Here is a 41,227-nt window from a genome sequence, read left to right on the forward strand (position 1 = left end):
TGATCTAAATCCAAAACAAACTAAATTGATTTCAAGGGATGAAATAATTATACTTTTAAACAATGCTTTGCAAACATATGGATATGATGGTGTATGGGAGCAAATCCCAAACTACACCATGGAGCTCCAAGACCTAACCGATCGTAAAATCTAAAATTATTAAAATTTCTTGAGGAAGAGAGAGTGGCTTTTGAAAATACAATCATCACCAAAGAGGATGATGAGAAGTATGGATTGAGTAAAATTTACTACAAATATAATCCGAAACGCGAAGTTTTTATCAATAAACAAGATTGGGTGATAAACAAGGAACTTGATTGTTGGCTATGGGATATTTTTTATTTCCCCGATCCTGAATATGAACATGGAACTCTTGTTAAAGCTATTTGGATTTTATATTATAAAGGTGAAATTATTGAAGTTGTCCTTGATTATGACATCAATAGGGCGCTAAGACCTAAGCAATTTTATAGAATTTGGCAGCTACTTGATCTAAATCCAAAACAAACTAAATTGATTTCAAGGGATGAAATAATTATACTTCTAGATAATGCTTTGCAAACATATGGATATGATGGCATATGGGAGCAAATTCCAAACTACACTATGGAACTACAAGATTTAACCGATCGCAGCGTAAAATAGGGCTTTAAATTTAACTCTATTCCAATCACGTACCAAATCAAATTTCATAGAATTCTAAAATTTCGCAGAATTCTGAAATTCTAAAATTACAAAGTCCTGTAATTTCAAAATTCCCGCCCTAAAATTTCTTGTAAATAAAATTTATCAAAATCATCGACGCGAGCGCCTCTATGAGCGAGGCGATGATCATCGCGAAGTATATCTCTTGCGAGATCGCGGCGGTGGAGTAAAAAAGCGTCGCCGTGGCGATGACGAGGGTTAACGGCATAGATAGCGATAGCGCGAAAAGCACCGCGCCTTTGCGCCCCAGGGTGCTTAAAAACGTAGCGCTCGCAAGCAGTCTGATGCCAAACATCAGCGCCGCTAGGCTTACGGCAAAGCTCATCACTCCGGGCATAAGGAGCGCTTCTAGCTTGATCACGGCTCCGGTGTGTATGAAAAATATCGGCACCAAAAAGCCAAAGCCGAACGACGATAACTTCTCGATGAGGTCGTCCTTGTGAGAGAAAAAGGTCGGCAGAAAGGTGCCTGCGATGAAGGCGCCGATGACGACCTCAAGCCCCAAAAGCATCACTCCCGCGCAGATGAGGCAAAACAGCGCCATCGCAAATCGCACGTCCTTTTCGTTTTTGTCGTATTTGGGCATGATGACCGTTTTTAGCGCGGGGAACCACCAAAATAGAATTTCAAGCCCTTTAAAAACCGCCAAGGCTGCCGCCGAAAAGCCCAAAAGCGCGCCGATGTGAAGCGCCATCTCCACGCCGAAGCCGTTTTTAAGGTAGATGCCGCCCACCGTGAGGGCGGCGATGCTGATGAGCTCGCCGATTACGCCCGCGGGCATCGCGAGATTGAGCCACGCTTGATCCTTGCCGTATTCCTTATACAGCGCCGAAAGCAGCCCGACGCTCATCAGAGGCGCGGCGATGATAAGCATCTGCGGCAGCTCAAACACCCAAACCGCAAGCGCGCTTAGGATATAAAGCAGCGCCAAAAAGATTAGGATCAGCCGCAGAATTTTACGCGGCATCGCAAGCAGCGCGCGGAAATCCACCTCGCAGCCCGCCAAAAACATAAGGTAGCAAAAGCCGATTTGCGCGGCTAGATCGAAGGTCGCGCTTGGCGGCAAAAGCCCTAAATTTGCGGCTATAATGCCAAGCATGATCTCCATAGGCGAGAGCGGAATTCTAGCTAAGCTAGCTAAAAAGGGCGAAGCAAAGATCAAAAAAGATAGCGCGATTAGGACGTAAATTTCATTCATAGTTTTATCTCGCGTTCGCGCCATTTTAAGGCTTTTTCAGGCGCGGCACAGACGTGAAATACGCGGAGCTTCCCGCCTTGTGCCACGACGTAGGCAAACTCGAAAAGACGCTTTTTGCGCCCGCAAATCTCGCCAGGATTTAGCACGAGCGCGCCGTTTTTATCCACCGCCGCGGCGAAATAGTGGGTGTGGCCGTAAATTTTGATAGTTGAAATTTTATCTTCGCCGCGCACACACGGACCCCGATTTTTACTTTTGCCGCCTGCGTTAGGGCCCGAAGTTGCGGTCAAATTTGAGCCCAAGCTCAGCGCGGCTAAATTCACGCACGAGTTTGGTGTGGATAAATTCGCGCTTAAGCTCGGCGCCGTTAAATTTACTGCGCGATCCGCACCCGAGCTTGCTTTAGAATTCATATCTGGGCTCATATCAGCGGCTAAATTTGCGCTTGCATTTGAGTTTAAATTTGCATTCGGGCTCGAAGCGAGGTCTGCATTCAAATCTAAGTCTAAATTTACGTTTGAGTTCACGCCTGCATTCAAGCTCAAGTTCACATTTAAACTTGCGGACTGCCCGCTTTTTAAATTTGCGCTATGTGCGTTTTTGAAATTTTCGTCTGCACGGCGCGTGCCATTTAAAATTTTATCAACATTCGCAGCATTAAAATTTGAGTTTAAATTTGCCGAGCAAGCCGCCATTTTAGAATTTGCGATTAAAATTTCTTCGCGATCCGCTCCGCAGCCTGAGCCTAAATTTACGCCGCAGCTTGCTTCGTCGCTAAAGCCCGAATTTTTGGCTAGGTCCGCACCGAAATCCTTGCGAAAATTTGCCGCCCGATCCGCACCCGCGCCTAAATCCGCGTTTAAATTTAATCCGTCTGCTTCATTTTGCGCTGCGGGCTCTTCGTCAAAGAGATAAAACGGATGGTGCATTATTTTTAGTCGTAGTCCCGTAAACTCCGTGCAAAAGGGCTCATCGTGCAGGTTAAACTCATTTTTTAGCTCCGCAAGCGCTTCGTCGTTGTTGCCAAGAACTGCAAAGTAGGGCTTGCCGCTTTGTCGCAAAAGCCGCAGCGTCTCGCTTTCGACGATGCCCTCTGCGTGCACGAGCAGGTCGGCGCCTCGCGCGAGCAGCCACTCTATGGCGCTGGCAGCGACCTTTGTTTCGCGATGAGAGTCCGAGATGACGCCTATTATCAATCGATCTCTTCTTTAAGCTTGCACTGCGGACACTCGGCGAAATTACCTTTTTTCAGCTCTTTGCGGAGCATGTATGAGTTGCCGCACTGCGGGCACGCGCGCGCAATCGGCGCGTAGTTGCTCACAAAGCCGCATTTTGGGTAGTTCGTGCAGCCGTAGAATTTGCCGCGTCTGGAGAAGCGCTCTACGATCTCGCCCGTGCCGCAGCTCGGGCACTTGATGCCCGTGGAGAGCAGCGGCTTTTTCTCCTTTGCCGCGCCCTCGATTTTTCGCGAGTATTTGCACTTCGGATAGCCCTCACAAGCGATAAACTCGCCGTATCTGCCCTTGCGCTTGATCAAATTTTTACCGCACTGCGGGCATTTCTCATCTAACACTTCGGGCGCCGCCTTCTCCTCGCTCGCCCCCTCGGCGCTAGCGTCCGCGTTTCGCGAGTATTTGCATTTCGGATAGTTCGAGCAAGCGATGAACTCGCCGAACCTGCCCTGCCTCTTAAGTAGCTCGCCACCGCAGTTCGGGCAGGTTTCGCCGATCTTTTCGGCTAGCTTTTGGCTTGCGATCGAGGTTTTTCCTTTGGCGATCTCGTCCATAAAAGGGTAGTAAAAATCTGCCAAAATTTGCTGCCAGTCCGCTTTGTTTTCGGCGATATCGTCGAGCTTCTCTTCCATTTTGGAGGTAAACTCGCTATCGACGATGTTTTTAAAATTTTGCTCCAGCATCTCGGTGATCTTAAAGGCGATCTCGCTCGGCACCAGGTGCTTTTGCTCGATATTTACGTAGTTGCGCGCAGTAAGCAGCGAGATGGTAGGCGCATAGGTCGAGGGCCTGCCGATGCCGAGGCTTTCGAGCTTTTTGATGAGGCTTGCTTCCGAATAGCGCGCCGGCGGCTCGGTGAAGTGCTGCTGCGAGCTTAGGCTTTGCAGGCTCATCGCGTCGCCCGCGCTAAGGCTCGGTAAAATTTTATCCTTATCCAGATCGCCGTAAGCTTTGTAAAATCCGTCAAATTCCACCTTGCGCCCGCTGATCTTAAACGCGCCCTCTTCGCCGCGCACGATGATCGTTTGGATTTGCGAGACGCTAGGGCTCATCTGCGAGGCTACGAAGCGGTTGTAGATGAGCGCGTAAAGGCGGTATTCGTCGCGAGGCAGGATTTTTTGCGCGAGCTCGGGGGTAAGCTTTAGATCGGTAGGCCTTATCGCTTCGTGCGCTTCCTGCGCGCCTTTACTTTTGGTGGCGTATAAATTCGGGCTTTTCGGCAGATACTTTTCGCCGAAGCGCTCGCCGATTAGCTCGCGAGCCGCCGCGATCGCTTCTTTAGCGATATTTAGCGAGTCGGTTCGCATATAGGTGATCGCGCCGCCGTTTTTGGTATTGACGCCTTCGTAAAGGCTTTGCGCGAGGCTCATCGTCTTGCGCGGATTAAAGCCCAGAGCCGTGCTCGCCGCCTGCTGTAGCGTCGAGGTCATAAACGGCGGGTATGGGTTTGTCTTGCGCGATTTGCTCTCGATACTCTCTACGCTAAATCTGTCTTTTTGCAGCTCAGAGACGATCTCGCTAGCCTGCGCCGCGTTTTTAACCGAAAGCTTTTCCATCTTTTTGCCGCGAAACTCCACGAGCTCGGCTTCTAAGTCCTTTTTAAAAACCGCATCGATGCTGTGAAATTCTACCGGCTTAAAATTTAAAATTTCACGCTCGCGATCGACGACGATCTTAAGCGCGGCGCTTTGGACGCGACCCGCGCTTAAGCCGCGCTGGATCTTTAAATTTAAAAGCGGACTTAGCTTGTAGCCCACGATGCGATCGAGCAGGCGGCGCGCTTGTTGGGCGTTTACGCTCGCGATATTTAGCTTGCGCGGCGAGCTTAGCGCGTTTGAGATCGCGCTTTTGGTGATCTCGTGAAATACGATGCGCGGCAGCTCCTGCGCTTGCTTGCCGATCGAAGCTGCGATATGATAGGCGATCGCCTCGCCCTCGCGGTCCTCGTCCGTCGCGAGGTAAATTTGATCCGCCTTTTTGGCGAGCGTCTTTATCTGCTTTACGATCTGATCGTGATCGGCGCTGATTTCGTATTCGGGCTCGAAGCTTTTATCTTTGATTTTAATGCCGAATTTTTTCTGCGGCAGATCGCGGATATGGCCTTTAGACGCGATTACGTCGTAATCGGCGCCTAAGAATTTTTTAATCGTTTTGGCTTTTGCGGGGGATTCTACGATGATTAAATTTTTCATTGTTTAATCCTTTAGAATTCTAGGCAGCGTGATGCCCTTTTGGCTTTGGTATTTGCCCTTTTTGTCGCAGTAGCTCACCTCGCACGGCTCATCTCCTTGCAGAAACAAAACCTGCGCGATGCCTTCGTTCGCGTAAATTTTTGCAGGCAGCGGCGTGGTGTTGGAAATTTCAATCGTGATATGTCCCTCAAAACCGGGCTCAAAGGGCGTTACGTTTACGATGATGCCGCAGCGCGCGTAGGTGCTTTTGCCCAGACAGATCGCAAGCACGTCGCGCGGCATTTTGAAGTATTCGATGGTGCGCGCTAACGCGAAGGAATTCGGCGGCACGATGCAGACGTCGCCCTCAAAATCCACGACGTTTTTTGCGTCGAAATTTTTAGGATCGACGACCGTTCCGCCGACGTTTGTAAAAATTTTAAATTCTCGCGCTACGCGTATGTCGTATCCGTAGCTGGAAAGTCCGTAGCTAACGACGCCGCGGCCGATATTTTCCTCGCAAAAGGGCGCTATCATATCGTGCTGCTGCGACATCTGTCTGATCCATTTATCGCTTTTCAGTCCCATAAAATTTCCTTAAAATAATCAAAATTTTTCGCGCATTATAGCAGCAAAATAAAATATAATAAAAATTTTATGCTAGAATTTTGCTTAAATTATAAAAATTTTATCACTTTTTAAGGAGCAACTATGGGACTACTCAAGAAATTTGCGTTTATTACGTTTTTTATCGCGTCATCTTTGGCTGCTGCGAAGCCAAATATTTATATTTTAGCTACCGGCGGTACGATCGCGGGAAGCAGCGCAAGTGCCACGGAGGGCAACTATACCGCAGGCTCTAAGGGCGTAGGAGATATCTTAGCGGCAGTACCGCAGCTGGGGGATTTAGCTACGATTAAAAGTGAGCAAATTTCAAATATCGGCTCGCAGGAGATGAATGATGAAATTTGGCTCAAGCTTGCAAACCGCGTAAGCGAACTGCTTACTAAAAACGATGTCGATGGCGTCGTCATCGTGCACGGAACCGATACGATGGAGGAGACGGCATATTTTTTAAGCCTGGTAGTAAAATCTAAAAAACCGATCGTTTTGGTGGGCGCGATGCGAAACGCAGACTCGATGAGTGCTGATGGACCGCTTAATCTATACAACGCCGTTGCCGTCGCGGCAGATAAAAACGCTCGTGAAAAGGGTGCTCTTGTAGTGATGAACGACGAGATTCACGCCGCGCGCGAGGTTACGAAAACAAATACTACTAACGTTGCGGCTTTTGCCTCGCCGAATTCCGGCAAAATCGGCACCGTAAATTATGGCGTCGTAAATTTCTATATGGCGCCGCTTCGCAAACACACCGTCGCAAGCGAATTTAATATCAAGGACATCAAGGCCTTGCCGCGCGTCGATATCATCTATGGACACGCGCAAGATAGCGGCGATTTGGTCGATGCAGCGGTGCAAAAGGGCGCTAAGGGCATTATCGTAGCGGGCGTAGGCAATGGAAATTTATATCCGGATTTGCAGGCTGCGCTTGCAAAAGCTAGCGAAGCGGGCGTGATCGTCGTGCGCTCAAGCCGCACGGGCAGCGGCTCAACTAGCGTTAGCTCGGAGGTGGACGACGCAAAACTTGGCTTTCTAACCGCAGACAATCTAAATCCGCAAAAGGCGCGCGTACTATTGATGCTGGCTCTTAGCAAAACGAGCGATAAAGCGAAAATTCAGAGCTTTTTTGCGACACATTAACGCAGAAACCCCACGCTGATAGAATTTCGGCGCGAGGTTTTAAAATAAATTTCGGTATAAAATTTTAAAGAAAAGCAAGGCGCGGAATTTTCGCGCTCTGAGCCTGGCGTAGAATTTCGGTCGTAAAATTAAGCGTTAAATTTTTAAAGGATTTAAAATCATCCTGCGCCCTTACGGCAAAATTTCGTGTCTCGCTTGCGAAGTTCGAGCTTAAAATGAACGAGGCAAATTGCAGCCTATAAATCCTTAAAATCAGTCCGCAAATTCTGTCGTAAATTTCGCTTTGCACTTCTTAAAAGTCCCGCAAAAATCCATTTAAAGAAACAATTATAAAAATTTAGCTAAAATTTCGCAAATTTTTTCAGGAGAAATTTATGACAAAAGCAGAAATCAAAGAGTTAATGGACTTTTTCGGAGAAAAGCAAGGCATTAACGAGCTAAAAATTAAAGATAAAGATTTTGAGATCGAGATAAAAAAATATGGCCCATGCGGTGGGAGTACGCCTCAGCTCGCCGCACCGGCACCCGCTCCGCAGCTTGCTGCGCCTGCGGTAAATGTGCTCGTGGGCGATAAGCCCGCCTCAAAAGGCGCGATGGATACGATCGACAGCCCGATGGTAGGTACTTTTTATAAAGCGCCAAGTCCCGGTGCGGCAGAGTTCGTAAGCGTAGGCCAGGTCGTGCATAAGGGCGATACGATCGGCATCATCGAAGCGATGAAGATTATGAACGAGATCGAAGCGGAATTCGACTGCCGCATCAAAAAAGCTCTCGTCGAAGACGGACAGCCGGTCGAATACGCTATGGCGCTGTTTGAGGTCGAGAAGCTATGAGGGAGCTTAAAAAAATTCTAATCGCAAATCGCGGCGAGATAGCGCTCAGAGCGCTTCGCACGATCCAAGAGATGGGCAAGCAAGCCATCGTCGTGCACTCCACCGCCGATCAGGACGCGCTTTACGTCAAATACGCCGACGCGTCGGTCTGCATAGGCGGACCGCGCAGCAGCGATAGCTACCTAAATATCCCCGCGATCATCACGGCGTGCGAGCTAACCGAAGCCGACGCGATATTTCCGGGATACGGCTTTTTGAGCGAAAGTCAAAATTTCGTCGAAATTTGCGCTAAGCACGGCATTAAATTTATCGGTCCAAGCGTCGAGGCGATGACTTTAATGAGCGATAAGAGCAAGGCTAAGCAAGTGATGATGCGCGCGGGCATCCCCGTAGTGCCGGGCAGTGACGGCGCGATCGCAAGCGTCGAAGAGGCGCGCAAACTAGCCGCTGAAATCGGCTATCCCGTCATCATCAAAGCCGCAGCCGGCGGCGGCGGACGCGGAATGCGCGTGGTCGAGCGTGAAGAGGATATCGAAAAGCTCTTTTGGTCGGCAGAGAGCGAAGCGATGAGCGCGTTCGGCGACGGTACGATGTATATGGAAAAATATATCACAAACCCCCGCCACATCGAGGTTCAAGTATTAGGCGACGAGCACGGACACGTCGTGCATATCGGCGAGCGCGACTGCTCGATGCAGCGCCGCCACCAAAAGCTGATCGAAGAAAGCCCAGCCGTGATCTTGGACGAGCCGACGCGAAAGAGCCTGCACGAAACGGCGGTTCGCGCCGCTAAGGCGATCGGATACGCAAGCGCGGGAACGTTTGAGTTTTTGTACGACAGCAAGGATAAGAAATTCTATTTCATCGAGATGAATACCCGCCTGCAGGTCGAACACACCGTAAGCGAGATGCGAAGCGGGCTCGATCTGATCGAGTGGATGATCCGTATCGCACAGGGCGAGAAGCTGCTGCCTCAAAGCGAGATAAAATTTAGCGGACATGCGCTTGAGTGCCGTATCACCGCCGAGGACTCCAAAAGCTTTATGCCAAACCCGGGCAAAATCACAAAATACGTCGCTCCGGGCGGCAGAAATGTGCGTATGGATAGCCACGTTTATGAGGGCTACTCGGTGCCGCCTTACTACGACAGCATGATCGGCAAGCTCATCGTTTACGACAAGGACCGCGCGCGCGCGATCGCGAAGATGAAAGTCGCGCTAGATGAGCTCATCATCGGCGGCATAAAATCGACGCGCGATTTTCATCTTAGGATGATGAACAACCCCGATTTCGTGGATAATAACTACGACACAAATTACCTAGCCAAGCATTAAATTTAAAATTCCAAGGGATGAAATTCTCTTGGAATTTTAAAATTTATTTGAAATTCTGCATTCAAGATTCTGCTTTAAATTTTTCATTTACAAAACTACTTGAAATTTTGTTTTAAAATTTTATTGCGCCGCGCTTAAAATTTTACTGCTAAATCTAAGTGATAAGGCGCGAGATACGCCATTGTTGCCGCTTATATGTTTTAACAGCGAGATTGACGGCGGGGTTGGTTTAAATTTTACGTTCTGCGGCGGTTGAAATTTAGAATACGAGTCTTGCTACCGCAAATATTTGTTTTCGTCTGACCGATCTAGTTAAAATTTAATGCCATGCATGCGCTCTATCATCTATTTCGGCGACCGGCTGCCGATGAGCGAGTAGCGGTATAAATTTACCGCACGAGCCGCCAATGCCCGTTCGGCGTAAACTTGACCGCGCTTGCCGTTGCGAGTATGAAAAAGAGTATCGAGCTGCAAATTTTAAACTATCTCGTCGCACGCGCTTAAGAAATGGTGTTCTGCTTTACGAACAGAACATTTCAGATTCTCAAATTGTCAAAATTTCAAACCCCGAATTCCTCGTAAAATTTATTCAGATAATCGGCGTAGTAGAAGTTTTGATTTCTAGCGTCAAATTTGCCCGCCAGTTCCAAAGCCGTTTTGTAGTCGCCCTCATCGCCGAACGCGCTAACTGCGATAAAAAATCGCAGGTCGTTCAGATCGTCGTTGCTATCGAGTATGGCGTGCGAGTGTTTGCGAGCTAAGCTTAGCGCCGTCTCGCGCTCATCCAGCCTAACGGCGATCTCGATTAGCGGCGCGATCTGATTTATGACGCGAGGATTTGACTCGATCGTCGCCGCAGCCTTGGGTAGCAGGGTTTTCGCCTCCCAGGTCCTACCTAGCGCTATCATGCTAAAAAGTATCGGCGCGTAGGTTATGTGCGGCACCTCGGAGCAGCTTAGCTCGCCTGATAGTATCGGCGCGGCAAGCTCTAGCGCGGCCTCATGCTCGCTGACAAAGCACAGATACGCGATCTCATCGCTTGCTTCGCATGCCTCGCAGTCGGCCATATCGTCTTTGGCGAGCTTTTTCCACAGCTCGTAGTTTGCCTTCGCCTCTCTAGTATCGCCCATGTCGATGTTTTGATTCATCAAGGCCTTGTAGTAGGCAGCCAGCGAGAGCTCCATGCGCTCGTAGTAAAACAGCATCGCTTCGTTTGCCTCGTCTATGAGCTCCTTTTCTATCATGGAGCTTTTGGCGACGCCCGAGACGATCCATTTAAATTTCCATAGGCAGCTCTCAAAGTCGTCGAAATTCGGGTATTCGCTTTCTTTTAAATTTTGCGCGATGTAGTCCGTGAGCCATAAGAGCGCTCTGGTTCTTAAAAACGCGCCGAATTTTTCAAATTCGTCGTTTAAAACAAAGTCGCAAATTTGCGCGGCAAATTCGAAATTTCCCGCTTCTACGGCGTCTCTTATCGCGTCAAATAGACACTCCTCCTTATCTATCACGCTTTTAAGCTCATTTAGCTTTTCATAAAGCCCCTCTAGCGAGCCCTGTTCCATCCTTGCTCCTCATTAAATTTTGCGGTAATTATATCCGTTTAGTCTGAAGTTAAGTAGGCTCGTCGAGATTTTAAAGCCTAAAAGGCAAAATGAAATTTAAACGCTATTTTAAAACAGCTCTGCTCGCGTGCCGTTTTAGCGCCATATTTGCCGCCGCGATAGGCAAATTTCAGCTTCGTTATATAAATTTGATATTAAAATGCCGTATTCATAAATTTTTTAAAAAAGGGGAATTTATGGAGATAAACATACAGCGCTTTAAAAGCGAGTTCGAGCAGATAAGCCGCTTTGGGGCTTTGGCGGGCGGCGGGCTTACGCGGCTTGCGTTTTCGCGCGAGGATAAAGAGGCGCGCGACTTCCTCATATCGCTACTTCAAAAAGAAAATTTCAAGATCAAAATCGACGATGCGGGCAATATTTTCGCTAAATTTGAAGGCGTTAAAAATCACGATCTACCGTCCGTCAGCGCGGGCTCGCATATCGATAGCGTGCCGCAGGGCGGCTTTTACGACGGTACGCTAGGCGTCATGGCCGCTTTGGAGGCGATCCGCACGGTGCGAGATAGCGGAGAGAGGCTTGCGCGCCCGCTGGAGCTCATCGTCTTTGTTTGCGAGGAATCAAGCCGCTTTAAAATGGCGACCGTAGGCAGCAAGATAATCAGCGGCAAGCTCTCGCGGCAGCGGCTAGGCGAGCTAAAGGATAAAGACGGAATTTCGCTATTTGGCGCCATGCAAGATTTTGGGTTAAATCCCGCAAATTTAAAAAGCTGCGTCCTACCCAAATCCAGCTTTCATAGCTACATCGAGCTTCATATCGAGCAGGGACCGGTATTGCAGCGACGCGGCATCCCAGTAGGCATCGTCACGGGTATCGCCGCGCCCGTGCGATACGAGCTGCGGATCGAGGGCAGAGCCGATCACAGCGGCGCTACGCCGATGGATATGCGCTGCGACGCCCTAGCTTGCGCTAGCGAGATCATTTTAAGCGCGGAGAGGATCGCAAAGGAGGGTAAAACCACGGTTGCGACGACGGGCTATGCAAACGCGCTTCCCGGCGTGCTAAACGTGATCCCGGGCTCCTGCACGCTAGGTCTTGACATACGCGATATAGATGGGGATGCGCTCAGGGCAGCGGACGATCGAATTTGCGCCGCGATAGATGAAATTTGCGCTCGCAGAGGGTGCAGATTTGAACTAAAAAATCTCATCAAAGATCGCCCCGTAAAGCTAAGCGAGGAGATGATAGATCTGCTTGAGAGCTGCGCCGGCGAGCTTAAAATTCCAAGCCTGAGGCTTCCTAGCGGTGCGGGACACGACGCGATGAATATGACGGAGCTTGCGGATCGCGTTGGGATGCTTTTCGTACCGTGCAAGGACGGTATCAGCCACAACGTAAATGAAAGCATAAACTGGCACGACGCGTTTGCCGCTACGAAGGTTCTAGCCGCGGCGATGTTAAGCTTAGCCAAAAAATAAAGGAGAAAAAATGGATGCTATCGCACAAAAAGTAGAGGCGCTCAAGGGCGAGATGATCGGGGATCGCAGGTTTTTTCACTCGCATCCCGAGACGGGCTGGTTTACCTTTTTTACGACCGCCGTTATCGCAGATCGTATGCAGCGCTTGGGCTATGAGATAAAGCTCGGTCGCGAAGTGGTGAAAGCTGAAGCCAGGCAGGGCGTAGGTAGTAAGGACGCCTGCGAGAAGGCGAAGCAGCGCGCCGAGGGGCTGCTAAACGCGGATCAGATAAAATTTCTTGATGCGATGGAGGATGGGCTAACGGGTCTCGTGGCCGAAATAGACACGGGGCGTGCGGGCAAGACGGTCGCTTTTAGATTTGACATAGACGGCGTGGATGTGACCGAGAGCACGGACGCGGATCACCGCCCTTTTAAGGAGGGCTTTCGCTCCGACATTAGCGGCATCACGCACGCGTGCGGGCACGACGGGCATATCACGATGGGGCTTGCTTTAGCAAAGCTGATCGCGCAGAGCCTAGACGATTTTAGCGGTAAATTTAGATTTATCTTTCAAACCGCCGAGGAGGGCACCAGAGGCGCCGTAGGCATGGAAGCTGCGGGCGTTACCAAGGGCGTGGATTATCTGCTTGGCGGTCATATCGGCTTTCAGGCAAACACGATGAGAGGCATCGTCTGCGGCACCAAAAAGCTACTTGCGACCACTAAATTTGACGTAAATTTAAAGGGTAAGTCCGCTCACGCCGCGGGCGCGCCGCAAAACGGAGCCAACGCTCTGCTTGCCGCAGCCGAGATGGCGCTTGATATGCACGGCATCACTAGACACGCAGACGGCGTCACGCGTATCAACGTCGGCGTGCTGCGCGCGGGTGAAGGACGCAACGTCATCGCGCCTAACGGCTATCTCGCGTGCGAGACGCGCGGCGAGAGCACGGAGCTGAATGAGTTTATGAAGGCCAAGTGCATGGACATAGTGGAGGGCGTTTCTAAAATTTACGGCGTTAGCTACGACGTGCAGGTTACGGGCGGCACCGCGGGCGGCGATAGCGACGAGGCTACCACGCAGCTTTACGAGGATGCGGCGAAGGCATCGCCGTTTATCGATAACGACAAGATCGTAAGAGAGCTAAGCTTCGGCGCATGCGAGGACTTCGCACATTTTATGCGCTCGGTGCAAGATGCGGGCGGCAAGAGCGGATATTTGATGATCGGCACGACGCTTGCGGCGGGTCATCACAACGCCAAATTCGACTTTGACGAGGACTCACTGCTTGCTGGAGTGGACGTGTATCTGCGCTGCGCGTATAAGCTAAACGGCAAAGCTTAAGGAAGGCGGCATGAAAAGAGCACTACTTCTAAGCGCTTCCAGTTATAAAGACAGCGGCTATCTGAACCACTGCAAGGGGTGGATCAGGGAATTTTTAGGCAGGTTATGGGAGGATGAAATTTTATTCATTCCGTTTGCGGGCGTTAGGCGCACAAACGAACAATACGAGCAGAAGGTCGCGGACTGCTTGGAGAGTAACAATATCAGATCGATTCACCGATTCGCCGATATGAAAGCCGCCGTTAAAAATGCCAAATCGATCTGCATCGGCGGCGGTAATACCTTCGTGCTGCTAAATGAGCTTTATAAATTTGATCTCTTAGGCGCGATCAAAGACGCCGTGGACGGCGGTACGCCGTATTTCGGCTGGTCTGCTGGCGCAAACGTCGCGGGTAAGACGATGATGACCACCAACGACATGCCGATCGTCTTCCCGCCTTCGCCGGTGGCTCTTGGGATCTTTCCGTATCAGATCAATCCGCACTTCATAAGCGGTAAAATTTCAAACCACAACGGCGAGAGCAGGGAGGAGCGGCTGGAGGAGTTTTTGATCGTCAATCAAAACGACAGCGTCTATGCTATGCCCGAGGGCAGCGCGTTTTTGATAAACGGAAACGAGTGCGAGGTGATGGGGCATGCGGACGTGCTGAAATTCAGGTATAAAAAAGAGATCTCGCGCATCGCCGTGGGAAGTAAATTTAAAATTTAAAAGGAGTTATCGTGCAGACGTTTAGGCTATTTTTGGCGCTTGCGGGTATCGTCGCAGTCGTCGCTTTGCTAATCATGAAAAAGGATACTAAAACCGTGCTTATCGGCGTGGGTTTGGTGCTGTGCGTGCTTTGTCTAAAGCCGCTGGACGGGCTGGGCGCCTTTACCTCGTATATGACCAAGGCGGGGCTTATTAAGGCGATCTGCGCCAGCATGGGTTTTGCCTTCGTGATGAAATTTACCGGCTGCGACCGCGCGCTCGTAAATTTACTAACCAGACCTCTTGGAAATATCGGATTTTTATTGATCCCTATCGTCGTGGCGCTTACGTATTTCATAAATATTGCGATCCCCTCCGCTGCGGGCTGCTCGGCTGCGGTCGGCGCTACGCTGATCCCCGTGATGATGGCTGCGGGCGTTAAACCAGAGATGGCGGGAGCTGTGGTATTTGCGGGAACTTTCGGTAGCGTTTTAAGCCCGGGCTCGGCGCACAACGTATTTGTCGCCGATATGGTAAAGGCGCACAACCCATCCTACACGGTTCAAGACGTCATCGGGGTGCAGTTTTCTAGCGCGATTACCGCTTTGATCGTGGTTTTGATCGTAATGAGTATAACGGCGATAGTTTGCAAAGACTACACCAAGGGGGTGAATTATCTCGCACAAAAAGAGGGCGGCGCAAATTCCGTTGCGTCAAATTCAGCCGACGGTTCAAATTTAGACGCGCAACCTCAAAAGATAAACGTCTTATACGCGCTTATGCCGCTAGTGCCGCTAGTGATCTTAGTAATCGGCGGCACGAGCCTAAATCAGGTCTCTTTCCTAAAATGGACGAAGATGGGCGTCGCCGAGGCGATGCTACTGGGCGCTATCGTCACCATCGTCATTACTCTGAGCAACCCTCAAAAGATCACGAAAGAATTTTTCAAAGGTATGGGTAGCGCGTATGCCGATATCATGGGTATCATCATCGCAGCGGGCGTCTTCGTCGCGGGACTTAGCGCGTGCGGAGCGATCGATTTCGTAATCGAGTGGTTAAAGGGCGAACAGGGCTACGTAAAATTCGGCGGCACCTTCGTTCCGTTTTTTATGGGCGTCGTGACGGGCTCGGGAGATGCGGCGGCGATGGCGTTTAACACCGCGGTGACCGTGCACGCCGACGCGCTGGGTTTTGAGCAAGATAAGCTCGGTATGGCGGTTGCGATAAGCGGCGCGCTAGGCAGGAGCGCATCGCCGATTGCAGGCGCTTGCATCGTTTGCGCGGGACTTGCGATGGTAAGCCCTATTCAGATCGCTAAAAGAACGGCTCTAGGGATGTTTCTATCCGTCTGCGTCATCGCATTTTTCATTCTGTAAAAGGAGCTTAATATGGATATCGTGCAGAGGTTTTTGAGCTACACCAAGATCAACACCACCACAAATAGAGCTGCGGGCGCTGCGGGCATAATGCCCTCAAACCCCAAGGAGCTTGAGCTTGCAGAGCTCATAAAAAGCGAGCTCGAAGCTCTGGGCATAAAAAATATAAGCCTTAGCGAGAGGTCGATTTTGATCGCTAAAATTCCCTCAAATTTAGACACGCCCGCTGCGAGCATAGCGTTTTTCGCCCATCTTGATACCAGCGCCGAGCAGAGCGGCGACACCAAAGCGCAGATCGTAAGATACGAAGGCGGCGATATCTGCCTGAATAAAGAGCTTGGGATCTATCTTAAAGAGAGCGAAAATGAGGAGCTGCAAGATTATAAAGGAGATGAGATCATCGTAACGGACGGCACCAGCTTGCTAGGTGCCGACGATAAGGCGGCGATCGCAGCGATCGTAAATGCACTGGAATTTTTCGTCCAAAATCCGCAGATCAAGCACGGCGAGATAATCGCTTGCTTCGTGCCGGACGAGGAGCAGGGCTTGCTAGGCGCAAAGGCGCTAGATGTAAGCGAGATAGGCGCGGATTTTGGCTACTGCCTTGATTGCTGCGGTATCGGCGAGTTTATCTACGAGAACTGGAACGCGGGCGATTGCGTCGTTACCTTCAAAGGCCAATCTGCTCATCCGATGAACGCTAAGGGCAAGCTCGTAAATTCCTTGCTTTTGGCGCATAAGTTTATCTCGCTGCTGCCCGCGGGCGAGGCGCCCGAATACACCGAGGGCAAGGAGGGCTATTTTTGGGTCAAGGAGCTTAGCGGCAACAGCGCAAAGACCGTCCTAAAGATCGACGTGAGGGAATTTGACGAGAAAAGATACGAGCAGCGTATGGAATTTTTGCAAAAGACGGCGGACGGGCTTCGCGCGATCTGGGGCGATCGGATCGAAATTTCGCTAAACGACCGCTATAAAAACGTCTATAACTTTTTGAAAAACGACGATGCGCCCGCGATACGCTTTGCGAAGCAGGCCTTTAAAAGCCTAAACATCGAGCCCAAGATCAAGCCTATGCGAGGCGGCTACGACGGCGCCGTCATCTCCGCAAAGGGGCTGCCGTGCCCGAACCTCTTTACCGGCGGGCATAATTTCCACTCGATCTACGAATACCTGCCCGTAGGCTCTTTAAAAGCGGCGAGCGAGGTGGTTAAGCGGATTATAACGTTAGCGGCAAAAGAGGCGCGAGCTTAGCTAGGGCGCTTTCTACTCCGCGCGCAGATTTGATTTTAATTTAGCTCGTTCATTCCGCCGCGAAATTTTACCCTGCAGGACGTAATTTTTGGCCCCGTGGCGACGGATGATACCGGCTACGACTACGATGTTGCTTTTAAGCGCTATCATTCAAGCGAGGAGATGGTGGAATTTCTGCTTGCGCTTTATGATAGCGACGCGTGCGTGGGTGCGGTGGATCGAAACAACTTCGAGTTTAGCTTACAAGCTGCGCGATTTGACTACGCGGGCAGATGGTAATTTTTACGCTTTTAGCGCGTCGCGATGAAACGGCAACTTCTAGACTGCGTATAGTCTTATAAAATTTAAGCTGATTTGATGTACATTTCGCGCCGAACGTGGCTTTGAAATTTAACGCGTGAGCTATGGATTTGACTTGCGATGCGAGCTCAAGCGCGCAATTTTCGGGCTCGACTTGCAAACTAGACGAAATTTTTGGCACGGTAAAAGTAAAATTTAACCGCACAATGCGTTAAAATTTAAAGAAATTCAGGGAATGAAAATAAGAAATCCGCCCTTGTACTAGGTACTATAGGGGTCGTGGGTAAGGAGCTGGTGCGCGGGCTTTGTGATGGCTCGGGTTATGATGAGGTAGAGGCATGGGCGCACCGCCAGACGGACTTTTACCGTTTTAAGTTTTGCATGCGGATCATTGATTTTGATGGCATTTAGGATATCGCACCTTATAAATTTTTGATGAAATTTTTTGCGCGCTAGGTATGATGATGAAGAGATGGATTCGCATGAGGCGTTTTGCTCATGGATGTAGACTACATCTATGCGGCGGCAAAGTGGGGCAAGCAGTCAGTGGGCGCGCGGCGCTTCGCACTCGCATCATCTTCGAGTGCGAAAGAGAGCTCGCTAAGCTTTTATCTGCGCGCCAAAGAGCAGGTTGAGCGATGCGCGAGCGAGCTTGGTTTTGAGGACTTCCAGATCGCTCATCTGCCGCTAATCCTCGGTGAGAAACCTGATGCTCGCCTGCTAGAGCGGCTTGCGGCAGCGGTTTTTAAACTGCTGCCCGCCTGCGTGTTCGGCAAATTTAGACCGCTTAGCGGCGCAAGTATCGCCCGCGGCGTACAAATTTGCGAGCCGCGGGAATTTCTATAAATCGCGAGTAAAATTTTAGTGCGAGAGCAGGATTAAATTTAAAACTAAAGTTTTAGGCAGTGTGGATAAAATTTTATAAATTGATCTGCTTAAATTAAATTTTAAATTTAATAGAATTTTATAGTAAAATTTCTCGCTTGAAATTTTAAGCGTGGAATCTTGCGTACTGCGTTGTTGCAAAATTTTTGTTATAAAACCCTATGCTAAAATTTTAGGACTAAATTTGCGGTGTATTTAGTTTAGCCGCGAATAAAGCCTCCTAGGGCTTCAAGCTCGCATGCGGTTATGGCAACTTCAAACCCCGAAACAATCGTAAGTTTTGCAAGTTTTATAAATCCGCGATATTAAATCCTAAAAATTATGAGCTACTTAGGAGGCGAAAATGGTCTATTTTTTCGCTTCTTTCTGCGCGGTCGGCGGGTCAAGCTGCATGATCTTATCGCCTAGGCGCTGAAAATTTGCAAGGCTTTTTAAGTGAAAATACGCTAGCTCCAGATATCCGCGGCGCGCAAAATCCGCAAGTTTTTTATCGCTTAGTTTCAAAAGCTTTTCGCGATTTACGACCGAAAAGCCGTTTAGCAGAGACGATTCCTTGCCGCTAGAGTTGATGCCAAGCTCCTTGGCTTCTAAAATCCCCGCCTTTTGAAATTCCGCCGCCGCAACACGCGTGCGCATATCCAAATCGGCGTAATTTTTCATTACCTCTTTTAAATTTTCCAAAAACGGCGTCGGCTTGCCGTCTTTAAAAAGCGCCTCGCCATCGCCTTTGATCTGCTGTGCGTCCTCATCGAAGCAGATCGCAGTCTGCTCGCCGATCTGGGCTAAGAAAAACGGATAATTCTGCACCGAAGAAGGCACCGTTCCTTTATAATCCTTATCGATTAGAACGTTTTTGGTGCGCCCTAGCAGCGCCACCATTTTGGGCTCTTTTTCGATGGTAAATACGATAACGAGGTTGTCTGCGCAAAACGGGATCTCCGGTGCGATCACCGGCACGAAAGGCGCGGTAGGGAATGCATCCGCGTGATACTGCAAATCCGCGTGTTTAACGCTATCTAATACGACTGGGGTCATGTTGATCCTTTAAAAAATTTTAGCAATTATATAAAAAAGAATATTAAAATTCTAAAGATTTTTGAAATTTCGGCTGTTTTTGCTTGCGTAAATTTATAGATTTGGAATTTTAAATTTGATAGAATCACCGTTAAATTTAAGGAGCGAAAGTGGGCTTGGATGAGCTTTTGGCGCTTGCAATAGATGCCGCAAAAAAGGCAAACGCCGCGATAATGCAAAATTACGACAAATTCGACATTTTCATCAAAGCGGACAGATCGCCGCTTACGAATGCGGATCTCGCGGCAAATGATGTAATAATGAGCACCCTGGAGCCTAGCGGCATCGCGATCTGCTCGGAAGAATGCGTGCTGGATAGCAAGCAGCGCATGAGCGAGGAGAGATTTTGGCTGGTAGATCCGCTGGACGGCACGAAGGAGTTCATCGCGCGCAACGGCGAGTTTTGCGTCTGCATCGCGCTTATCGAGCATGGGCGTCCGATTTTAGCGGTAATCGGCGTGCCTGTAAGCGGCGACGTATATAGCTCAAACGGCGGTGGAGCTTATAAAAACGGCGCGCTGCTCGCTCGCCCAAATAGCGCGCCGCAAATTTTCATGCAAGGGCACCATAGCAGATCTGCAAAATACGTGCAATTCGCGCAAAAATTTAAAATGCAGCTCGTGCGCAAAGGCTCTGCGATAAAATTTTGCATCTTAGCTGAGGGGGGCGCCAGCGCGTATGCGAGATTTAGCGATTGTTCGCTTTGGGACATCGCCGCTGGGGATTTTTTGCTGCATCAAAGCGGCGGAGTGGTGGTAGATCTAAAGACGATGGAGGCGCCTCTTTATAACGGAAAAAGCCTGATAAATAACCATTATTTAGCGGTCGGCGCGAATGCGATGAAAAATTTATCTGAAATGTTAGAATTCGCAAAGAACTTTTAAGTTAAATTTATAGTAAACGCTCTATAATATAAGTCCAAAAATTTTTTATCAAAGGATAAAAACATGAAGGGTTTTACTATGATCGAATTAATTTTCGTGATCGTGATTTTAGGTGTTTTGGCGGCAATTGCCATTCCAAGACTAGCAGCTACACGCGATGATGCAGAGGTCGTTAGAGCATCTCAAAACATCGTTACATCTTTAAGCGATATAATAGGCTACTATACTTCACAAGGTCAGTATAGTTCAGATATTCCTAGCATGACAAATGTAGCAATTCCTATTAAAGCCAAAGGCTCCGTTTGTGCTACTTATAAATATAACAATGCATCGCAAATTACCTTAAAAAAAGGATACAATGGTTTGTGCGCTACAGTTTGGGATTCGGCAAATCTAAAAACTATAAGCAACCTTTATAGTTCAGATGCATTAGTAATTGTTCAGTAGCTTCTTTGGTGCAGGGACTATCTCTGCGCCTTTTTATTTATAAATCCAAGCAAAATTCCAATAACCCAAACAGCTCCGAAAAATATAAAAATTATACTCCAAAATTGCGCCAGATCCACGCTTTTGCTTGCCGGAAACAGATACCAACCTCCACTATAAAGTGCCGTTAGTTTGGCTTGCAGTCCGTCTAGCGTTGTATTGGTCGGCACCGCCGGTACATCGAATGCGCAGCTGTTAAACGGCTTAAAAATCGGCACCGCGCTTAGATCGAAATTTAAAAATTTCACCGCTCCGCCGCAGCCGCTTATCCCTCCCATTTCGCTGTCTTCGCGCAGTACGACGCGGATTTTGGCTAAATTTAACGACGAGGCAAATCCTAGCGCCGCGCCGTAAAACCATACCGCATATCCGCAAACCGCGCCGTAAACGCTCTTGCCGCAAATAGCTAAAATCACCGCTCCTAGTGCTATGGCGCAAAGTGCGAATCTCACGTGAATGCTAAAGCTTTCCGGATAGATAAAAAGGAATTTTTGCAAGAAAAAATATGAAAATGCTAGCCAAAAAAGCGCCCAAATAGCGCAAAAGGCGAGAAATCTTTTAGAGTATCTGTTTTGAAATTTTAAAATCATAAAAATCCTTTCCGTGCATAATTTTATAATAAATTGCAGATATTTTTGCTAAAATCCCAGCTTTTATAGCAAAAATTTCAAGCAAAGGGTAAAATTTTGAAGGGTTTTTTACGCAAATTAGAAAGAGCTTTTGATGCGTTCGCAAATATTTTAGGCGTATTGAGTATCGTATTTTTGGCGCTTTTAGTTATAGTCGTTTTTTACAATGTTGTGGCGCGTTATCTTTTTCCTGCCGCAAATTCCGTCGCTATGCAAGAACTTACGTGGTGGCTATATTCGGCGATGTTTTTATTCGGTGTGACCTATGCGCTTAAAGAAAATGCCCACGTTCGCGTGGATATTTTTTACGAAAAATTTAGTCCCACTGCAAAAGCGCTCATAAATATCTTAGGCACGATATTTTTCATTTTGCCTTTCGTGGCGCTCGTGGCGTTTTTTTCGATCGATTATGTGAGCGAGGCTTATACGAGCCATGAGGCCAGTGCTAATCCCGGTGGTATGCAGCATCTTTGGATCATCAAGTCCGCAATCACGCTTAGCTATGCGTTTTTATTTATCTACGCATTTGGATTTTTGATTAAAAATATTAACGCCCTGCTTGATGTTAGGGAAAACAAAGGCTCGGAATTTCTTAGTGGGAATTCTTCGGGCGCACAGAGTGTGTGAGGGCAGAATGAGCTTAAATTTAAAATTCTATAAATTTTACGCTTTTCGCGCTTGGGCGGAATTTTGCCATGGCAAGATAAAAGGTGGCGAGCTATGATAGGCATAGTGATGTTTGCGGCAGCGCTTTTTATGCTGTTACTCGGTTTTCCCGTTGCGTTTACGTTCGGCGCCGTGGCTGTGATTTTTGGCTTTATCTACGGACTTAGTGAGGCGTGGGATTACGCGCAGGGCTTTGAAATTTTAACCGAAGCTTTCGAGGATATGAGCAGGCAGTTTTTCTCACTGATGCCTAATAGAATTTACTCGATTATGGAAAATCAGCTGCTAATTTCGGTGCCGCTTTTTATTTTGATGGGTATGATTTTGCAAAAGACTCGCCTTGCGGAGCGTTTATTAGAGTCGATGGCATTTTTATTCGGCGGCGTACGAGGCGGCGTGGCGATCAGCACCGTTTTGGTGGGCGCATTACTTGCGGCTACGACGGGCATCGTGGGCGCGACTGTCATCGCTATGGGCGTCATCAGTCTACCCGTGATGATGAAATACGGCTACGATAAGCCGCTGGCTACCGGCACTATCGCTGCTGCGGGCACGCTTGGGCAGATTATTCCGCCTTCGATCGTGCTGATTATTTTAGGCGATATACTTTCGGTTTCTGTGGGTGATCTTTTCTCTGCAGCAGTTATTCCTGGGCTCGTGCTAGTGGGTTTTTACGTGATTTATATTGCGATTATTTCATATATTTGCAAAGATTATGCGCCGCCTGTTCCGCCGATAGAGGGGCTTAGCAAATCAAAGCAAATTTTTATCGCGCTTAAAAACGTCGTGCCGGTGCTCGTGCTGATTTTGCTCGTCTTGGGATCTATTTTTGCGGGCATCGCTACGCCTACGGAGAGCTCGTCGGTAGGCTGCTTGGGTGCGATAGCGCTAGCTGTTTTATACCGCACGTTTTCGTTTAGACTGATCTATGACGCACTAAAAAATACCGCTAAAATTTCGGGCATGGTTTTTATGATTTTGATGGGCGCCACGGCATTTTCGATGATTTTTTCTTACACGGGCGGAGATGAGGTCGTAAAAAATTTTATGGAGAATCTGCCCGGTCAAGCATGGGGATTTATCGCGCTTACGATGGTAGTTATCATAGTGCTTGGATTTTTTCTAGATTATGTCGAAATTTCATATATCATTTTACCGATACTTTTGCCGATAGTAGAGTCTTTACATATCAATCCCGTGTGGTTTGCGATCTTAATCGCTGTAAATTTACAAACGTCGTTTATGACGCCGCCGTTTGGATTTTCGATATTTTTCTTAAAGGGCGTGACGCCGCCGCAAATCCACACCACGGATATTTACAAGGGCGTGCTACCTTTTATTTTATTGCAAATTCTAGTGCTATTAACGCTCGCAATCTTTCCGGGGGTTTTTGGTTTAAAAGCTTTTTTAGGCTAGAAATATTAAAATTCACGCTAAATTTAACCTAGGAGCTAAAAATGGCTAAAAAGCTTATCGACGTTATGGATACGACCTTTCGCGACGGATTTCAGTCAGTTTTCGGCGCGCGCGTGGCGATGGCGGACTTTTTGCCTGCCGTTAGCGCGGCCAAAGACGCGGGCATCACGCACTTTGAGTTCGGCGGCGGCGCGCGGTTTCAGAGCCTGTATTTTTACCTAAACGAAGACGCCTTTGAGATGATGGATAAATTTAGAAGCATCGTGGGGCCTGAGGCGAACCTGCAAACCCTTAGCCGCGGCGTCAATACCGTCACGCTCGATACCGGCAGCCGCGAGATCATCGATCTGCACGCCAAGCTTTTTGCTAAGCACGGCACGACGACGATTAGAAATTTCGACGCGCTAAACGACGTGGAAAATTTAAAATTTAGCGGCGAGTGCATACATCGCCACGGACTCAAACACGAAGTCGTAGTCACGATGATGGATCTACCGCCCGGATGTAGCGGTGCACACGACGCAGCGTTTTATGAGAGAATTTTGCGTCAAATTTTAGACGCGCAGATTCCGTTCGACAGCGTCTGCTTCAAAGACGCAAGCGGTACCAGCAGCCCGCAGAAGGTCTATGAGACGATCAAGCGCGCGCGTAAAATTTTAGGCGACGGTGTGCATATCCGTCTGCACACTCACGAGACGGCGGGCGTTAGCGTCGCATGCTATCAGGCTGCGCTCGTTGCGGGCGTAGACGGCATCGACCTTGCCGCGCATCCCGTAAGCGGCGGCACGAGCCAGCCGGACATCCTTACGCTGCTGCACGCGACGAAGGGGCAAAATTTCGATCTGGGGCTGGATGCAGAGAAAATTTTAAAATACGAAGAGGTTTTGGGCGAGTGCTTGAAGGATTATTTTATGCCGCCCGAGGCCACGCAGGTAAGCCCGCTCATTCCGTTTTCGCCGATGCCGGGAGGCGCGCTTACCGCAAACACTCAGATGATGCGCGATAATAAAATTTTAGATAAATTCCCCGCCGTCATCAAGGCTATGCGCGAGGTCGTCGAAAAGGGCGGTTTCGGCACGAGCGTAACGCCGGTTAGCCAGTTTTATTTCCAGCAGGCGTTTAACAACGTAATGTTCGGCCCGTGGAAAAAGATCGCCGAGGGCTACGGCAAGATGGTGTTAGGTTATTTCGGCAAAACGCCCGTTAAACCCGACGAAGGCGTGATTAAGATGGCGGCGGAGCAGCTAGGACTACAGCCTACGACCAAACACGCCGTAGATATCGCCGATGCCGACGAGAGTAAGAGCGTCGCGTATGCGCAGAAGATTCTACGCGAACAAGGCATCGAGCCTAGCGAGGAGAACGTATTTATCGCGCTTGCGTGCAAAGAAAAGGGTATCGCGTTTTTAAAAGGCGAGGGCAAGGTGATGATCCGCAAAAAAGAGGACGTAGCACCTGCCGCAAGTCATCAAAGCGGTATTTCTAAAAACGGCAAATTTGACGTTAAGATTAACGGCAAAATTTACAACGTAGAATTTGCCGGACAAAACGTGCTCGTAAACGGCGATCGATACGACATCAGCTTCGATACCTCAGCGCCCGCAAAGCCGCAAGTGCAAGCCACTCTCGAAAACAAGGCAAGCGGTACGGACGACAACGAAGTAAAAGCGACGCTTCCTAGCAACGTATTTAAAATTTTAGTCAAGCAAGACGATATCGTCGAGGCGGGGCAGACGATAATCGTACTTGAAGCGATGAAGATGGAGATAAATATCGAAAGCCCGCGCAAAGGTATAATCGATAAAATTTTAGTCGCCCAGGGCGATACGGTCGATGCCGATCAAGTGCTCGCGATTTTAAGATAAGCTCTAAATTTAGGCGGCGCTCCCGCCTAAATTTCATGGCGATCATCCTCGGCGCTTAAGCGAGCTCACCTAAATTTTAAGCTATAATAGCGCAATCTTTTATCAAAATTTAATTTAAAAAGGACGCAAAATGACAACTCCGAACGATCTGGATAAACTAGGTCTTAAAAATATCAAAAAAATCAACCACAACCTAAGCTACGACGAGCTTTTCGAGCTTGAAAAGGCGATGAATGAAGGGCGCGTGTCAAGCAACGGCACTTTTATGGTCGATACGGGCATATTCACGGGTCGCAGCCCAAAGGATAAGTACTTCGTAAAGCAGGACCCGAGCCAAAAATACATCGCCTGGGGCAAGGTAAATCAGCCCATCTCAAAAGAGCTTTTCGATAAACTTTTAGCCAAAGCCAAAGCCCAGCTAAGCGGCAAAGAAATCTTTATCCAAGACGCATTTTGCGGCGCTAGCGAAAAGAGCAAAAAATCAGTCCGCTTCGTGACCGAAGTCGCGTGGCAGGCGCATTTTGTTAAAAATATGTTCATCCGCCCAAGCGAGAGCGAGCTTGCGGAATTTCATCCCGATTTCGTCGTTTACAACGCGTGCAAATGCAAAAACGAAGATTACGCGAGCGACGGGCTGCATTCCGACGTTTTCGTTATATTTAATGTCGAGGAAAACGTCGCCGTTATCGGCGGTACGTGGTACGGCGGCGAGATGAAAAAGGGAATTTTTTCTATGATGAACTACTGGCTACCGCTTGAGGGCAAGCTAAGCATGCACTGCTCGGCAAACGTGGGTAAGGACGGTGATACAGCGCTATTTTTCGGTCTAAGCGGTACGGGCAAAACGACGCTCTCGACCGATCCAAACCGCAAGCTAATCGGCGACGACGAGCACGGCTGGGATGATGAGGGGATATTTAACTTCGAGGGCGGCTGCTACGCAAAATGTATAAATTTAGACCCGAGCAGCGAGCCTGAAATTTACGCCGCGATCAAACGCGACGCGCTACTTGAAAATGTGGTCGCAGATGAGGCTGGCGTCGTGGACTACAAAGACGGCAGCAAGACCGAAAACACCCGCGTCAGCTACCCGATCTATCATATCGATAACTACGAGCCAAGCTCTGCTGGCGGCCATCCGAAAAATATCATCTTTTTAACAGCCGATGCATTCGGCGTTTTGCCTCCGGTCGCAAAACTAACCAAAGAGCAGGCGATCTATTATTTCCTAAGCGGTTACACAGCCAAAGTCGCGGGCACCGAGCGCGGTATCACCGAGCCCGTGGCGACATTTAGCGCGTGCTTTGGCGAGCCGTTTATGCCGCTGCACCCGACTGTTTACGCTAAGCTGCTAGGCGAAAAGATCGACAAGCATAATGTTAGCGTCTATCTCGTAAACACCGGCTGGAGCGGCGGCGCATACGGCGTAGGCAAGCGAATGAGCATCAAAGCCACGCGCGCATGCATAAACGCGATCCTTGACGGCAGCATCAAAAAGTGCGAATTTGAAAATTTTGGTATTTTTAACCTCGCGATCCCAAAAGAGCTAGCAGGCGTCGAGACGAAGCTACTAAATCCGATCAATACATGGACGCACCCGGCGGAATATAAGATCACGCGCGATAAGCTAGCAAAGATGTTTGAAGAGAATTTCAAACGCTACGAGGACGTAAAAGAGGGGGTCGAGTTTGCTAAAGCGGGCCCTACGGCTTAGGCTCCTGGGTCTTGGGGCGATCTGCGCGCTTTTTGCCGCATGCGAAAACGCCCCTTCAAATTTAAAACAGCCGCTCGTTGCGATGAGCGGCTTTTCCTTTTACGACGATCCACTAAGCTACATCAACAATGTGCGCGCAAAATCGGGGCTAAATCAGCTTTCGCAGAATGAAATTTTAAACACCTCCGCGCTTAATCACGCAAAATATGTCGTCGCAAACGAGGCGATGTCGCACGACGAGAGCCCTGGCAAGCCGAATTTTACGGGCGAAAATCCGTCAAAGCGCGCTTTTTACGCAGGCTATAATGCCGCAGTACGGGAAAATTTATCCTATAACTCAAGCGATCTAAAAAGCGCGATCGACGGGCTTTTAAGCGCGATTTACCATAGATTTGCATTTTTGGATTTTGCCTCGGATGAGATCGGCATCGGCTATTTTGAGCACGGCAAAAAAAGCAGCTACATTTTTGAGATGGGAAATTCGCGCCTAAATGCCTTTTGCTCGCGGAATTTAAACGACGAAGGAAGCGGTAAATTCCTACTTGGGATGTGTAAAAACGAAACGCTACGGATGAGGGAGGATAAGTTCAAAAGCGCCACCGCGCTGAACTCACGCCCTTACGTCTACTACCCGAACGACGAGCCCGCGCTTGCGTTTTTCAGCAATGAAATTCCAGATCCCATGCCAGAGTGCAAAATCACCGCAAACCCCGTAAGCGTGGAGTTTAATGCCGAGGAACCGCCCGTAACGATGAAAAGTTTTAAAATTTACGAAAGCGGCAGGGAGCTTCAAAACGTTAAAATTTTAGACAAAAACTCCGATCCTAACGCCATTTTAAGCGATAGGCAGTTCGTGCTTTTCAGCAGAGAGGTTTTTAAATTTGACACCAAATACGGCGCGGAGTTTAATTACGAGCAGGGCGGGAAGCAAAAAACGCTGCGGTGGGAGTTTATCACGCAGGCGCCCAAATTTAGATACTTCGTCGTGCAAGGCGGAGAAAATTTGAGCGTGAAAAACGGCGCGTTTTACGACATATTCGTAACCCCGAAAGACTGCAACGATTTGATGAAAAGCTACAAAACCAGCTACTCTTTTATGGATAAGCCAGAAATTTCAAGCCCCGCGGCAAATATGCTGCGCGTAAAACTAAACGGCGCAAAGGGCGCAAAGCTTGAAATTTCAACGGGTAACGGCGCGGTAATAAACCTGTATTTAAGCGACGACTCCAAAAGTTACGGCGGCATGGGTAAAATTTACGCCGCAATCGCGGCGGTTTTGGCGGCGATCGTTTTGTTTTATCTTTTAGCAAGAAAGCGGAGATGACGGGTGCGGGAGGGCTATTTGGCGCAATGCCCGCTTGCAGGCTAGGGGTTTTGCTTTGCAGACGCGACGCACCGCTTGCAAAATGCAGATAAAAGGATAGATCATGACAAAAAACGAAGGTAAATTTTATATTTCGCTAATGGGTGAAAATAGCCATGAGGTGGATATCCCCGCGGGGCAAGGCAGCTTTAGCATCGCGCCTAAGGGCTACGGCGATGCGAGAGCCTACGTAGATGCGGATACGTCCATTTCGTGGAGCGCGTTTGACAGCATGCAAATACCGGCCGGCGGGCATTGGCCTAGATTTTTCTACTACGCGGGCAACGACGCGAGTTTTGCGCAGTGGTCGCAGGAGCGTGAGATAGAGAGCTTTTTCTGGGCGCCGCAAAAAGACGTCTCGCTGGATCTTAGCAAGGCTCACATCCGCCGCTTAAGCCTAGACTGCGATCGCTTTAAAATTTGCGTTCGACTCGGCGCAGATACGCGTAAGGTGGAATTTTACGGCAAGGCGGAAAATTTTACGATCGAGGATGCGGGCGGGCTTAAAGACGTTTCTTTTTGCTTTCGCGAGGATGATGCCGAGGGCGCGGAGCCGTTTAAGCTACCGGTGTTTGCGGCGCTAGCGGGCATAGAGCGCATAGAAATAGACGCGCCCGTTTGCGGCGAGCCATTTGATTGCGAGAGTTTGTTGTAGTTTTCCGCGCTAAAAAGCGTCAGTCTAAACGGCGCCGTCTGCAACCTGCGTGCCCTTAGCGCGCTTGAGGGATTAAATTCCATCCAGATAAGATACTGCTCTGATTTAAGCGGCTTTCCGCCGCTTAGCTCGTGGAGTGGGCTTAATTATTTTATCGCGTGGAATGTCGAGCGAGACGCAGGCAAGGCGCTTAAAAAGGAGCTTGTCGCGCTTGCTAAAACGCGAAAGTTTGAGTACGCCGCCGTCGCGCAGCTGCGTAAAAAGGCGTGGTTTGAGAGCGAGTTTAACGTCCCCTTTACAAACTGGGAGGGCAAAAACGGCAAAGCCGCGACGAGAGCCTATAAAACCGCGCTAAAAGCGATCAAAAAAGTAAGCTGCGAGCGCGAAGCAAGGGCGGTCATAGAGGAGCTCGTAGGCGCGATAAATAAGCTACCAGATATCGAGACGCCCGAGCGCGAGGACGCTTATGTGGCGGTACGCCAGATAGCTGATAATGCGCGTTTTGAGATACCGCAGAGCAAAACGCAGGAGTGGTTTGATGCGATGCGGGATTTTTAAAATTTATCCCAAGCGGCGTATGGTTGAAATTTATCCGAAGCACAGCGCGGTTTAAATTTATCTAAAAAGCGACGCCGTACGGCAAAGCCCACGCTTTTGCCGCTTTGAGCGTATTTTTTTTGCTTGCATTTGAGGCGCGCGAGCCGCTGCTTTGCTACGAGGCTTTGAGCGAATTTTGCTTTCTTGAGCTAAAATTTAGAGAAAGCTAGCGATCGGCTCAGACTGCAAAAAGGCGAATAAATTTGCGAACATTTTGCACTTCGCCTGCTTCAATGTAGATTGAGCTTTGCACAGCTGCGGCAAGCGCTTCGCCCGTCCGCCTTAAATTTTAAAATCTACGCGCCAAGCTTTTCGTATCTATGAAAGATGCTTTGCCAGCTAGCTCAAAAGCCTGCCTATAGCGCGGTTTCATTCATATTTTTTCTTATATTGCCTCGTTTCTATTTTTATGCTCTTACTACTTAAATTTAACGCCTAGTGTCTTAAAATTCTCACTACACGCCGAAATTTATACGCATATCTCTAGCTTTTGTGACTAAATTTTAAATTTCGTCCCCATTTATCTCATCCGCAAGTTTTAAAATTATAGCCTGCACCGCCTCAGGAGCGTAGATATCCATCCACTCTATCCCATTCGAAGCGCTAAAAAGCACGGCGATCCGCCCCTCGCTCATTGCACGCTTGGCAAGTTTGGTCGCTGCGGGGCTGTTGCCCATATTTGGCGTCTCGTCTATGCTTATCTCGGCGCAGCGGCGCAAAATAGGCGCCAAATCAAACTCTCCCTCGAGCAAAATAATGACCGAGCCGCGCCTAAAACTGCAGGCGTTCCAAAAGATCTCGGCGCCGTTTACGCATTCGCGCGAGAGATCGAGGCGAAATTTACCCCGCTCGCGCACGAGAAAACTAAACTTGCTTAAGTTTAGCGGGTGCTCCACGCTACCGAAAGTCCCCACGATGCTATCTTTGCGGCCGTTATAGACGTAGGCGGCGAGCGCGTTTTGCAGTAGCGGCGCGATGATCTGATCGTGCGCGCTCGTGTGGTCGTCATCTCTGGCGCGGCCTGGGATCTTTACGAAAAACGGTTTGAAATACTCCATAAACGCTCCTTAAGCTTATAAAATTTGCTCGCTCTTGCTTTTAAATTTAACGGCTTGCACTTTTAAATTTATGCCTATTTGGCTCTTGCGATAGCCGAATTTAGTTCGCGGCGCCCGCTTTTTCGGCTCGTTTTTCAGACGCCGCCGTTTTTAAATTTTACTCTTGTATCTGCTATCGCAGCTTCTTGCGCTTATATATCGTTTTTACGCCTATCAAATACAACCTGGATGGCGGTTTTAGATTTTACACAAAATACTCGCGCGCAGCATCCTTGCTCTCAAAGGGGCTTGCACTCAGCTCGCTGCCGTCTATGAGCAGAGCGTAGCGGCGAGCGGCGTCCGTTTTGGCGTATGTTAGCGCCAGCCTCGCCGCAAGCTCTCTATCCGCCTCGCTCGCGCCCCTGCTTATCAGGCTTAGCGCGCCCACGACGTCATCTTTAAATTTTATCTCGCTAAATTTTGGATTTTGCACGGCGGCAAGCTTTTTGTTATCGCTCTCATCCCGCCCGATTATGAGCTTAGCGCCGCCTGGCAGGCGCAGATGGCGCCCGAATTTTAAAATTTCAGCGTCCGCGGGCGTTTCGATCTTTTCAAATTTTACCGCATCCTTGATCCGCTCGCTAAAGCTTTGCACCGTTAGTAGACAGCCTCCCGCGGGCGTTTCATAGTCCTCAAAGCCGAACTCTGCCGCGAGCTGCATCTGCCTAGTGCGTCCGCGCCCGCTGATATCAAGCAGCGCGCCCCTATCGACCCAGCCCTTGATCTCTGGCGTCGTGGGCGGCAGCAGCTTCGCGCACAGCGGACGCAGGATCAGCCCCTCCTCATCGCCGCTAAGCCCGCCGACCTGAGCCAGAGCCTGCGCGCGTTGGCTCATCGGGCGCTGCCCGAGCACCTCGCCAGTGATGATGAAGCTCGCCCCTTCGCTTTGCAGCATCGTAAGCGCGGTCTTAAACATATATCCGTGGCAGTCGATGCAGGGGTTGAAGTGCTTGCCGTAGCCGTATTTGGGCTCGAAAAGCACCTGCCGCAGATATTCGCTTCTGATATCAACGCTTTTAAAATTCGCTCCCGCGGCTGCGGCTCTGCGGCGCATGATCTCGCTCTTATCGTCCTTGCCGCTAAATCCGATATCCATATTCAGCGCGAGCACCTCGATGCCTTGCGAGACGATGAGTTTGACCGCGAGCATGGAGTCAAGCCCGCCGCTAAAGAGCGCCAATGCCTTCATTTCGTTCCTTTACTTGAGTTGATTGATCTTTTTTTGATACTCCAAGATCCGCTCGATCTTGTCGGGCGCGTCGGAGTTTTTGAGCTTTTGCATCAGATCTTGCAGGGCGTTGCGGCGTAAAATTTTGCACGCGTCGTTAAAAAGCGCCGCGCCGTCGATAGGCAAAATTTCATCATCCAGCGCGAGCGCGCGCAGATTTTCGCGGGCTTCGCTTTCGGCGTTTTGAACATTTTGGATACTTTGAGCGCTTTGGACATTTTGAGCGGCGGCTTCCATCTCGCCTTGATTTGCGCCGATGCTTAAGCTCCGTCTCTCGCCGTTATTTGCATCCTCTTGCTTCTCGCCGCCGTTTGCACCCTGCTGTGCGGAATCTTTTAAATTTACGGCGCCCGTAGAACCCTGCCCGCTAAAATTTTGCTCGCTAGAGCTCTCACCGCTTTTTAAATTTACGCTCTCGCTACGGATAAAATTTTCTCCCGCGCCGCCTGCGGTAAAATTTTCGCTCGCATTACTATCCGCATTGCCGCCCTTGCCCGCGATGAAATTTTTAAAATTTCCGCCGCTGCGAGCGAAAGCCAAAAACGCCTCGAAAATATCGCCGTGCATGCGAAAATCGCGCCGCTCCAAGCAGCCGAGCCCAAGCTCCGCCATCTCACCATCGAGCAACATCGATTTTATGATCTGAAGCTCCGCGATCTCCTTGCGGCGCAGTAGCGTCCGCCCGCCCCTCGCCGAAGCCGCAGGCGGCGCAGAGCTCTCGTAGCGCGCCGTGTTTTGCTCGCGAACAAAATTTCCGCCGTTTAAGCTCCCGCTCACACCGCCCCTGCCGTCTGCGCCGCGCCCTTCGTAAGAACCGAAATCACGAGAGCCGAAATTCCCGCCCTCGTTAAAATTTCGCCCCTCAAAGCCCGCGCCGAAATTTTTACCGCCGCTTGCTAAATTAAACGAACCCGGCGAGACGTTTAAAATTTGCGCGACCAGGCTCTGATAGGACTCGGCGAGCACGGGGCCGAGCGCTGCGGTAAATTCTTTGATCTCATTTAGCGCCGCCTCTTTTTGCACTGGGCGGGCGAGATCGTATTTTTTAGCGATTCTTCGGATCAGAAACTCCCCGCTCTCCATGCCGCTAGCATAAATTTGCTCTAGCTCGCGCACCTTGCCCGCGACTATCATATCCGCAGGATCGGCGCCGCCGCCGATTATAGCGACGCTTGAGTCGATCTTATTCAGGCACAAAAGCCGCGCCGATTTCATCGCCGCATTGATGCCCGCAGCGTCGCCGTCGAAGCTAAGCACGACGTTAAGCTCCGCGCGCTTTATAAGCGGCAGATGAGCGGGCGTCAACGCCGTGCCGAGCACCGCTACGGCGTTGTCGATGCCCGCTTGATGCAGCATGATGACGTCCATGTAGCCCTCGGTGATGATGAGGGTTTTTTTGGCGATCGCGCTTTTTTTTGCAAGGTCGAATGCGTAGAAAATTTTAGATTTATCAAACAGCGCGCACTGCGGCGAATTGACGTATTTGGCGGGATTATCGCTTATCGTGCGGCCGCCGAAGCCCACGAGCTTGCTTGCGTGGTTGTAGATCGGAAAGGTGATGCGCTCAATGAAGCTTGCGTAGAGCCCGCGCTCGTTTTGCTTCACCGCGCCCGCATTTAGCGCGTCTTGCGGCGGAATTTCTTCGTTTTGCAAAACTCTGATCGTCTGCGCGCTAGCTCCAGCGTAGCCAAGGCCGAATTTGCGAATAGTCGCATCACTCAGTCCGCGTTCGTACAGGTATTTTACGGCGGCGGGGTTTTGATAAAGGCAGCTTTGATAGTAGGCGTTTAAAATCCCAAGTACCTTCTTCTCTTCGCTGCGTTCCTGCACCTTGGCGCCAGTGTATTGCAGCGCGAAATTATACATCCCCGCAAGCTTTTCGACCGCTTCTGGAAAGCTTATCTTTTCGTAATCTTGGATAAATTTAATCGCGTTGCCGCCTGCTTTGCACGAAAAGCAGTGAAAAATTCCAAGCTTTGAACTCACGCTCATGCTCGGGTGCGAATCGTCGTGAAATGGGCAGACACCCACGAAATTTGCGCCGCTGCGCTTAAGCGGGACATATTTTTCTACGACATCTACGATATCTACGGTAGCCAGCAGATTTTCTATGCTTTCGTTTTTAATCATAAGCGAAATTATACCCGCACTTTGCTATAATTGCCCTTTATTTTTGCGACGAGGTTTGATTTGGATAATTTTTTCTTAGACGATCGCGACCCGATTTTCGGGCTTATCATGCTGATAAGCATAATCTTGCTAGTGTCGATTCTAAGCTACATTTGGGGAGTTTTTTCTAAAAAAAACGAGAGGCAGAGCTTAGAGAATTTCATCAAAAAATTTGACACCCTAGACGCGCTTAGCACCGAACACAGGCAGCTTTTGGCAAGCCCGCAAATAGACATCCCGACGCTTGGAATTTTAGCTAGCTCTTTCGTCAAAAGCGGCGACTTCGAGCGCGCGATAGAAATTTATCTAATCGCGCTAGGCAAGGCTAGCGGCGGCGTGCAGAGGGAGTTTATCCTCACCAATCTCGGTATCGTATATTTCAAAGCGGGCTTTTTAGGGCGCGCCGAAGAGGTATTTTTGCAGGCGCTAAAGCTGCGCCCGAGAAACAAAGAGGCCCTTACGCATCTTACGGTGATTTATGAGCGGCTGAAGCGCTTTAATGAGGCGCTTGAGGTGCTTGACGCGCTGCGCGAACAGGACGCCGAAGTATATGCTCAAAGCCAGTTCGAGCGCGCCCAGATCATCGCAAACGACGCTAATACGCCGTTTAATAAAAAGATCGCTAAAATTTCAAAGCTAAACTTCAAAGGCGCGGGGCGGTTTTGCATGGAACTTTTTATCAAAAACAAAGAGCCTATGGAGGGCTTTGACCGCTTCCCGCCGATCGAGCAGGCGATCGATCTGATCTATGATTTCCCTGCGGCGGTAAATACGCAGGATGCGGAGTACAATGCGCTTTTTTACGCGCTTGGAAGAAGCGATCAAAAGCCTAAGAGCGCGAGTAAAATTTTTGAGATCAACGCGCTTATAGCCATGAAAGACACGGGCTTTGAGGACGCCGGGCTTAGCTTTAGCTACACCTGCGCGAAGTGCAAAAGCTCGGTGGGGCTCTTCTCGCACCGCTGTCCGGTCTGCTACGAGCTAGGCAGCATGGAAATTAGAGCACAAATTTCGGAGAAAACCGGTGAAATCGGTCAAACTTTTTAGCGACGGCAGCTGTCTCGGAAACCCTGGAGCGGGCGGCTGGGCTTACATACTGCAATACGGCGACGCGATAAAAAAGGCAAGCGGCGCGGAAGCGATGACGACCAATAATCAAATGGAGCTAACAGCCGCTATAATGGGACTTAGCGCGCTTAAGCAGCCCTGCCGCGTCGAGCTTTTTACCGATAGCGAATATGTCGTTAAAGCGATAAGCTCCTGGCTCGCAAAGTGGGTCGCTACTGATTTTAAGGGCAAAAAAAACGCAGATCTGTGGCGCAGATACCTTGCGGCGGCAGCGCATCACGAGATCAAGGCCTCCTGGGTCAAGGGGCATGCGGGTCATCCGCAAAACGAAGAGTGCGACGCTATGGCTCGCGCGGCGGCGGAAGCGATAAAGGGCTAAAATTCCGCGGCGAAGCTTGCGGTTGCGCGGATTAAGCATGGATTTGCTCGCGTTTACTTTGCACGCAGAGCCGCTTCGGCTTAAATTTATCGCCCGAAGCCGGTTTTAGTGCATTCGTTCACGCAATCGAGCTTTGGCAGAAATTTCGTTAGCAGCGGAGCAGGCTTTGGCGCGACTGTATTCGCGACGGGTCTATTTTTGGCGAGGATTTCGTTTGCGACAAGTGAGCCTTGGCGCGGTTTACGTTAGAATGGCGGGCTATGTTTAAATTTTATTCGCCGCAGATTGGTGCTAGCGCGTTTCATTCGCCACGTTAGTGCAAATTTAGCGCGGGCTGTGCTTGCACTCGTTCGTTTCGCTTGCGCAAGTTTTGTTCGCGCCAGATGCCGTTTGCGTGCGAGCCGCCGCGGATTTCGTAGAATTTTATAAAAAGGTTGATAATGCAAAATTTAGAAAAATTACAAGAAAAACTGGGCTATAAATTTAAAAATTTAACCCACCTCAAGATCGCTCTTACGCACAAAAGCGCCAAAAACGGGCACAACAACGAGAGGCTGGAATTTTTAGGCGATGCGGTGATGGATCTGATCGTGGGCGAGTATCTTTTCAAAAAATTTAGCAGCGACGAGGGCGATCTGAGCAAGCTGCGCGCCGCACTCGTGAACGAAAGCAGCTTTTCTAAATTTGCAAAATTTTTGGGCATCGGCGAGAACCTGAATATGTCGCTGTCCGAGGAGCGCAACGGCGGGCGCGAGAAGCCATCGCTGCTTTCGGACGCCTTTGAGGCGATAATGGGCGCCGTCTATCTTGAGAGCGGGCTGCAAAACACCGCCCGCATCGCGACTGCAATCTTAGAAATCCTCTATCCGCGCATCAGCTTTAACGAGCTCGTTAAAGACTACAAAACCGCGCTGCAAGAGCTCACGCAGGCAAAATTCGGCGTCACGCCCGAATATATCCTTTTAGGCTCGAGCGGCCCCGATCACAAAAAAAGCTTCGAAATGGCGGCGCTCGTAGGCGGCAAGCGACTCTCATCCGCTGTGGGAGCTAGCAAAAAGGAGGCTGAGCAAAAATGCGCGCAAATCGCGATAGAGCTTTTACAAAACGGCGCCTCGCACAGCGCTAGCGCGACAAATAGCGAGCAAACAGCATGCGATAGCAACGCACAAAGCGGTGCGAACCGAGCACAGGACGGCAAAAAAGGCTCACGAAATAGCGACGGACGGGCGCATGGTAGCAAAAAAAGCGACCGCGCCGGCGCATCAGGCGGCACGCCGAGCGCTAAAAAAAGCAATGAGCGAAGCGGGCGTGATACGGATAGACAAGGCGGCGGCGATCAAGGAGGCGCGCTATGAATACCTTCGGCGAGAGATTGCGCCTTAGCACCTTCGGCGAGAGCCACGGCGCGGCGATCGGCGGCGTTTTGGACGGCTTTCCGGCAGGCGTGGCGATCGAGATTTCAAATATCCAAAGCGAGCTTGACCGCCGCAAGCCGGGCGGCAAATACGCTACGCCGCGCAAAGAAGCCGACGAGATCGAAATTTTAAGCGGGATTTTTGACGGTCGCAGCACCGGCGCGCCGATCGGATTTATCATCCGCAACGCAAACCAGCACTCGAAGGACTACGAAAATCTAAAGGATATTTTCCGCCCCGCACACGCCGATTTTTCATATTTTGCCAAATACGGACTGCGCGATTACCGAGGCGGCGGGCGGGCAAGCGCGCGCGAAACCGCCGTGCGCGTGGCTGCTGGAGCGTTTGCGCAAATTTTGCTAAATCACTTTAAAATTTCCGTAAAAAGCGGAATCTGTGGCGTGGGCGAAATTTACGCCGCAAATTTAGACTTCGACTTTGCGCAAAACAGCGAAATTTTTGCGCTCGATCCTGATGCGGAGAGCGCGCAAAAGGAGTTAATTCTAAGCGTCAAAAATGCGGGAGATAGTATCGGCGGCTGCGTGCTAACGCGCGTCACGGGCGCGCCTGCGGGGCTCGGCGAGCCGCTGTACGGCAAGCTGGATGCGGCGCTTGCGGGCGCGCTGATGGGCATAAACGGCGTAAAGGCCGTGCAGATCGGCGCCGGAGTGAAGGCAAGCACGCTAAAAGGCAGCGAGAACAACGATTTTATGCGCGCTAGCAAGGATGCGATCCGCACCAACGGCGGCAAGATCGGCGCAAATTTTGCAAGCAACAACGCAGGCGGGATCTTAGGCGGCATAAGCAGCGGCGCGCCTATCGAGATTGCGACGCATTTTAAGCCCACTCCGAGCATTTTCATGGCGCAGCACAGCGTGGACGTGCGCGGCGCAGACGCGATCTACGAGCTGCGCGGGCGGCACGATCCGTGTATCGCCGTGCGCGGCAGCGTCGTAGCCACCGCGATGGCGCGGCTGGCGATCGCCGATGCGCTGCTGCTAAACGCGAGCGCGACGCTGGGGAATTTAAAGCGAATTTACGGCGAGGATTAAATTTAGACGGGCGCCCTTAAATTTTGCGAAATTTAATGAAATTTCAAGGGCCGAGCGATGAAATTCCCGCGAGCTAGGCGGGCAAATTTTAAATTTACGCGGTAGGCCTATCGTGACAAGGAGGGCAAAATGAGACTTGAGCGTATCGGCGAGGACTCGGCACTGATCGCGCGCATAGAGGCGATCAACGTCGCGGCGTTCCCCGAAATCGAGCGTATCAGCATAAAAAATTTTTTAAAAATGTCGCGCAAAGGACAGCTTGAAATCGCGGCGATATTCGAGGATTTTAGCGCCCTAAGTACTGGCGGCGCGGCAAATAAACATCACGCGGCGACAGACGAAAATTTATGCGCGCCAAAACAAGATTTTTGCGCGGCAAAGCGGGATTGCGGCGAAGCTAGCCAAGATCGCAATGCTGCGGGTAAAAATTTCGATGCGAGCGACTGCGGCGCGGCAGAATTAACCTCTTTGAGTTCCGAAAATCGCGGCACGGCAGATAAAAAATCTAATGCGACGTGTGAAAAATCCAGCTCGGAAAGTAAAAATTCCGACGCAGCGAGCGAGCATTTAAACGCGGTGGTGCAAAATTTAAGCGGCGAGGAGCTGGTTGGGTTTTGCGTCTATAGAACCGAGCAAACTTACAAGCGCGCGGTTTCGCACCACAAACAGCCGCCGCCTCGCCTAAATGCGGATAAAATTTTAAGATCCAAAGCCCATAGCTGCGCGGAATTTGACGGCGCAGAGGATGAAATCCCAAGCGGTAAAGCGGAATTTTCAGAGGCAAAATTTTTTAGCGTTGCAAGCGGCGAAATCGCGAGCCAAGAAACGCAGCCTCTTAGCGGCGATGAAATTTTAAACGCGAGCGCAGATAGCAAAATTCCGATCGACGCGGACCATTCGATTTGCGGTGCGGGCGGCAAAATTTCATCAAGCGCTAGAGGGGATGAAATTTCATCAAGCGCCGCAGAAGGCGAAATTTCGTCAGGTACCGCAGAAAGCGAAATTTCGCGCTACGATGAGAGCGAACCCTCAAGCGGCGGAGAGAGCGAGTTTTTTTACGTAGCGTACCTTGCGATCGATGCGAAATTTCGCGGGCTTGGGCTTGGCTCAAGGCTGCTCGCGCTCATCGCCAAGCAAAATCCGAGCGCGCAGATCGTCCTTGACGTTGAGCCGCCGCATGAGGACGTGCCCAATCTCGCGCAACGCCTGCGCCGCATAGAATTCTACGGCAGGCACGGTTTTCGGCGCTGCGGCAAGTTTTTCAACTACGCAGGCCTAAGCTTCGAGATCCTTGCTAAGCCGCCGTTAAGCGCGCCGCAGCAGGGATTTGACGTAGCGAGCTTCGTGAAATTTATCGGCGCAGGCAATAAATTTAGATTTAAAATCACCGACGCGCCGCTATATAAAAACTAATGCAAAAGCCCGAATTCAGCCTCATCTGCGACGATACGTTTTATAGAATTTTCTCCGCCTCTATCCTTGCGTTTTTTTGCATTTTTATCTCTTTGGACATCGGCGGATCGGGGGAGCTGTTTTACACGGACAGCCCGCTACGCTCGCAGCAAGCCAAGCCTAGTCTGACGATCGTTTTTATGTTTTTAGCGTTACTTTATCTGCGAAGCGGTAGCAAAGAGGCGGCGCGCGTGGAATTTGACGAGCTTAAAATATCCTTTCGCAGAGGGCTAGACAAATACGATCTTATGCTTGGATGCGTTGATCTGATAGAGCCGTCGTTCGGCTTCGTGCGGACGTTTCGCGTGCCGTTTCTAAGCTACGAACGGTTTTTGAAACTGCAAGAAATTTTAAAATTCTTGCTTCTTTTCGTATACGTCGCGGGCGTGTTTTTGACGATCAAATTCGGCTTTGCCGAGGCTGCGATCTATGCAGCGGCGGGCATTTTTGCGATTTTGATCGCTTCAAAGCTCGTCGTCGCGCGAAGACTAGACGGGCGAGTGGGACTTCGACTGCGCGATTGCCTGCTACTGCGCGGGAGGGACGATACGGGCGCGGCGGTATTTTTTTGCATCCGTCCTAGCCGCGCCGAGCGCGAAGCTTTACGTATATATTTTTTGAAAAATTTCAGCTACGACATTAAGGCGTGAAATTTTTTGGCTTTCAGCGTAAAATTTAGACCCGCGGGGTAGCCTGGATAAGGCTAAACGTAAACGAAGCGCAAAGGCAGATGCTGCGCGAGTATTTCACGGCGAGATTGGGGCTGGATTCGAGCAAAATTCTACTCACAGCAATCGTAGATGGGATCTCTCGGTACTCGAAGTAGTCGCAGATGAGATCGCTCGGCACCCGAAGCAATCCTCTAAGCAGCTTCAGATGAGTTGCTAGTGTCTGCTTGACTGAGATAACCACGGCTCGTCGCAACTCGCCTCGCCGCAAGCGCCTCCGCAAATATCCTACGCTCTTAAACGCGTCGAAAGCGAGGCGGTGATAAAATGCGCTTCGTCAAAAATCATACCGAAAAGGAATTTTATGAGGGATTACGACAAAGAGCCGATCAAAATCATAGATAGAGCGGTTTACTTTCAAAACAATATTGTTCTTTTTCTTTCACTCGGTTGCTTATATAAAATATTCAATTTAGAAGTTACTCCGTTAAACTTAGAATTTTACACGCATTTTAGTGCCGATTTAGTTATGTTTATCGTAGTGGTCTTTTTATTGTTGCCGGCTACGCTACTTTGGCCTATTAAAAGAAAGGGCAGTCCCGCGTATTTTTTATTGAAAAATAATAAAATCAGCTATATAAATGCTTTCGACGATAAGCCCGGATCGCTAAATCAGGCGCTAAATGATTTTTATTTTGTCAAGAAAGAGGAAATAATAAAATTTGCGATGCCTGCGATATAGATAAGGCGAGTTTTTGTGTTATATCGGAGCTATACAATAGCTTCGGTAGATTTCACTATTTTTCGTCCTACGAGCTGTATAAAAAATCGTCCATAGGGGTACACATAGGAAAGGTTGTATTGTTTTTATATCATACGATAAATTTCATATTGTTCATCTTGCCGTTTAAAATTTATATGCTGATAAGAGCGGATGAGCCTTTGGGCTTAATCCGCAAAAATATCGTGCTAAGGTTCAAAAATAGAAATTACTTCCTTATAAATATATATTCTAGGCGAGATCTGGATGAGATACTAGAGTATTTTAAGCAAAAAGGCGTCCAAGTTACGGATAAAGTGGTCTTTATGCCGCAGGCGCAAAATAAAGGCTTGTTTACCGATAAAAACGAAATTTGGAGCGATGATTTCGGTGATACGCAAATTCCAAAAGACACGTTTAAGCGAAAGCTTAGGCGGTTTTTTAGCTTGGATTAAAGAGCGATTCCGCCCGTTTCAGCGTAAAATTTAGACC

Annotated in this window: 38 protein-coding genes and 1 pseudogene; 27 read left to right on the top strand and 12 right to left on the bottom strand. The window is 49.6% G+C overall.

The features are described from left to right. The first annotated feature begins 183 nt into the window (after window positions 1-183). Window positions 184-645 carry a hypothetical protein gene (locus tag Q0140_RS02290; protein ID WP_297961343.1) on the top strand — a complete coding sequence of 154 codons (462 nt, stop codon included), beginning with the start codon at window positions 184-186 and terminating at the stop codon, window positions 643-645. Between the two features lie 118 nt (window positions 646-763). Here the strand turns inward: Q0140_RS02290 and Q0140_RS02295 are convergent, their stop codons facing one another. Genes Q0140_RS02295 through dcd form a run of 4 tightly spaced genes read right to left on the bottom strand, consistent with a single transcriptional unit; the run spans window position 764 to window position 5,894 of the window. Continuing rightward, window positions 764-1,927, bottom strand: a complete 1,164-nt coding sequence (locus Q0140_RS02295) for a cation:proton antiporter (protein ID WP_297961346.1) — start codon at window positions 1,925-1,927, stop codon at window positions 764-766. Then, window positions 1,900-3,099: a metallophosphoesterase family protein gene (locus Q0140_RS02300; protein ID WP_297961349.1), complete on the bottom strand. Its 1,200-nt coding sequence runs from the start codon at window positions 3,097-3,099 to the stop codon at window positions 1,900-1,902. Before Q0140_RS02300 ends, Q0140_RS02295 begins: the two co-directional genes overlap by 28 nt. Then, window positions 3,096-5,327, bottom strand: coding sequence for a type I DNA topoisomerase (gene topA, locus Q0140_RS02305; protein ID WP_297961352.1), 2,232 nt, complete (start codon window positions 5,325-5,327; stop codon window positions 3,096-3,098). The genes Q0140_RS02300 and topA overlap by 4 nt, the downstream gene beginning before the upstream one ends. A gap of 3 nt (window positions 5,328-5,330) precedes the next feature. Continuing rightward, window positions 5,331-5,894, bottom strand: a complete 564-nt coding sequence (gene dcd, locus Q0140_RS02310) for a dCTP deaminase (protein WP_005871523.1) — start codon at window positions 5,892-5,894, stop codon at window positions 5,331-5,333. Window positions 5,895-6,068: 174 nt separating this feature from the next. Here dcd and Q0140_RS02315 point away from each other — a divergent pair, with 174 nt between their 5' ends. The 3 genes from Q0140_RS02315 to Q0140_RS02325 all read left to right on the top strand — a co-directional run bounded on the left by Q0140_RS02315 (window position 6,069) and on the right by Q0140_RS02325 (window position 9,234). Continuing rightward, a complete protein-coding gene (locus tag Q0140_RS02315) occupies window positions 6,069-7,067 on the top strand; it encodes a type II asparaginase (protein ID WP_297961443.1) in 999 nt (332 codons plus the stop codon). A gap of 374 nt (window positions 7,068-7,441) precedes the next feature. After that, window positions 7,442-7,900, top strand: a complete 459-nt coding sequence (accB, locus tag Q0140_RS02320) for an acetyl-CoA carboxylase biotin carboxyl carrier protein (protein ID WP_291938704.1) — start codon at window positions 7,442-7,444, stop codon at window positions 7,898-7,900. Beyond that, window positions 7,897-9,234 carry an acetyl-CoA carboxylase biotin carboxylase subunit gene (locus tag Q0140_RS02325; RefSeq protein ID WP_291938702.1) on the top strand — a complete coding sequence of 446 codons (1,338 nt, stop codon included), beginning with the start codon at window positions 7,897-7,899 and terminating at the stop codon, window positions 9,232-9,234. Before accB ends, Q0140_RS02325 begins: the two co-directional genes overlap by 4 nt. Window positions 9,235-9,794: 560 nt before the next feature. Here the strand turns inward: Q0140_RS02325 and Q0140_RS02330 are convergent. Continuing rightward, window positions 9,795-10,796, bottom strand: coding sequence for a hypothetical protein (locus Q0140_RS02330; RefSeq protein ID WP_297961355.1), 1,002 nt, complete (start codon window positions 10,794-10,796; stop codon window positions 9,795-9,797). A gap of 236 nt (window positions 10,797-11,032) precedes the next feature. Here Q0140_RS02330 and Q0140_RS02335 point away from each other — a divergent pair, with 236 nt between their 5' ends. The 7 genes from Q0140_RS02335 (at window position 11,033) to Q0140_RS02365 (ending at window position 18,059) form a co-directional block, all read left to right on the top strand. Next, window positions 11,033-12,271, top strand: a complete 1,239-nt coding sequence (locus Q0140_RS02335; RefSeq protein WP_297961358.1) for a M20 family metallo-hydrolase — start codon at window positions 11,033-11,035, stop codon at window positions 12,269-12,271. A gap of 10 nt (window positions 12,272-12,281) precedes the next feature. Continuing rightward, entirely contained in the window at window positions 12,282-13,598 is a 1,317-nt protein-coding gene (locus tag Q0140_RS02340) for an amidohydrolase (RefSeq protein ID WP_297961361.1), read from the top strand. A 10-nt stretch (window positions 13,599-13,608) separates the two neighbouring features. Next, window positions 13,609-14,307, top strand: coding sequence for a dipeptidase PepE (pepE, locus tag Q0140_RS02345; protein ID WP_297961364.1), 699 nt, complete (start codon window positions 13,609-13,611; stop codon window positions 14,305-14,307). An 11-nt stretch (window positions 14,308-14,318) separates the two neighbouring features. After that, window positions 14,319-15,662, top strand: a complete 1,344-nt coding sequence (dcuC, locus tag Q0140_RS02350) for a C4-dicarboxylate transporter DcuC (RefSeq protein ID WP_297961367.1) — start codon at window positions 14,319-14,321, stop codon at window positions 15,660-15,662. A 12-nt stretch (window positions 15,663-15,674) separates the two neighbouring features. Beyond that, entirely contained in the window at window positions 15,675-16,913 is a 1,239-nt protein-coding gene (gene pepT, locus Q0140_RS02355; protein WP_297961370.1) for a peptidase T, read from the top strand. 96 nt (window positions 16,914-17,009) lie between these two features. Continuing rightward, window positions 17,010-17,192 carry a hypothetical protein gene (locus Q0140_RS02360; protein ID WP_297961373.1) on the top strand — a complete coding sequence of 61 codons (183 nt, stop codon included), beginning with the start codon at window positions 17,010-17,012 and terminating at the stop codon, window positions 17,190-17,192. Between the two features lie 519 nt (window positions 17,193-17,711). Beyond that, window positions 17,712-18,059 carry a hypothetical protein gene (locus Q0140_RS02365; RefSeq protein WP_297961376.1) on the top strand — a complete coding sequence of 116 codons (348 nt, stop codon included), beginning with the start codon at window positions 17,712-17,714 and terminating at the stop codon, window positions 18,057-18,059. Between the two features lie 15 nt (window positions 18,060-18,074). On the opposite strand, the gene Q0140_RS02370 is transcribed toward Q0140_RS02365, so the two are convergent. Both Q0140_RS02370 and Q0140_RS02375 read right to left on the bottom strand, forming a co-directional pair. After that, window positions 18,075-18,239: a hypothetical protein gene (locus Q0140_RS02370; RefSeq protein WP_297961379.1), complete on the bottom strand. Its 165-nt coding sequence runs from the start codon at window positions 18,237-18,239 to the stop codon at window positions 18,075-18,077. Window positions 18,240-18,446: 207 nt separating this feature from the next. After that, the gene (locus Q0140_RS02375; RefSeq protein ID WP_297961382.1) at window positions 18,447-19,133 is read right to left on the bottom strand and encodes a SapC family protein; all 687 of its coding nucleotides are present in this window, start codon (window positions 19,131-19,133) and stop codon (window positions 18,447-18,449) included. 149 nt (window positions 19,134-19,282) lie between these two features. On the opposite strand from Q0140_RS02375, the gene Q0140_RS02380 reads away from it, so the two are divergent. Beyond that, window positions 19,283-20,056, top strand: a complete 774-nt coding sequence (locus Q0140_RS02380; protein ID WP_297961385.1) for a 3'(2'),5'-bisphosphate nucleotidase CysQ — start codon at window positions 19,283-19,285, stop codon at window positions 20,054-20,056. 63 nt (window positions 20,057-20,119) lie between these two features. Beyond that, window positions 20,120-20,503: a prepilin-type N-terminal cleavage/methylation domain-containing protein gene (locus Q0140_RS02385; protein WP_297961388.1), complete on the top strand. Its 384-nt coding sequence runs from the start codon at window positions 20,120-20,122 to the stop codon at window positions 20,501-20,503. Between the two features lie 17 nt (window positions 20,504-20,520). Here Q0140_RS02385 and Q0140_RS02390 read toward each other — a convergent pair whose 3' ends face one another. Next, window positions 20,521-21,132, bottom strand: coding sequence for a disulfide bond formation protein B (locus Q0140_RS02390; RefSeq protein ID WP_297961391.1), 612 nt, complete (start codon window positions 21,130-21,132; stop codon window positions 20,521-20,523). A gap of 96 nt (window positions 21,133-21,228) precedes the next feature. On the opposite strand from Q0140_RS02390, the gene Q0140_RS02395 reads away from it, so the two are divergent. From Q0140_RS02395 to Q0140_RS02420, 6 genes are all read left to right on the top strand, one after another. Then, entirely contained in the window at window positions 21,229-21,798 is a 570-nt protein-coding gene (locus tag Q0140_RS02395) for a TRAP transporter small permease subunit (RefSeq protein WP_297961394.1), read from the top strand. 93 nt (window positions 21,799-21,891) lie between these two features. Next, window positions 21,892-23,253, top strand: coding sequence for a TRAP transporter large permease subunit (locus Q0140_RS02400; protein WP_297961397.1), 1,362 nt, complete (start codon window positions 21,892-21,894; stop codon window positions 23,251-23,253). Between the two features lie 41 nt (window positions 23,254-23,294). Further along, on the top strand, window positions 23,295-25,118 hold the full coding sequence (locus Q0140_RS02405) for a biotin/lipoyl-containing protein (RefSeq protein ID WP_297961400.1): 1,824 nt from the start codon (window positions 23,295-23,297) through the stop codon (window positions 25,116-25,118). 130 nt (window positions 25,119-25,248) lie between these two features. Then, the gene (gene pckA / locus Q0140_RS02410) at window positions 25,249-26,832 is read left to right on the top strand and encodes a phosphoenolpyruvate carboxykinase (ATP) (RefSeq protein WP_297961403.1); all 1,584 of its coding nucleotides are present in this window, start codon (window positions 25,249-25,251) and stop codon (window positions 26,830-26,832) included. Continuing rightward, window positions 26,807-28,156 carry a CAP domain-containing protein gene (locus Q0140_RS02415; protein ID WP_297961406.1) on the top strand — a complete coding sequence of 450 codons (1,350 nt, stop codon included), beginning with the start codon at window positions 26,807-26,809 and terminating at the stop codon, window positions 28,154-28,156. Before pckA ends, Q0140_RS02415 begins: the two co-directional genes overlap by 26 nt. 103 nt (window positions 28,157-28,259) lie before the next feature. Then, window positions 28,260-28,850, top strand: a complete 591-nt coding sequence (locus Q0140_RS02420; RefSeq protein WP_297961409.1) for a hypothetical protein — start codon at window positions 28,260-28,262, stop codon at window positions 28,848-28,850. A gap of 1,100 nt (window positions 28,851-29,950) precedes the next feature. Here the strand turns inward: Q0140_RS02420 and Q0140_RS02425 are convergent. From Q0140_RS02425 to dnaG, 3 genes are all read right to left on the bottom strand, one after another. Next, window positions 29,951-30,505 carry a hypothetical protein gene (locus Q0140_RS02425; protein ID WP_297961412.1) on the bottom strand — a complete coding sequence of 185 codons (555 nt, stop codon included), beginning with the start codon at window positions 30,503-30,505 and terminating at the stop codon, window positions 29,951-29,953. A gap of 244 nt (window positions 30,506-30,749) precedes the next feature. Then, entirely contained in the window at window positions 30,750-31,733 is a 984-nt protein-coding gene (locus Q0140_RS02430; protein WP_297961415.1) for an argininosuccinate synthase domain-containing protein, read from the bottom strand. A gap of 9 nt (window positions 31,734-31,742) precedes the next feature. Further along, a complete protein-coding gene (dnaG, locus tag Q0140_RS02435; RefSeq protein WP_297961418.1) occupies window positions 31,743-33,902 on the bottom strand; it encodes a DNA primase in 2,160 nt (719 codons plus the stop codon). A 60-nt stretch (window positions 33,903-33,962) separates the two neighbouring features. Here dnaG and Q0140_RS02440 point away from each other — a divergent pair, with 60 nt between their 5' ends. The 6 genes and pseudogenes from Q0140_RS02440 (at window position 33,963) to Q0140_RS02465 (ending at window position 39,957) form a co-directional block, all read left to right on the top strand. Then, window positions 33,963-34,988 carry a tetratricopeptide repeat protein gene (locus Q0140_RS02440; protein WP_297961421.1) on the top strand — a complete coding sequence of 342 codons (1,026 nt, stop codon included), beginning with the start codon at window positions 33,963-33,965 and terminating at the stop codon, window positions 34,986-34,988. Beyond that, window positions 34,966-35,388, top strand: coding sequence for a ribonuclease HI (rnhA, locus tag Q0140_RS02445; protein ID WP_297961424.1), 423 nt, complete (start codon window positions 34,966-34,968; stop codon window positions 35,386-35,388). Before Q0140_RS02440 ends, rnhA begins: the two co-directional genes overlap by 23 nt. A gap of 440 nt (window positions 35,389-35,828) precedes the next feature. After that, window positions 35,829-36,491 (top strand): annotated as a pseudogene (rnc, locus tag Q0140_RS02450) (ribonuclease III); the annotation flags it as partial. A gap of 248 nt (window positions 36,492-36,739) precedes the next feature. Further along, window positions 36,740-37,855, top strand: a complete 1,116-nt coding sequence (gene aroC, locus Q0140_RS02455) for a chorismate synthase (protein WP_297961427.1) — start codon at window positions 36,740-36,742, stop codon at window positions 37,853-37,855. A 129-nt stretch (window positions 37,856-37,984) separates the two neighbouring features. After that, window positions 37,985-39,268: a GNAT family N-acetyltransferase gene (locus Q0140_RS02460; RefSeq protein WP_297961430.1), complete on the top strand. Its 1,284-nt coding sequence runs from the start codon at window positions 37,985-37,987 to the stop codon at window positions 39,266-39,268. Continuing rightward, window positions 39,268-39,957, top strand: coding sequence for a hypothetical protein (locus Q0140_RS02465; RefSeq protein ID WP_297961433.1), 690 nt, complete (start codon window positions 39,268-39,270; stop codon window positions 39,955-39,957). The genes Q0140_RS02460 and Q0140_RS02465 overlap by 1 nt, the downstream gene beginning before the upstream one ends. A 25-nt stretch (window positions 39,958-39,982) precedes the next feature. Here the strand turns inward: Q0140_RS02465 and Q0140_RS02470 are convergent, their stop codons facing one another. Then, window positions 39,983-40,219, bottom strand: a complete 237-nt coding sequence (locus Q0140_RS02470) for a hypothetical protein (RefSeq protein ID WP_297961436.1) — start codon at window positions 40,217-40,219, stop codon at window positions 39,983-39,985. Between the two features lie 120 nt (window positions 40,220-40,339). On the opposite strand from Q0140_RS02470, the gene Q0140_RS02475 reads away from it, so the two are divergent. Together Q0140_RS02475 and Q0140_RS02480 are read left to right on the top strand one after the other, a co-directional pair. Further along, window positions 40,340-40,717, top strand: coding sequence for a hypothetical protein (locus tag Q0140_RS02475; RefSeq protein WP_297961439.1), 378 nt, complete (start codon window positions 40,340-40,342; stop codon window positions 40,715-40,717). A 119-nt stretch (window positions 40,718-40,836) separates the two neighbouring features. Next, window positions 40,837-41,190 carry a hypothetical protein gene (locus Q0140_RS02480; protein WP_297942470.1) on the top strand — a complete coding sequence of 118 codons (354 nt, stop codon included), beginning with the start codon at window positions 40,837-40,839 and terminating at the stop codon, window positions 41,188-41,190. The last annotated feature ends 37 nt before the right edge of the window (window positions 41,191-41,227 follow it).

Source organism: uncultured Campylobacter sp., from assembly GCF_938045405.1.
Taxonomy (GTDB): domain Bacteria; phylum Campylobacterota; class Campylobacteria; order Campylobacterales; family Campylobacteraceae; genus Campylobacter_B.

Coding starts and splice junctions, on each gene's coding strand:
- Q0140_RS02375 (WP_297961382.1), bottom strand. CDS start 19,133: ATGACCCCAGTCGTATTAGATAGCGTTAAACACGCGGATTTGCAGTAT.
- Q0140_RS02340 (WP_297961361.1), top strand. CDS start 12,282: ATGGATGCTATCGCACAAAAAGTAGAGGCGCTCAAGGGCGAGATGATC.
- accB (WP_291938704.1), top strand. CDS start 7,442: ATGACAAAAGCAGAAATCAAAGAGTTAATGGACTTTTTCGGAGAAAAG.
- Q0140_RS02460 (WP_297961430.1), top strand. CDS start 37,985: ATGAGACTTGAGCGTATCGGCGAGGACTCGGCACTGATCGCGCGCATA.
- Q0140_RS02295 (WP_297961346.1), bottom strand. CDS start 1,927: ATGGCGCGAACGCGAGATAAAACTATGAATGAAATTTACGTCCTAATC.
- Q0140_RS02325 (WP_291938702.1), top strand. CDS start 7,897: ATGAGGGAGCTTAAAAAAATTCTAATCGCAAATCGCGGCGAGATAGCG.
- pckA (WP_297961403.1), top strand. CDS start 25,249: ATGACAACTCCGAACGATCTGGATAAACTAGGTCTTAAAAATATCAAA.
- Q0140_RS02430 (WP_297961415.1), bottom strand. CDS start 31,733: ATGAAGGCATTGGCGCTCTTTAGCGGCGGGCTTGACTCCATGCTCGCG.
- dcd (WP_005871523.1), bottom strand. CDS start 5,894: ATGGGACTGAAAAGCGATAAATGGATCAGACAGATGTCGCAGCAGCAC.
- pepT (WP_297961370.1), top strand. CDS start 15,675: ATGGATATCGTGCAGAGGTTTTTGAGCTACACCAAGATCAACACCACC.
- pepE (WP_297961364.1), top strand. CDS start 13,609: ATGAAAAGAGCACTACTTCTAAGCGCTTCCAGTTATAAAGACAGCGGC.
- Q0140_RS02385 (WP_297961388.1), top strand. CDS start 20,120: ATGAAGGGTTTTACTATGATCGAATTAATTTTCGTGATCGTGATTTTA.
- Q0140_RS02405 (WP_297961400.1), top strand. CDS start 23,295: ATGGCTAAAAAGCTTATCGACGTTATGGATACGACCTTTCGCGACGGA.
- Q0140_RS02475 (WP_297961439.1), top strand. CDS start 40,340: ATGAGGGATTACGACAAAGAGCCGATCAAAATCATAGATAGAGCGGTT.
- aroC (WP_297961427.1), top strand. CDS start 36,740: ATGAATACCTTCGGCGAGAGATTGCGCCTTAGCACCTTCGGCGAGAGC.
- Q0140_RS02420 (WP_297961409.1), top strand. CDS start 28,260: ATGACAAAAAACGAAGGTAAATTTTATATTTCGCTAATGGGTGAAAAT.
- Q0140_RS02335 (WP_297961358.1), top strand. CDS start 11,033: ATGGAGATAAACATACAGCGCTTTAAAAGCGAGTTCGAGCAGATAAGC.
- dnaG (WP_297961418.1), bottom strand. CDS start 33,902: ATGATTAAAAACGAAAGCATAGAAAATCTGCTGGCTACCGTAGATATC.
- Q0140_RS02330 (WP_297961355.1), bottom strand. CDS start 10,796: ATGGAACAGGGCTCGCTAGAGGGGCTTTATGAAAAGCTAAATGAGCTT.
- Q0140_RS02365 (WP_297961376.1), top strand. CDS start 17,712: ATGGATGTAGACTACATCTATGCGGCGGCAAAGTGGGGCAAGCAGTCA.
- Q0140_RS02465 (WP_297961433.1), top strand. CDS start 39,268: ATGCAAAAGCCCGAATTCAGCCTCATCTGCGACGATACGTTTTATAGA.
- Q0140_RS02400 (WP_297961397.1), top strand. CDS start 21,892: ATGATAGGCATAGTGATGTTTGCGGCAGCGCTTTTTATGCTGTTACTC.
- Q0140_RS02390 (WP_297961391.1), bottom strand. CDS start 21,132: ATGATTTTAAAATTTCAAAACAGATACTCTAAAAGATTTCTCGCCTTT.
- Q0140_RS02425 (WP_297961412.1), bottom strand. CDS start 30,505: ATGGAGTATTTCAAACCGTTTTTCGTAAAGATCCCAGGCCGCGCCAGA.
- topA (WP_297961352.1), bottom strand. CDS start 5,327: ATGAAAAATTTAATCATCGTAGAATCCCCCGCAAAAGCCAAAACGATT.